This is a genomic window from Paenibacillus sp. 203 (assembly GCF_037027525.1).
GTDB lineage: Bacteria > Bacillota > Bacilli > Paenibacillales > Paenibacillaceae > Paenibacillus > Paenibacillus polymyxa_B.
In genome coordinates, this window is the sequence record NZ_JAXCHD010000020.1 from 1 (window position 1) to 40,732 (window position 40,732).

Genomic DNA, 40,732 nt, shown 5'->3' on the forward strand with positions numbered 1-40,732 from the left:
CGACTTGCATGTATTAGGCACGCCGCCAGCGTTCGTCCTGAGCCAGGATCAAACTCTCCATTAAAGACCAACCGAAGCTGGTTTATAGAAAGAGCGATAAGCTCATGTTGAAACTGACGAGATAAAATATCTCTTGTTTGATTTTGCGAACAAAATCGTTTTACTCACTCGTTGTTCAGTTTTCAAAGATCAAACCTGCATTATGTCTTACTTTGTTTCACCACCGCATCTCAGCGGCGACTTGATTAATATAACACACATTCGGGATTTAAGTCAACACTTTTTTAAAATTATTTTTTAATTTCATTTAATTGTTGTTCTCACAAAAAAATTCCCGGGCTTTAAGGGCCGAGAATTAATGTATCACATTTTTGAATTCGCCGTCAACTATATTTTAAAAATAGAAACAATAACATTTAAGTTTTCATATAGCCTGTCCGAATAATACTATTTTCAATCCCAGTAAAAGGACAATCCCAGGCAAGCCTAATATCGTTACCGCCCCCATTGTCACTGGATTGATCGGGATGTACACCTGCGTAATCCACCCTGAATAATTGATAACATACAATGCGATGGCTGCCAGGCCCATATGTGCCCCGAATACTACAAGCCAGCTGATACCCAAACGTTTTTTTAAGATTAGAAATAGTAACATCCCGACACAGGCAATCAAAACAAGCCAGACCGCCCCTTTCATTCAGCTCTCCGCTTGTGAACACGATCCGTATCATTGGCATACCCCGGTTCATCTGCAGGCAGATGGAAACGATGCAGGCCTTGCTGTTTCGCACTTTTTAAATGTATCTGATATTTACGTTCTGCAGCTTCTAGAACAAATATAGCGTAGTCGATCTCATCTTTACCCGTTGCTTCATGAAATAAACGATGCGCTCTTAACCATTCCGCATGCGAAGCCCGAATCTGGGCAAACAACTCCTGCCGATACTCCGCTTCTGATTTGCCATTCTCCTGACGACGGAAATTTTGTTTCATCCGTTCCCACATCCGTTCATCCTCCTCACAAGCTGAATTATGTGCACAGTCTGCAAGATTACCTTATTCATACTTATTGAACAAAGGACAAACTTAGAACCAGGAACGATCTATACTGCCATCTATCACCGCAAATAAAAAAGGAGCCATAGCGGCTCCCCCAAGTGAGTCGAGAATACCCTAAGGACATTCCAGACTCCCTATTTATAACGTATAAATACACCTATTAATTGAGCTCTCTACGGCCTTCCAACGCTTTGGACAGGGTAACCTCGTCAGCATACTCCAAATCTCCACCCACTGGCAATCCGTGAGCAATACGAGTAACCTTGATTTCAAAAGGACGCACTAGCCGAGAAATGTACATGGCCGTGGCCTCTCCTTCAATGTTCGGGTTCGTAGCTAAAATCAGCTCCTTGACGCGTTCATCACTGAGTCTATTCAGCAATTCCTTGAGTTTGATATCCTCAGGACCAATTCCCTCCATAGGAGATATCGCCCCGTGAAGCACATGGTAAAAGCCATTAAACTCCTTGGTACGCTCCATAGCCACCAAATCCTTGGAATCCTGAACAACACAAATGACGGAAGCATCCCTCGTCTTATCCTGACAGATCCGACAAGGGTCCGTATCCGTAATGTTGCCGCAGACTGAACAGAAGTGCAGATTGCGTTTTACATTGACTAGCGCTTTGGCAAAGTCAATCACATCATCTTCCTTCATTTTCAGTACGTGAAAGGCCAACCGGGCAGCCGTCTTCGGCCCTACTCCTGGCAGGCGCGTAAAAGCATCAATTAGCTTTGCAATCGGCTCCGGATAATACAATAGCGTGTTTCTCCTTTATGCAGCAGACTAGAACAAGCCCGGAATTTTCATGCCGCCTGTAAATTTACCCATATCATCATTAGCCAGTTCATCTGCTTTGGACAAAGCATCATTGACTGCAGTCAGTACAAGATCTTGCAGCATTTCTACATCATCAGGATCTACGGCTTCCGGTTTGATCGTGATGGACAACACTTTTTTATGTCCATTTACCTCCACCGTCACAACACCGCCGCCAGAAGTACCTTCGATTACTTTTCCGCCAAGTTCCTCTTGGGCTTTCAGCATTTGTTCCTGCATTTTTTTCACTTGCTTCATCATTTGGTTCATATTGTTCATTTCAATCATCTCCTTTAATGAAGTATACATCTAGACACTTGATTTAATCTTTAATGACTACCAGATCTTCCCCGAAAAGTTGAATAGCTTCATCAATCCAGGGCTCCTTGGACTTTCCCGGCGTATCATGCTCCGGCTCCAGTTGCAATTCTTCGGCAGGCTGGTCGGAAACTCCTTCAATCGCAGCATTCCAATCCTTTTGCATCATCGTTACTAAACGATAAGGATGGCCCAACTGCTCATGCAATACTTTCTCGATGACCTGCTTATTGGCAGGCTTTTCGGTAGTTTCACGATGAATATTGTTCTTAAATGCGACCAGCACACTGTCCTCTAACACAGAAACTGGCTCACCGTCCATAAACCAGGCATGAACCGTAACTTTCGCCTCTTTTACCCCTTGTAAAATCTGACTCCACTTACGCCCCGCTGCTGCGAATGCTTCGCTCGACTTCTCAGCGATATAGCGATCCAACTGAGAAGGAAGTTTGGCTGGCGCTGAAATCCGCGGAGCAGGGGCACGACCCCCGGAAGCCTGACGACCACCCGACGATGCTTCCTGTCCCGCTCCAGCGCCCAATCCACCTTGCAGCGCGCGCTCCAGTTTCTTTTCCAACTCAGCAAGCTGGCGCTTCAACATTACCACATCTTCCTGCTCAGCTGCAGCACCTGAGCGCTGTGCGGCCGACTGAACAACAGCTCCTGCTTCCCCCGGAATACTGCATAGTTTCAACAGAGCTACCTCAAACAAAGTTTGAGGCTGAACGGCATATTTCATCTCGCTCTGATAACGATTAAGGGTGTCAATCATCGCAAAGAGTTGCTCCTTGGTAAAAGCATCTGCCACTTCCTTAAATCGCTCTGGATCTAGCACTCGCTCCGTCATTTTGGTTGCCTGAGGCACCATCTTGATCATTAGCAGGTCTCGGAAATAGTACAGAAGATTCTCCATGCACTTATCCGCACTTTTACCTTCCTGCATAAAGTTCTCGATCATTTGGAGCACCGTGCCCACATCTTCTTTCAGCAACGCCAAGGCAAGCTTACCGAATTGCTCGGACGCAATACCTCCCGTCATATCCAGCACCTGCTGATAAGTAACCCGACCATCTGTAAACGAGGATATCTGGTCCAAAACGCTAACTGCATCTCGCATCCCGCCATCTGAAAGACGCGCAATGTACTGCAGTGCATCTAAATCAGCCTGTATGTTCTCCTGTTGACATATCAGGTCAAGCCGCTCTGTCTGTTCTTCCAGCGATACCCGCCGGAAGTCAAACCGCTGGCAACGCGAAATAATTGTCGCCGGAATCCGATGTGGTTCAGTCGTAGCCAATATGAACATCACGTGTGGCGGCGGCTCTTCTAGTGTCTTGAGCAGCGCATTGAACGCTTCCGTCGTCAGCATGTGCACTTCATCAATGATATAAACCTTGTGCCGCACTTCTGTGGGCGCATATTTGACTTTATCGCGCAAATCACGAATCTCTTCAACGCCCCGGTTGGAGGCTGCATCAATCTCCTGTACATCCATGACCGCTCCGGCCGTGATCCGTTTACAGGCTTCGCATTCGTTGCAAGGTTCCGGCGCAGGTCCATGCTCACAGTTGATAGCCTTGGCCAAAATTTTGGCCGCACTCGTCTTACCTGTTCCTCGTGGACCGCTGAACAGGTAGGCATGGGACGTGCGATTTTCGCGGATGGCATTCTGCAATGTCTGGATAATATGCTGTTGTCCTACCATGTCCTTGAAAGCCTGCGGCCGCCAAGCACGGTACAACGCTATATGTTCCAATGCGCGTTACCCTCTTTCCCATTCACTTTCATGACCATTCATGGTCACTTCATTATACTATACTCCCGTCCGAATCTAAACCAGACACCTTCCAATTTATAAAACACAAAAAAACATCTTCGCAATGATTGCCAAGATGTTCTAATCACTAATATATACCGTGCACCTGTTATTGATCGTTGTGATCCGAGCGGCAACCCTGAACAACAACTCGGGCTAGGCAACCCTCCGGCACAAGAGTGGGCTTGCTTATGGCTGCTTCCTTCCGGACCTGACCAGGTTCACAAGTACTCATTGCGGAGGACCCAGCCGTCAACATTGTGCGCAGGGACCAGCCTCACATCAACAACACCTCTAACAGGAATTCAACCTCGCTATAGCGGATTGCGAGTTACAGGGCACCGCTACCTCCCCATCTAGCACGGTGAAAATAAGTATATCTTAAGGCCGCATAAAAAGCAAATACACATTATTACAAAAAGAGCCCTCTGCAGTTGCAGAAGGCTCTAATAACTTTATAACCTGCGGTAATCCATTAGATACCGTATTTCTTTTTGAAACGATCTACGCGTCCACCAGCATCAATAAATTTCTGCTTGCCTGTGAAGAATGGGTGGCAGGCGGAGCAAATCTCCACACGCAGAGATCCTTTCACAGAACCAGTTTCAAACGAATTTCCGCAAGCACAAGTGACATTAGTTACGTTAAATTTTGGTTGAATAGCTTGTTGCATTGAACTTTCACCTCTTTCCGCCCTGAACGTCCTATCAGTCCAGAGTTGTATGAACACATGTTCACATTATAGCACTTGAATATGAGCGTTTCAACAACTCTTTTCCGCATTCAAAGATGGCGTAAAATAGGTGAGTTTCAAGTTGCTATTGACCGTTTTAGGCCTTGGCAAATTTGGGGCGTGCCAGCCCTTGTGGGGGTACATGAGTGTAAGAACCGATGACTACATCAGGCAGTTCCTCACGATAAATCTCAAGCATTTGCTTCATGCCAAGGATCTCACCTTGAGCAGGTGGAATCAACTCCAGATAGCTTTCAGGATCGATATTCAAGTTACGCATTTGAATCAGCTTGAGCTTAGTACGTTTGGCAAATTCAATCATTGCCTCAATTTCTTCCTCTCGGTCTGTTACACCCGGAAAAATCAAATAGTTAATCGACGTATATACTCCCTGCTCAGAAGCATAACGAAGTGATTTTTCTACATTATCCAACGTGTAGCCGCGCGGCTTGTAATACGCATTGTAGTGATCGTCCAGTGCACTAATGGTACTAACGCGCATCAGATCAAGACCCGCATCCACGATTCCCCGGATATGATCACTCAATCCCGCATTCGTATTGATATTGATGTATCCCATATCAGTAATGGAGCGCACCTCTTTGATCGAATCAATAATCAGTTTGGCTTGTGTGGAAGGCTCGCCTTCGCAACCTTGGCCAAAACTGATGATGGACTCCGGTGTCTTCAAATGTTCCAGCATAACTTCTACAATTTCTTCAACACGGGGACGGAAGTTCATTCTTGTCTGCGGAGATACAAAGCCACTGTCATCCGGCTGTTCAGATATACAGCCAAAGCAACCCGCATTACACGAATAGGATACCGGAACTCCTCCTTCCCAGCGATTCAGGAATGTGTTCGAGGAAGTAAGACATTCGTAGCCCAGCGCACAGTTAGACAAATGTTGGTACAGCCGATTTTCGGGATATTGCTCCGTCATCCGCTGAACACCCAGTTTAACTTGATGACGGTCACAGTTTTCCGGATTCCACTTGGATGGACTGTCACTCTGCTCTGCCGTTACATAAAATGCCCCGTCTTTCCAGACTACGGCCGAATAACCGAACAAGGGAAGTTTGTACTCCTTATCGGTCTTCACATATCCCGGCAGGCACAAGCGCGTAAAACCTTGCGGCAATAAAGCCCCTACTGCTTGCATATCTCCGGGAAGAGAAACCATTTCCCCTGTTTCAGGGTTCATACCGACCGGGCGAGTGCTGGGCAGGCTTACCAATGTAGCTCCTTCCGGTAACGGAATAAGCTCATCCTCCATGATCTCAACAATCATGTCTGCACTACGGGCAAGCCCATACAAAGAAGCATGATCATATACATTGCCTTTTTCGTCGGCATACACCAAATACATTATGGAGCTCCTTTCGCTCCGTTAAGCCTACGCCATTAACAAATGAATGGTAACGACTGTGTACTTACGGAACAGATAAAATACATGAATGGGTTTTAGTTGGTTGTGGCCGGGACTGACGCTGTGGTAGAACGCGCAGTTCTCCGTTGTTGCCCACCAGAACTGCTTTGCGAGCTACTGGAAGAAGGTGCCGTCAAATCAAACGAAGCCAAAAACTCAGCATTAGTTTTGCTATTACGCAGCTTTTTGAGGAAGCCTTCCACAAAATCATGGCTTTCCGTCATGTTTTTACGAATGGCCCAGATGGTATCCAATTCTTCCTTGTTCAACAACACTTCCTCACGGCGTGTGCCGGAACGACGAATATCAATCGCAGGAAAGATACGACGTTCTGCTAGCTTGCGGTCCAAATGCAACTCCATGTTGCCTGTACCTTTAAACTCTTCATAAATGATATCATCCATGCGTGATCCCGTATCAATCAGCGCTGTAGCAAGAATCGTCAAGCTACCGCCTTCCTCCACATTCCGAGCCGCACCAAAAAAGCGTTTTGGACGGTGAAATGCCGCCGGATCAATACCCCCGCTCAAAGTACGACCAGAAGGAGGGATAACGAGATTGTACGCACGAGCCAAACGTGTGATGCTATCCAACAGGATGACAACATCCTTTTTATGTTCTACGAGACGCAGCGCACGCTCCAACACGAGTTCTGCCACTTTAATGTGATTTTCAGGAAGTTCGTCAAATGTAGAGGCCACAACTTCACCTTTAACAGAACGCTGCATGTCGGTCACTTCTTCGGGGCGTTCATCAATCAACAAGACAAAAAGCTCGATCTCGGGATTGTTAGTAGAAATGCTATTGGCAATTTCTTTGAGGAGAAGCGTCTTCCCAGCTTTGGGAGGTGCTACAATGAGTCCGCGCTGTCCAAGTCCGACAGGGGCCAGTACATCCATAATTCTCGTAGACAAATGGTTGGGGGAAGTTTCAAGGACTAATTTGGTTTGCGGATACAGTGGAGTCAGTGCAGGAAAATGTAGCCGCTCAGCAGCTTGCTCAGGACTTCTTCCATTGACGGCGTTAACTTGAAGCAATCCAAAATATCGTTCATTCTCTTTTGGCGTTCGGCATTTACCAGAAACAAGATCGCCCGTTCTCAAGTCAAACTTGCGGATTTGTGAAGCAGAGATGTAAATATCTTCGGTACTCGGGAGATAATTGATCGGCCTCAGAAAGCCGTAACCTTCGGGAAGGATTTCCAGAACCCCCTGCATAAACATCAATCCGCTCTTCTCAGCTTGTGCGCGCAGGATCGCGAATATTAATTCTTTCTTTTTGAGCGTTCCGTAGTACGGGATCTGGTATTGCTTGGCCAGCTTGTACAGGTCGGTCAGCTTCATTTCTTCCAGATCGGAAATTTGCAGATCCATATAATAACCACCTATTCAATTATTAAGTCCATTCATACATCTAAATGATAGACAATGATATCATAAACACCATTAACATAATTTTAACCAAAACAAATAAAGTTATGCAGCCATCTGCCTGAATTATACCGAATTATTCCGGTTTTCCGATAAAGGATTGTTAGGTATGAACCACAATCTTGTATCAAGCAGCGGCTGCATAGGTGTTGCCCGTTCTATCGCTTTCGTTCCGGGAGTTCGAAAAAATGGCATGGTCTAATTATTCAGTCTGCCGCCATACATCCGCGCCTAAAAGACGCAGGTTGGAAACAAGGTGATCATAACCACGGTCAATGTACTCGACACCCGTCACCTCAGTTACACCTTCGCTTACTGTAAGTCCAGCAATGACAAGGGCCGCTCCGGCGCGCAGATCTGCCGCTTTTACTTTAGCTGCATTCAGCTGACCACCCTCTATAATAGCAGACCGACCCTCTACGCGAATTTTAGCCCCCATACGCACCAGCTCAGGGACGTGCTTAAAACGATTGCTGTACACAAAATCGCTCAATACACTGACACCCTGCGCTTGGGTAAGCAAGCTGGTCATGGGAGATTGTAAATCTGTGGCGAATCCGGGGTATATCAAGGCTTTAACGTCGACATGTTCATAGGAAGGTGCACCTAGTACGCGAATACTTTCATCATATTCCTCGATGCCGATGCCCATTTCCTGCATTTTTGCAGTGAGAGCCTCCATATGTTTGGGGATTACATTGTCAATCAATACATTTCCACGGGTTGCCGCAGCAGCAATCATATATGTGCCCGCTTGTATACGGTCAGGTATGATGGAATGACGGCAGCCATGCAGCTCCGACACACCTTCAATTCGAATCGTTTCCGTACCGGCACCTTTAATAATAGCCCCCATCGAGTTTAAAAGAGTTGCTACATCTATAATCTCAGGCTCTTTAGCCGCATTTTCGATAATTGTGGCGCCTTTGGCACGTGCAGCCGCCAGCATAATATTAATGGTAGCGCCTACGCTGCTAACATCCAAATAAATCTTAGTTCCGCGCAGTTCTTTGGCGTGCAAATGAATAGCGCCGTGCTCGTTCGTTACCGTGGCACCCAGCGCTTCGAAACCTTTGATATGCTGATCAATGGGCCGGGGTTCGAAATTGCACCCTCCTGGCAAACCGATGATCGCTTCCTTGAATCTGCCCAGCATGGCTCCCATCATATAATAAGAGGCTCGTAATTTCTTAACAGGCCCATTCGGCATAGGAATGGATTTAATGGAGGAAGGATCTATTTTCATCTGGCTACCTTCCCAGGTAACCGTTGCACCAAGTTCCTCCAGTATTTCGGAATACACCGCCACATCACTCAACAGTGGCAAATTGTCCAAAATGACTTCCGACTCTGCCAGAATGGCTGCGGGAATCAAGGCGATGGCACTGTTTTTGGCACCGCTGATGGAAACTGTACCTTGAAGCGGCCGTCCACCGGTGATCATCAATTTTTCCATAAGCTTGAGGGTCCCCCTACGTGTTTTGCAGTCGGTCAAACAATAATCTCAAATTATAAATCTTTTAACTTTTTTAGTGGTGAAAATGGAAAGACACCGGCTAAGCGGTGTGCTTTCCATACCAAACTATTCAACTGTACAGATTTAAATATTTTGTGCAGCAGAACTACAGCTACAACTAAAAAATACATCTAGCCCGTGCAGACGCACGACCAGTTTGATTCATTATTACGCTTTGTTGTTGGAACCGAACTCACGAATTTTACCGATAACGGTTTGTTTAATCGCTTCACGACCTGGAGCGATGAATGTACGTGGGTCATAAGCATCCGGTTTCTCAGCAAGCACTTCACGAACCACTTTCGCAAATACGATTTGGTTCTCAGTGTTTACATTGATTTTGGAAGTTCCCAGAGAGATTGCTTTTTTAATGTCATGTGTTGGGATCCCAGTACCACCGTGCAGAACGAGTGGAAGTTTGATTGCATTGCAGATCTCTTCCATTTCTTTGAATCCGAGGTTTGGCTCGCCTTTGTAAGGTCCGTGTACGGAACCCAGTGCAGGTGCCAGTGTATCGATACCTGTTTCGTTAACGATACGCAGACAGTCGTCCAGCTTAGCGTACATTACGTCGCCGACAACATCATCCTCTTGACCGCCAACCATTCCAACTTCAGCTTCAACAGAAACGCCTTTGGAATGAGCATATTCAACCACTTTTTTCGTTGTAGCAATGTTTGTGTCGATCGGGCTGTGGGAATCGTCAATCATAACGGATGTGAAACCAGCGTCGATAGCTTCTTTACATTTTTCAAAGCTGGAACCGTGGTCCAAATGGATCGCAACTGGAACGGTGATTTTCATGTCATGAATAAGACCTTCTACCATTTTAACAACAGTGTAGAATCCGCCCATGTGACGTGCTGCGCCTTCAGAAACGCCCAAGATTACTGGGGATTTTTCTTCTTCAGCAGCGCCCAAAATAGCTTGAGTCCACTCCAGGTTATTAATGTTGTATTGACCTACTGCATATTTTCCTTCGAGTGCTTTGTTCAACATGTCTTTCATAGATACCAATGGCATGGTTACAGTCCTCCTAAAGGTGTTTGGGTTTGTCTATATTTTAGCCGACATCACATACGGGCTTATTATACCACAACCCATGTTAAATACTAAACAAGCTTTTGCATATCAACACATACAAAAATCACGTTAGGACGCCGTTTTTTCATAGAATTGTATAAGGAGAGGATTTACTTTCAGTATTTCCCATAATCACAAACAAAAAACCCTGTTGTGTTAACAGAGTTCTCAACCATAGTGACTCACCTAATCATCTCTGAGTTGTTTGTTCACAGCGATCCGCATTTCGTCAATATCAAAGGGCTTGGTAAAATGCATGAGCGCACCTAGCTCCGTCGCCTCTTTAATCATGTCCAGTTCTCCATATGCTGTCATCATAATAACCTTGATATCAGGATTCATGGTTTTTAGATGCTTCAGAATTTCGAGTCCGTCCATACCTGGGATTTTCATATCGAGCAGAACCAGATCAGGTGGTTCCTTCTCAACAATTTCAAGTGCAATTTTCCCGTTCGCCGCCTGAAAGGTCTCATAACCCTCACTTCCGAACACTTCCATTAGTAAAATCCGTATTCCATTCTGGTCATCGACGATTAATACTTTCTTCTTTTCCAATGTTTTAACCTCCTAAGATCTTAAAACGAGGATCATGCAGCTATTGCCATAACAGCGTCCGATGACGTACAATATCCGTCCCATACCTAAAACTATATTCGCTCCTGCAAAAAGAAAATCCTGCTCTTATACATAATTGTGGAATATTCTTTCATAATCAGGAAGCATAGGATAAAAAAAGACCTCCCTGAGGAGGTCTTACAGCCATAGCATTAACCTTGAAGCTGCAATGCTGCCTTTACAAATTCACGGAACAAAGGCTGTGGACGATTCGGACGGGAAGTAAATTCTGGATGGAATTGTACCGCCAGGAACCACGGATGCTCAGGGAGCTCCACAATTTCCACCAAGCGTCCATCTGGTGAAGTACCGGAAATACGAAGACCCGCTTTTTCAATAACTTCACGATATTCGTTATTGAATTCGTACCGATGACGGTGTCTTTCGTACACCAGCTCGTCGTTGTAGCAAGCCGAAGCCAGGGAACCTTCCACCAGTTTGCATGGATACAAGCCAAGACGCATCGTACCGCCCAAATCTTCGATGTCTTTTTGGTCAGGAAGCAAATCGATGACAGGATAATCAGTAGCCGGGTTAATTTCCGAGCTGTTGGCTCCTTCGAGACCAGCCAGGGAACGGGCAACCTCAATGACAGATACCTGCATACCCAGACAAATGCCGAAGAACGGAATTTTTTGCTCCCGTGCATAACGAATGGTACTAATTTTGCCTTCAATTCCGCGATCGCCGAAGCCACCCGGTACGAGAATGCCGCCAATGCCGCCCAGCATGTCAGCTACGTTCTCGTCCGTCACTTCTTCAGCGTTCACCCAACGAATTTTTACGTCTGCATTCGCATCAAATCCAGCGTGGGAAAGTGATTCAACCACACTTAAGTACGCATCATGTAACGCAACATATTTACCAACAATGGCAATCTCAACCGTTTTATCCAGCTTGCTGATTCGATCAACTAACCCTTCCCATTCGGTCATATCTGGTGCAGGTGTTGTCAGCTTGAGGTGGTTAACTACGATTTCGTCCAAGCCTTCTTCACGCAGGTTCAACGGAACCTCGTAGAGGGTTGAAGCATCGCGGCATTCTACCACTGCATTCGCATCAATATCGCAGAACAATGCAATTTTAGCCTTCATATCGGAGGACAGTTCATGCTCTGTACGGCAAACAATGACATTCGGTTGGATACCGATACTGCGCAGTTCTTTTACACTGTGCTGAGTTGGTTTGGTTTTAACCTCACCCGCAGCTTTAATATAAGGAATGAGTGTTACGTGAATGTACATCACATTCTCGCGCCCAACTTCGCTTTTGAGCTGACGAATAGCTTCCAAAAATGGCAAGCTTTCAATATCGCCCACCGTACCGCCGATTTCTGTAATAATTACGTCCGAACCTGCTTCACGGCCTGCACGGTACACGCGTTCCTTGATTTCGTTCGTAATATGAGGGATAACCTGCACCGTACCGCCCAAATATTCTCCGCGACGCTCTTTGCTGATTACGCTGGAATATACCTTGCCTGTTGTGACATTGCTGTTCTTGGACAGATTAATATCAATAAAGCGCTCATAGTGTCCCAAGTCAAGGTCCGTTTCCGCACCATCATCCGTTACAAATACTTCACCGTGCTGGTAAGGACTCATCGTACCCGGATCGACATTCAGGTAAGGATCAAATTTTTGGATCGTTACCTTCAGTCCCCTGTTCTTCAAAAGCCTCCCCAGTGAAGCTGCCGTAATCCCTTTGCCCAAGGAAGACACAACCCCGCCTGTCACAAAAATATACTTTGTCACTGTTCAAAACCCTCCTAGATAAGATGCAAAATTCAGGCGACATTATGATGTTATCGTAACCCGTTTGCACGGATTATCATCCATGAAGAAGGCAGCGGAATCATTTTCCATGTCCGCCGCCCTTAGCCCTCTTTCATGAGTGAAAACACCCCTATAAAAAACAAAAAAGCACTCCCGTAGTACGGGGCACTTTTATACAAAAAGCAAACATATAAGTGAATCAATCATAAGCCCAAGCAATAGTTTACCCCGTGTCCAATCCGCTGTCAAGGAAGTTATCCGTGTTAATTTGTCCATTGAACCAGATTGGAGAGAATCCACCTGAAAGCTTTAAATCAGAAGGGGTTTTCAAGAAAACGGTCATGAAAAAGGGGAGAACGCATCTCCCCTTGCAGCCTTTTCCTAACGAAGCGAATCGTCGTCTTCCGTCGACTCATCATCATTTTCATCTTCTGAATCTTCCTCATCACTGAGGTCTTCATCGTCTATAACCACGTCTTCATCACTATCATCATCATCTTCTTCTCCGTCGAACAGCTCATCTTCGCCATCCTCGTCTTCGCTATCTGCATCGAAGTCGTCATCAGAGTTGTATGTTTCTTCTTCCTCATGATAGTCATCTTCGTCGTCATCGTCTTCGTCGTTAATAATACGAGGACGCTTGGCGCCTGTCAGGGCATCTTCGGATTTATCTACCGGATACCAACGTTTCAAGCCCCACAGATTCGTACCGACACAGGCAAAACGCCCGTCAATGTTGATTTCAGTATATAGCTGAGCAATAACGTCATTAATTTCTTCGTCGGAAAAGCCACGCAATTTGGCGACTTCCTTCATCAGGTCACGGTAATAATACGGAGTATTGGCTGCTTTCAATACCATAAATGCCAAATCCACCATTGGAGTCTCGTGGACTTTCTCCGGGTCAATCTTCAAGTTGAGTGGGGTACTCACCTAGGGACACTTCCTCTCACACGTAATTCACAAGAACATGTTTCAGAGCATACACGATACATGCAATACTAACATATCCATTATCAAAACTAAGTAAAACCTATTTGGAAGCAAATTGCAAGTTAAAGATGGGTATCGTCATAATTTCCAGGAATATCCCTCTAAACAAGACGGCATACATAAAAAGACGGGGTCCCCCCCGTCTTCGACTGTACCCGCTCCGGGAGAACCCCCCAAAGTTGTTGCACAAGAGCTTATGCCCTCCATGTATCGTATGTGTCCACGGCCACTTTGACACGACAAGCAGGCCTATTTCCATAAAAAAGGGGCAGGTTTCCCATGCCGCAGTTGACGCTTGCTCATACAATACCTCAGCATGGCTCATCGGAGGGGGACCGTCTCAAATGGACTATCCGGATTTTTTGCAGCGTCTGCATGAGGGTATTTCGGAGCCGTCCGGCAGTGGACGGAACAAACAGATCATCACGTTCGATAAGCCTCACCAATACCGGGAATGCCTGTCCTATCTCAGGAAGCTGAAACCCGAGCTTGCGGGATTACGGCAAGTACAACCGGCCCGACTAATCCGTGCTTTAATCGCTCCGCTTTCAGGGGGAAACAGGCTGGGCAAATATCACAACGGTGTTACCGTTGAAGAAGATACCCGCATGAAGGTCCACGCTGAAACTGCTCATATACCAAAAGCAGAAAAGAACCTTTCCATGCCATGGGGAGTCAAACAGGTACGTGCATACAAGGCTTGGCCTTCCTCGACAGGGAATCGGGTCAGAATCGGTGTGATCGACACAGGAGCGGATTTTCAACATCCTGATCTTCGTCATTCTCTCGCCAGAGGTATTAATTTGCTTAACCGAACCATGCTACCCTATGACGATAACGGCCATGGTACTCATATTGCTGGAACTATCGCAGCGTCCAACTATGACGAAGGTATGGTCGGCGTAGCACCACGGGCTTTAATTCATCCCGTAAAAGCTTTTGATCATAATGGAGCCGCCTACGTCTCCGATATCATCCTTGGTATCGACTGGTGTGTATTAAATCGTGTCGATATCATCAATATGAGCTTTGGTATGAAGTCGCGCAGCAAGGCACTACTTGATATGGTGAATAAAGCATATCATAACGGCATTGTGATTGTAGCGTCCTCGGGAAATGAGGGTAAGCGCCGAAGTATTGACTATCCAGCCCGCTATTCTCAGACGATTTCAGTGGGGGCTACCGACAAATACAGACGCATCGCGCCTTTCAGCAACCGGGGGCAATTTGTAGACGTGTACGCACCTGGCGAAAAGATCACATCCTCCTGGATCCATGGCAAGCATCACGAAATGAGCGGTACCTCTATGGCTACTTCCCATGTGACCGGAAGCATCGCACTTCTCCTTTCACTGAGACCGGAACTGGAGCCTGGAGAAATCAAGGCGTTGCTTAAGCGTACCGCCACACCGCTCCGTCTGCGTAAAAGCGCCGGACGTAGCTCTATCTCGACCAAACTTGGAGAAGTCGATGCCTTCCGATTGATGCAGGAGGGCACAAAGTGAATGATATTGTGATACTAAACCTCTAGTGTAGCGCCCGGCTCCAGAGAGTGAACTTTTCTGGCAGGACCTTCACATCCACCATTTCCTTCTCTTATCAACTCATCTCGTACCAGGTCGGTCTGCAGCTTCGGCGCATGAACGAGTACAACCTGTTTGCTAGGCAGCTCCTTCAGCATTTGCCGCACATCTGATAATCCCTGATGCACCTTATAAATCAAATGCCGAGCTACACAGTTGTTATTTTCATCCGCACGTTCCAACAGATGTTTGCCAAAAGAACCCTGTGGAGCATGTCCGGTCAATATAACACTGTTGCTAATGCTTTCTCCGCTATCTTCACCCTCCCCCATGTTGCGGTTATCCGAAAGATACTGATAGTACCAACGCGCCTGTGGGGAATCCATCATGCCGTCTCTTGTTATGATAATAACCGTTGGGTTCTGTTCCAGCAGACTCACTCGTTCCGCAGCATCACGAGGCACGAAGACCCTGTCACTGTTTAGCACATGTTTTATTCGCGCCGGGGCTTCTGGACGCAGCCATTCTTTCCAGCGGTTTAACTGTTTCAATCCCTGCCATATGTCGTGCTCTACAATCATTGCCTGTTCAGGGAATTGCTCGCTAGCCCATACGATCATGTCCTGTCCTCTACCAAAGGCAGGCACCGGCAACAACACATGACCTCCAGACCCTAATGTCCGCTCCATCTCGACCCTCAGCCGCTCCAGCTTAACAGGCTGCGGGTCTATATCCATGCCATAGGCATTGTCCATAATGGATATGTCCGCTAGATTGGGCTCTGACTTCCATTCAGGTAGGTCATGCAGCCCCTCTCCAACACCCAAGTCTGGCGCATCGGCAGCAAGAAGTTCAGATTCGCGGCTGTAATCTCCAGAAAAAAACAACCGCTTCCCTTCCATTTCTACCACATACCACACTGCACCAGCCAAATGTCCACTGCGTCCCCACATAATTCTCACACCCGGACAAGCCTCAAGCCATTCTCCTGCTGGCGATTCATCTTCTAGATAGCGATAAGCAATGGATTGGATATCCTGTTCGTCGTATGGCAAGTCGGCTCCTCTCGATTCAACATAAGTATGCCAGGAGCGAAAATAGGAGCCTAACTGCTCAGCGGTGGCCTTGGTCGTCCAGACCACTCCCCGGTATCCATACTTGTACAGTAAGGGGAGCGCCATGGAATGATCTTCATGTGCATGAGACAGCAATACAGTAGTCAGTCCCTCCGCCTTTTGCGGCGGAAAAACCGGATATTGTCCGGTTCCTTCCTTTTTCACGCCACAATCGAGCATGACGCGATGCTGCGTTCCTTCAAAAACATAGCAGGAGCGGCCATGTTCGCCTGCTCCTCCCCAAATCCTAAGCTTGGTCATGATCATTTCCACTTTCTTTGCGAGTTTAAGCTTTCGATTAAGATCAGCAGCAGTGTGGTCATTCCGACCGATATGACGGCCATCGCCATCCCAAGTGACACCTGTCCCTGCTCAAATTGTGCAAATATGTAGGTTGCAGACGTCTGAACGGATGGCGGCAAAATCAGCAACGATCCTACCAGCTCGCGTGAAGCGATCGTAAATGTCATCATCCAACCAGCGAGCATTCCCGGTACAATCAGCGGCAGTACAATCCGGCGGAATATGTAAGACGGTCGTCCGCCAAATACCTGTCCCGCCTGAAAAAGACCCGTGTCCACCTGTGTAAAGGCGCTTTTGACATACTGCACCGTATAAGGAACAAACAAGATAACATACGTCAGAATGACCATGCCGTATGTGTTATACAAAGGGATCGGCATCCACGGCGAGTTCCACCACAAAATCAGGCCGACCACCATAACAATTCCCGGAACCGTATTCGGAAGCAAGCTAAATGCATCAACCGTCCGTTGGATTCTCGTGCGTGAGCCGCCAATGACAAGCGCAAACCAAGTGCCCAGCACCACAGCAAGCGTCGAAGCGCCCAAAGAGAGAAATACACTGTTCAGGAGCGCCTCCATGCTCTCTGATCCCCAAGACAGCAGTTCCTTGTAAGAGTCGAGCGTCAAATTATCCCAGGCAAGGCCCATTCCTCTCAGCTTCATCGTCGAGGCTGAAAGAATTGAAAAATAAGGAATGCCAATGGACGCAATGAGCAACAATAGAATAAATGCAACACTCAGCCCCGTAGTCCAGCCGGATATACGGAGACGGGACGGACGCGAACCTTTACCACCTACCAGCCTGTACGTAAACTTTCGGTTGATCACCGACTGCGCATACCACATGAGCAGGCAGGCGGTTAACAGCACCGAGGCCATTGACGTCGCTTTGCCAAAATCTATGGGCCAGCTGGAGATATATTTGTGAATTTCCGAAGTCATGACCTCATACCCGATACGTCGCCCAAAGGTAGCGGGGGTACCAAACTCGGCAATCGTTTTAACGAAAATGAGCAACGCGCCCATTCCGTAAGCTGATAGCAGTAGCGGTAAAATAATTCGACGGAACCTGTACAGAAAGCCGCCGCCCATTACGGCACCCGCCTCTTCCAGGCTCCCGCCAATCCTCACCAGCGCCCCGCGCAGCAACAGGTACAGGAATGGAAACAGATGCAGGCTCATGATCATCACCATGCCACCAAGGCTGAAGAAGGACGACGTTAAGAAATGCAGGTCCGGGAACAACTGCTCCAGATATCCGTTTTTTTGCATAAACAGAATCCAGCCCATGGACCCGATATAGGGCGGGGTCATAAACGGAATCAGCAACACGACATCCAACCAGCGCCAGTGTGCAAGACGAGTGTTGGACATGATCCAGGCTAGCGGAAGTGCAAGTACCGTCGTTCCTGCAATCACACAGATGCCTAGCCAAATCGAGCTAAATAGCACGCCTGCAAATGGTGAAGCAGCTAACGTTCGAAAAGGCGCATCCCATTGAAATTTTTCATCAACATATACACTTTGGATAAAGATTTGCAGCAACGGCATCACAATCAGGAAAAGAAGCGCGATTAGAGCCAGCGTCAGACACCACGCTCTGATGTGTTTAACGGATAAGCCTCCCATCGGCTTACTTGAACATTTGCGTGAACTTCTCCGTCACGTCTGATCCGTGCTCACCCATCCACTCCCAATTGGTTTTCAACAATGGAATCTCGTCCAGGTTGGCACGCTTGTCGGCTTTGACATCCGTGTGGCCCGGGAGTAAGGAGGCATCTGCTACTAGTTTCTGTGCCTCTTCCGACAACAGATAGTCAATAAATGCCTTGGCATTCTGCTCATGCTGCGTTGACTTGAGAATTGCGGCAGGACGTGGGCTGATGACTGTTCCCTCTGTCGGATAGGCGATATCAATCGGCTCACCTTTGGCTTTAGCCTTGTAGGTCATGTAATCGACCGCAGCGACGACTACACCTTTAGCTCCGGTAATCACGGGGTCCAGCGCTTCCTGATTGGCACCAGCCATAGCAACACCGTTAGCCTTGTACTGCTCGAACAACGTCCAGCCTCCATCGCCCTTGGCGCTCAGATAGCCTGTCATAAAATCCAACGCTGAGCCGGACAGGGATGGATCGGGAATATTAACCTGATCCTTGTACTCAGGCTTCGCCAAATCAGCCCATGAAGTTGGTGGTGTTTTCACCAGCTTCGTGTTATACGCAATGCCCAGAGCAGAAGCACTGGTACTGAAGTAGTTGCCTTCCTTATCGGACCAGTCTGGATTTAGCTTGTCTGCATTCTTGGCATCCGGGTAAGGCAGCGTGAGTCCTTCCTTTTTCAGGCCTTGTACAGACGGAAGCGATGCCAGCACAACCACGTCCGCTACCGGATTCGTCTTCTCGGCTTCCATGCGGGCCAAAATTTTCCCTGTCGTTCCCTGGAACAACTCTACCTTAACTCCGCTCTGCGCCTCATACCCTGCTACCAACTTTTTCGCCAGTCCATCCGGGCCTGCGCTGTAGACCACCAGCTTCTGATCGGTGGATGCCGTCTCCGCTTGTCCTGCTGATCCAGTAGCTTGTGCCCCATCCTTGGATGTTGTAGCTGTTCCGCAACCCGCCACAGCGAGTCCAAAAGTCAAGGTTAATGCGAGCATCGTTCCTTTTTTCCATCCTGTACGAAAAACATGCCTATTCATCATCTTGTATATACCCCTTTTCCCTATGCTTCAAGTTGGTGGATGTGTTGCGGTGATACCCAAACGTGCATTTGTTGACCTATGGGCAAGCGGCTGGAATGATATGCAGTCCATTGCTCGCCGTTCTCGGCTAGTATACGAATTTCATAACGATCGCCGACATAGCTGACATGCAGGATCTCTACTGTAAAAGCATGCTGATCTGCTTGCTCCTGTTCCCAACGCACATGTTCAGGACGAAATAGTGTCCGTTCCGACTCCAGCCAGTTGGATTTGCCAATAAACCTCGCCACCTCTGGATGAGCTGGGCAACCGTAGATCACCTCTGGTGTTCCGGTCTGCAAAATATGTCCACTTTTCATAACAACCACTTCATCAGACATGGACATGGCCTCGATCTGATCATGGGTGACATATAGGGCGGTCAGCCCCAGATCGCGCACAAGCGATATCATCTCAATGCGCATCTCCTCCCGTAGCACCGCATCCAGCGCACTGAGTGGCTCGTCGAACAACACAAGTCGAGGCCGGATAGCAACCGCTCTTGCAAAGGCAACCCGCTGCTGCTGGCCACCGGACAGCTGATGAGGATACCGATCCTCCATCCCTGACAATCTGACCATGTCGAGCGCCTCCAGCACCACGGTCCGCAGTTCCTTGTCTCGTACGCTGGCGAACCCTTTCCCTCGCTTGCCCGCACGCAGGCCGAAGGCCACATTTTCAAACACCGTCATATGCGGCCATAACGCGAAATCCTGAAAGACCATGCCAAAGTGGCGGAGATGGGCGGGAATATCCTTTTTGCGTTCTGCCGAAAAAAGAATTTCCTCTCCCATCGTGATTGTGCCGGTATCCGGTGTCTCCAGACCAGCAATCAAGCGCAAGAGCGTTGTTTTCCCACAGCCGGACGGTCCGAGCAGTGTTGTGAATTTGCCCCGTCGTACTACCAGATTCGTCTCATGCAGCGCGGTTATTTGGCTGAAGGTTTTACTTAATCCGTGAATATATAGATCCTGATTCATCGCATTACCTGCCTGTTCTTCTGACTGATCCCAGTGTAAAACTTGAATTCGCAACCTGTGTTATTGGAAAGTTAAAACAAAATTAATTATTTCAATGAATTGTGTTAACACTCATAGATTTAATCTATATAGAGGGGATTGATGCTGCTACCCATAGAAATAGGCATGATTGTTCGATTAACCTGAAAGCGAGGCATTCTAAGTGAACTTAAGTCTTCTAAAGTTACATATTGTAGAGCTGCTGAATAAGCACCATAAAATTACCACGGTCGCCGAGTTTCTTGGCCTAAAGCAACCCACCGTTACTTTTCATATGAAAAATCTGGAGCGTGAATTCGGAGTAAAACTGTTTGACACACGTATGGGCAAAATCATCCTGACGGATGCCGGAAATGCACTGCTGCACTATGCCAGCAAAATTAATGCACTGGCTGCTGAAGCTGAGCGAGTCGTCCGCGAGTTCGATACGCTCCAGCGGGGAAGTATACGTATTGGCGCAAGCTATGTACCCGCTACCTACTTGCTTCCTGCTGTGCTGCACCGCTTTGCCCGTGAGCATCCGGGCATTCACATCGCCTTGTCTGTGAAAACAGCGCCCGTGATCAAGGACATGCTCGCTCGCCACGAAATTGACCTCGGCATCATTTCGGCAGAGCCGTTTCAATCCCCAACGCTACTCTCAGAATCCTTGGGCGAAGATGAACTGATACTCATCTGCTCACCCACTCATCCGCTCGCCAACGAAACCGATTTGACGCCTGAGCTTATCGCTTCTTCCTCCTTCGTATTACATGGCAAGGAGTCCAGCACACGCCATGTGACCGACAAATGGCTGGAACGTGGGAGTCGGCGACTTCCTTCCTATCTGGAGCTGGATTCACTGGAAGCCATCAAACAGGCGGTTATGCTGGGAGAACACATCTCTTTTGTCTCTCGCATTGCCGTTCAGTCAGAGGTTGAGCGGGGCTTACTGGTTGTAAGACCTATCCCGGGGCAGTCTGTTGAGCGGTACATCTATATGGTCAGCAACAAAGACCGTCATCGCTCGGCGCTCATTCACAGATTCACTGAATATTTATCATGGAACCAAGATTAAATCTTACCTGTCATATAGAAATTATATAATTTTTTAACCGGAGTCCCCTCTTGCTTTGACATACGACTGACAATACACCCGTAAAGTGTAGCGTGTAACCTATTCGGACGAACAGGAGAGGATGAAATGAAAACAGGCCTTCGTATCACCAAATTGATGTCGGTAGTAACTCTGAGTGCAGTACTGCTCGTAACAGGATGGAAAGGAGCAGAACCGGTACAAGCCGCCGCCAATGCCACACCAAGCTATGAGGTGAAGCTACTACTGGATACGGCTCAGGTCCTCAATGCGGATGGCTCATTAAAAAGTGGCATCGTGAACGAGTTTCAAATTAGCAACGATGCACAACGATTGAGCGTCGAGTATTTTGATACAAACTCATTGCAATTAAATGACGAGGGCTGGAACGTGAGATTTCGCAAAAAAGAGGACAAAAAAAATTATGAATTAACCTACAAAAAGCGATATACGGTCACAAATGGAAATATCGACGCGGCGCTCACCCAAGCGAATAAAGAAGGGTTCAGCGCATCTGATGATAATTATGAGGCTGAGGTGGATTGGGGATACAGCAAGCAAACACTAAGCTTCTCCAATGATAAAAAAACAAACGCCTCCAAAGGATTGGCTCTGCCTTCCCCAGATCAAGCATTAAAGCAACTGCAGGAAAATCTTCCGGGCAAGCTGCAAAACTGGAAAAACAGCAATTGGGGCAAACAAACCTTGGCAGACTCCAGAGTACGCGGTCCTGTACAGGTCAGTAAATACGAGGGTAGCTTTCAGGGATTGGATACCGACGTTGAAATATGGCCTATTCGCAGCGCAAACGGATCAGGTACAGAGCATATTATCGAAATCTCCTTCAAAACCTCGGATTACAGTGTTGCCGCCAGCAACCGCACCAAGTTGATGAACCTGCTGCAATCCAAAGGATGGCTGGTTCCCGCCGATTCCCTGAAAACGAACTTGGTACTGGAACGCTACTAAGCTAATCCAACATAAAAAGGAACCGAAGCGCCACCCTGTTGAGGGTGATACGAACGGTTCCTTTTATTATTAATTATATGACTACAAGGTCATTACGTTAAGTTGTTTGCTTACATACGTTCTGGTGCAGACACGCCCACCAGCTTCAGTACGTTGGCAATGGTCGTGCGCACCGCACCAAACAACGCCAAGCGTGCCTGCGTTTGAGCGGCATCCTCTGTGATGACGCGCTCTGCCTTATAGTAGCTGTGGAACAATGAAGCCAGCTCGTAGACATAGCGAATCATACGGTGTGGTGCAAAGTTTGCAGCCGCTACCGATACTTCTTCCGGCAGCTCGCCGATTTTGCGGAGCAGATCGTATTCATGTTCAGCCGTCAGCTTGGACAAGTCGACTTCTGCCAACGGCAGCACAGCAATACCTTGCTCTTCGGCTTGACGATATACACTGCATGCACGTGCGTGCGCATATTGTACGTAGAATACTGGATTCTCATTGGAAGTGGAAATCGCCAAATCCATGTCAAAATCCAGGTGCGAATCCATGCTACGCATAGTGAAGAAGTAACGGATCGCGTCTACACCTACTTCTTCCATCAGATCTTCCATCGTCACGGCCTTGCCGGTACGTTTGGACATTTTTACTTTTTCCCCATTTTGGAACAAGCTGACCATTTGGGCAATCAGCACTTTAAGCTTATCTGGATCATTGCCCAGTGCTTCCATTGCTGCCTTCATCCGTGGAATGTAGCCGTGGTGATCCGCTCCCCAAATGTTGATGATCGTGTCATACCCACGAGCATATTTATCGCGATGGTAAGCGATATCTGGGGTTAGGTACGTATATGTACCGTCATTTTTGATCAAGACACGGTCTTTATCGTCACCGTACTTGGTCGTATTCAGCCATGTAGCTCCGTCCTTCTCGTAAATCTCCTCACGGTCACGCAACTCATTCAGCGCTTTAAGCACTTCACCGTTTTCATACAGCGACGTTTCGCTGAACCAGGAGTCAAAAGGTACACGGAACAGTTCCAGATCGCGCTTGATCTTGTTCAGTTCCTTTTCCAGACCGTAGTCACGGAAATAAGCTGCGCGATCTCCCGGTTCCATGGACAACAGAGAATCGCCCTTTTCGGCCACCAGTTCCTTGGCAAATCCGATGATATCCTCACCATGGTAACCATCCTCCGGCATCTCCGCAGGCTGTCCCAGCTCCTGCAAATAACGCGCTTCAATAGAGCGGCTCATGTTGTAAATCTGGTTGCCCGCATCATTAATGTAGTATTCACGAGTTACTTTGTATCCGGCAAAATCAAGCACGTTGCAGAGAGCATCCCCTACGGCTGCACCACGTGCATGACCTAAGTGAAGGCTACCTGTCGGATTGGCGCTGACAAACTCGATTTGTACCTTTTTGCCTGCACCTTCCTGTATACGCCCGTAATCTGCCCCCTGCTCCTGCACTTGTCCAATGACTGCATACAGGTAGCTCTTGTTCAGGCGAAAGTTAATAAAGCCCGGTCCAGCGATTTCCGCACTTTCAATAGAAGCGGAAGCTAAATCCATATTCGCGATCAAATCTTCAGCGATTTGCCGTGGGTTCTTCTTCGCAATGCGGGTGAGCTGCATCGCAGCGTTGGTAGCCAAATCACCGTGTGACTTGTCCTTTGGCACCTCCAGCGTAATGGTCGGCAGCTCTTCGCGGCTCACGATTCCGGTAGCCAGCACTGCCGCTTCGATTGCTGAAGTCACCTTTTGATTAATAAGTTCCAGTGGATTGCTTGTCATGATTATTGCTCCTCCTGTATATGCAAACTGATGGCAAAATGCCCCGAGAAATCCTCAAATACGTACAGATCATAGGTCCAGCTCACATGTCCGGTGAAACCATCCATCCGAATATCGAGCTTCTGCGTATGCGCAGACATGTTCAGGTTTAAATAAGGCGAGCGGTAAAATCCAGGCAACCTGCGTCCCAGCGCAAACGACTGCTCTGATTGTACCTCACCGTGACGAATCAGCTTTAGCTCATCCGATCCGATTTTGACTGTGTTCCGTGTCGTACCGCCCTCAGGACTTTCTTGCGGCTCATCGTACCTTATATATAGATGCTTCCCACGCACGATCGCTTCTCCGGGAAGTTCCTGTACCACATCTTCTCCGTCATGATGACTATGAAGACGGATTCGGACCTTTGCATTATGTGGCATGTATTCAAACTCCATTCTATTGCTATCCTACTGTACTACTATATCCAGTTCCCGATTGCAATTCAAATGAGTTTTTACAAAAAGATGCTTTCATCCAAAAAATTCAGCTACCTTAAGTCAGCTCCATCGGATGCTTGGCTAAAACTTTCGATGAATCGAGAGGCTAGAGAAGACATGTATTTATCCTTCAGCCAGACAGCCGCCACACGCGTATGCAATTCCTCACACATAATTTCCTTAACGATTAACTGGTTATTGCTTCCGAGTGACAACGCAGACCGCGAAATCATACCGATCCCCAGCCCTTCATTAGCCCAGTGAAGCGTGGTGCGAGCATCATCGTTTTTGCAAAAGAAATTTGGCTCAAAGCCATGCTTCATACAGGTATCGTGGATCAATTGTTCAAAGCGGCGATATACGATGAGCGGCCTGTTCTTCAACTCAGACAATGAAATGGTCTTCTGTTCGGGGTTCCAGTCATATTCTTCTGTCATCACAGCTATCATCGGCTCAGTGGACGCATATCTACACCCTAAATCGGTAGTATTAAAAGGGGTTCTGACGATACCGACCTCGACAATTCCTTTGTTCAAAAGATCGAGAATCATGAACGTATTTCCCTCATGAATTTCAAATTTTACACCCGCATAGGTTTTATGAAATTCGGAAAGCCTGTCTTTCATCAGCGTTGCCCCAGAGGAGGAGACCGTTCCAATGGTGAGCGTACCTTTCATCCCCATGGCAAAATCGTTTATCTCTCTTGTCGTGGCATCTGTCAGCTCCAAAATCTGCTTGGCCCTGTTCTGTAAAATGATGCCGGCCTCCGTCAATTGGATGCTTCGTGAGCCTCTATGCACGAGCTTTACACCAAGCTCTTCCTCTAGCTGCATGAGCTGCTGACTTAAGGGAGGCTGCGCGATTTGCAGCTTTTTGGCTGCCGCTGTAATCTGTCCGGCCTCTGCGATCACCAAAAAATACTTGAGATGTCTCAATTCCATCATTTTGGACCTCCGGTACTGATATATGTAAAACCTATACCTCTAATATATATTAAATATTATTCATATGGTTTGGGATATGCCATAATCAAATTCAGTTATGCTATTGCGGCATGAGGCTATATACATTATTCAGGTTAGGTGATGGTTTATTTGCTGAAATTTGCTGTTTTTTTGAAACCCTATAAAAAGGAAACGATTCTTGGGCCTCTGTTTAAACTGATTGAGGCCATCCTGGAACTATTGCTGCCTACGATGGTTGCTTTAATGATCAATCATGGCGTAGGTAAAGGAGACACCCATTATGTTTGGCAGATGGGTCTTTTGATGTTACTCATGACTATACTGGGCTTTGGCAGTTCATTAGTGTGTCAGTTTTACGCAGCTCGTGCCTCTCAAGGATTCGGAACTACGCTGCGCAATACGATGTTTAAGCATATTTCTTCGTTTTCTTATGCTGATCTCGATAAATTCGGTACACCCTCGCTCATCAACCGGATTACGAATGATGTCAATCAGCTGCAAACAGCTGTAGCGATGTTGATTCGTTTGGTCATTCGTGCTCCTTTTATTTGTATCGGGGCGATTATCATGTCCATGATTCTGGACTTCCGCCTTGCTTTGGTGCTGTTGGCGGCTACACCGATTCTGGCTTTGATTCTGTATGTTGTCATTACGAAGGCTTCTCCCCTGTACCGGCTATACCAGAAAAAACTCGATAAAATCGCTCTGGTACTTAGCGAAAATCTTACAGGCGTACGGGTCATACGTGCATTTGCTAAAAGAGGAGCTGAACGAGGAAAGTTCAATGCCACCTCAGATGACCTGACCCAGACTGCTATTCGTGTCGGACGTATTTCTGCTTTGCTAAGCCCCGCCACCTTGTTGGTGGTGAACGGAGCTATTATTGCTATCCTGTGGATCGGCGGTATCCATATCCAATATGGATCTCTTACACAAGGGGAGATTATTGCCTTTATTAATTACATTACGCAAATTTTACTGGCTCTGATTGTGGTAACCAATTTAATTATTTTGTTCACCAAAGCTGCCACTTCAGCAGCGCGTATTCAGGAGGTCCTAGACACGCAAGCTTCGATTTCCGACACTGCTGCTACTTCTACATCTATAGACAGGGAGGGAGCAAGTGAGCATAGCGCTGTACCAGCCATCTCTTTTGATCATGTTTCCTTTAGATACAATAAGACAGGACAACTGGCACTGAGCGATATAGTGGTAAACATCTATCCCGGTGAAACGGTCGGCATCATCGGAGGAACAGGTTCTGGGAAATCCACCTTTGTGAATCTTATTCCCCGCTTCTATGATGCGGTAGAGGGTCGTGTGCAGGTTGATGGCATCGACGTTCGGCAATATAAGCTCGAGCAATTGCGGCAGAAAATCGGAATTGTCCCTCAGAAGGCACTGCTGTTCACTGGTACTATAGCGGATAATATCCGTTGGGGGCATGAACACGCCACCGATGAGGAAGTCGCTCAAGCAGCAGCAATCGCGCAAGCGGATGAGTTCATTTCCAACCTGCCGGAGAAATTCGATGCTCCGATCACCCGAGGGGGGCTTAATTTGTCAGGAGGACAAAAGCAGCGACTTACCATTGCCCGAGCTATTGTCGGCAATCCGCAAATCCTCATTTTGGATGACTCTTCAAGCGCACTCGATTTTGCAACCGACGCCGCCCTCCGTAAATCGCTACGGGAAAATAGCACCAGCATGACCGTCCTGTTGGTCTCGCAACGAGTAAGCAGCGTACAGCATGCTGATAAAATAATTGTGTTTGATGAGGGACGGATTGTTGGTATCGGCACACATGAACAGTTGATGAGCAGCTCAGATGTATATCAGGAAATTAATCATTCCCAGCTCTCAACGCAGGAGGTAGACCAATGAGTGGCAAGGAAACCTGGAGAAGATTGTTAACCTATGTGGGTCAATATAAAACAACAACATGTTGGGTCATCGTCAGTGCAGTTCTCAGCGTGCTTGCCAGTCTGATCGGACCCTACATGATTGGTCAGGCTATCGACCATATGGTGGATAAGGGAGTAGTAGATTTTAAAGGTATTGCGCAGATTCTAGCTGGATTAGGCATTGTATATGTTGTAGGCAGTCTATTTAGCTGGCTGCTCACGTATTTGACGAACCGTATTGCTTATCAGACCGTAAATGATATGCGGCGGGAGTTATTTGATCATTTTAATATCCTTCCATTAAGCTTTCATGACACTCATCCACAAGGAGACAGCATTAGCCGTTTTGTGAACGATATGGATGCTGTGTCGGATGGATTACTACAGGGCTTTTCCACATTGATTACCGGGATTATTACGATTATAGGCTCCATTGTACTCATGCTGTATATCAGTCCGATCATGACGTTGGTCGTATTGGTGTCTGCCCCGATCACATATGGCGTAGCACGGTTCATTACCACAAGATCGCAGCGTATGTTCCGCGAACAGGCCAAAATTTTAGGAAGCCTGAACGGTTATGTGGAAGAAATGATCGGCGGGCAACGGGTAGTTACCGCTTTTCATTATGAAAACCGCTCGCTTGAGGAATTTTCGGCCAGAAACGAACAATTGTATCAAGCCGGAGTGAAATCGCAGTTTTACGGATCACTGTCCAACCCCTCTACCCGATTGGTGAACAACATGACTTTTTCAGTCACCGCCATGATTGGCTGTATCTCCATTATTTTGGGTGGGATCTCGGTAGGCGGATTGTCGAGCTTTCTGATTTATACCAATTTGTTCGCCAAGCCTTTTAATGAAATTACGGGTGTGCTGACCCAGTTCCAGGCAGCTACGGCTTCTGCTCAGCGCATATTTGCTATTTTGGACTCACCGCCAGAGCAGCCCGAAAAATCGAACGCCGTACAGCTGGAGCACAGCAAAGGCACGATTCTTTTTGATCATGTCAAATTCTCCTATAACCCGGAACGTACGCTCATTACGAACTTTAGTTTGGAGGTAAAGCCAGGCACTCGTGTGGCCATTGTCGGGCAGACTGGAGCTGGCAAAACCACACTCGTCAATCTGCTCATGCGATTTTACGATGTAGACAGCGGCTCGATATCCATCGACGGGGTGAATATCAACGACATGAGCCGGGACAGCCTACGGACTAACTTTGGTATGGTGCTTCAAGATACATGGCTGTTCAGCGGGACCATTCGGGACAATATCGCTTACGGGAAGCCAGAGGCCACGGATGAAGAAGTCATCGCAGCTGCAACAGCTGCCAATGCGCATAGCTTCATCAAGCGACTGCCTCATGGCTACGATACGGTCATTAGCGGGTCAGGCGACAGCCTGTCGCAAGGCCAAAAACAGCTGCTCACCATCGCGAGGGTGATCCTCGTCGATCCACCTATGCTGATCCTGGATGAAGCCACCAGCAGCATAGATACCCTGACAGAAGCGCGTATCCAAAAAGCATTTATGAAAATGATTACCGGACGCACCAGCTTTGTGATCGCCCACAGACTATCGACCATCCGCGAAGCGGATTTGATTTTATACATGAAAAACGGCGATGTCGTGGAAAGCGGTACCCATGAGGGACTGCTTGCCAGCGGCGGCCATTATGCCTCGCTCTATAACAGCCAGTTCACTACAGCCTAACACTGCGGGTTAAGGGGAAAAGTCGGTTGCTCTTATGCAATCGGCTTTTTTTGTTGTGACACAGGAAGAAACAAAGCTCAAATGCCTGCCCCCGTAGCGGTTGGATGATCCATTTGCTCACTTTCCTGAAAATCCCTGCGGTACAACCAGCCGATCAAGATAGCAATGGTCGTCATAATCGCAGCCAACAAATACACCTGCACCATACCGAAACGGTCTGCATACCAGCCCATAAATAACAAGGACAGACCGAAAGCGAGATTTGTAATCACATCAATTCCCGCCATCACTTTGGGCAGCTGAGCTGCCGATGCACTGGTTTGCAGCAAAGTGCGGCGAATAATCCCTGCCATTTGAACAGGTAAACCTGATACAGCAAAAAGAATAAGCGCAGCAACAGGGATTGTATTCAGCGCGAATACAATTGTAATCAGTACATACACCAGCAACGCTCCGAGCATGTACAAAAAGCTGTTCTTTTGCAAGCGCTTCACCAAACCGACGACAATCAATCCACCCAAAATTGTGCCCGAGAAAAAGGATGCATTCATAAAGCCCCACCAGCTTGCATCCCGATGCAGCACTTGGCTGACGTACGCCAAAATAAATACGCCGAGCCAGGAGACTCCCCCAATACTATCCACACTATCGACGATCATCAGAGAACGAATACGACGGTTATGCCAAATGATTTTCCAGCCTTCCCCAAGCTCTTTCCAATGGGAGTTTTTTTCCTTTCCCTTTGCAGGTTCTACTAGATTTGTTGAGGAATCCGAAGCTTCAAGACTTAATTCCTTCTGATCCAGCGGATCACGGATGAAGGACGTGACAGTTACAGCCACAAGATAACAACAGGATGCGATCACAAGCGTATTCAGGGAACCCAGCCAAGCCACAATAATTCCGCTCAACGCCCAGCCTGCACACTTGACCACCTGATCACTGACCGCTACCATGCCGTTGGCCCGCATTAGTCCTTCACCCGTAGCCAAACGGGGTACAAGCGCATTACGCGCGGGATTTGTCCAGCCATCCAGAAAAGACATACCAAACACCATCACAAAAATAAATAGAAACGACCTCTGCTCAGGTACGATCCACAAATAAAGCAGCAGCAGCGTAAAAATGACAAACTGCCCAAACTGGGAAAATAGCAACACGCGCGTTAGCTGAAATCGGCCAAGGACGATCGGTGCAACGAGCCCACTAAGTACTTGGGCAGACAATCGGAACAACGGAATTAAAATAGTCGTCATTAATGAATTACTTGAACTAAACACCAATACCACTACACTCAACATGTAGATGATATCTGCTACGTTGGAGATTGTCTGAGACCCCCACAGGTAATAAAAAGAGCGTCTGATCAAAAAAGTTTCCCCCTCTTTGGTACATCGCCGATTTATGTATTTCCATAACCAAACCGTCCCTGTTGACATTACAAATCTGTTAAATGTCTGGTTTTTTGTATATTCTACACACACCCTTAAATTTCCTTCTTTTATCTTAAAAGGAAATCCAGTGTCCAGTATGCTTTTATACCCTTTTTCAAATCTTATCCAACACAAAAAAGCGCCTATAGCGCTCTTTCCCACCCAAAAACAGGCAATAAAGACCACTAAGGCGCTTTTTAAAATGTTTACTTCGTTAAATCTTCTACAAACTTAGGTAGTACAAACGCCGCTTTGTGTAGACGCGGACTGTAATATCGGGTGTCCATTTCTGGAATTCGGGTCTCGTCTACTTCGAGCGGATCATACTTCTTACTCCCCAACGTGAATGTCCAAAGACCACTCGGATAGGTCGGAATGTTCGCACCATACACACGCACAATCGGGAAAATTTCCTTCACATCTTTGTTGACCTTCTGAATCAGGTCTGCCTTGAACCAAGGGTTATCCGTTTGCGCAACGAAAATGCCGTCTTCCTTCAACGCCTCAAAAATACCTTGGTAAAACCCGCGCTCGAACAGCGGGGCTGCCGGACCTACCGGCTCCGTCGAATCGACCATAATGACGTCGTATTCATTTTTGTGTTCAATAATGTGCATATATCCGTCATTGACTAGCACTTCTACATTAGGCTCGTCCAGCTTCCCTGCGATTTCAGGCAAATATTTTTTGGAATATTCAATCACCTTACCGTCGATCTCAACCAATACCGCCTTTTCTACCTCAGGGTGCTTGATGACCTCACGAATAACGCCGCCATCGCCACCGCCCACAACCAAAACTTTTTTCGGATTCGGATGTGTATTCAAGGCCGGATGTGCTACCATTTCGTGATACACAAATTCATCCTTAACCGTTGTCATCACCATGCCATCCAGAACAAGCATATTGCCGAATTCCTCTGTCTCGATCATAGCCAGATCCTGAAAATCCGTTTTCTCAGAGACGTAGGTTTGTTTGATTTTTGCTGTAATACCGAAAGAGGGAGTCTGCTTCTCCGTAAACCACAAGTCCATCATTCCAACCTTCTTTCTGATCAAAGTATGTGTCCGGCAATCCGGTAGCATAAACGTTGACTTTCCTTATATCAGCAACACGCAAACGCCGAGTTTGCTATATTTATTGTACCAAACGCATTGGAATTTCACACTTTTTGCATTATAAGTGATACCTGAATGGACTGCAAAAGCAATTTGGAGATTTAATCTTGTTTAAAATAGACACGTGTGTGTATCTGATGAATAGACGCTTTCGGATTGACTATACTGAGAACATCAACTATGGAAGGAGGTGGCATGATGACCGATACGACCGGGCGATCCCCCAAGCGTAAACCGCTGTGGCTTCGATGCTTTCAAGGACTGATGTCTCTCACTATTCTGACGGTCATCGCCGCCTGCATCCTGCTCGCCTATTTGTACACGACCAGCCTTCCGCTCGCGGATACGGATAGGAATTCACGTCTGCTCGATAGTCAGGGACAAGTCATCGCCACTTTCTCTGCTGGAGGCAAGGAATCCATTCCGGTCCAGCTTGATCACATTTCACCCGATTTGATTGCAGCTACCCTGGCTGTGGAAGATCGGAAGTTTTACGATCATTTTGGCTTTGATTTTAAAGGTCTGGGCCGGGCGGTAATCGTTAATCTGACCCGCTGGGATATGTCGCAAGGGGCCAGCACGCTGACTCAGCAGCTTGCACGCAATCTGTACTTATCTCATGAGAAAACGTGGACGCGCAAAGCCAAGGAGGCCATTTATACCGCACAGCTTGAAATGAAGTACACCAAGAATGAGCTGCTGCAAATGTATTTGAACGAAATTTACTATGGTCACGGCGCCTATGGCATTGAAGCAGCTTCGCAAATGTATTTCGGTAAATCCGCAAAAGAGCTGGATTTGGCCGAAAGCGCCCTGTTAGCAGGTATTCCGAAAGGACCGACCTACTATTCACCGTATAATCATATGAAAAATGCAAAGGATCGGCAGAAAATTGTACTGGACTCCATGGCGCTCATCGGCAAGATTACTCCGGCCGAAGCCACCAAGGCCTATGAGGAAATGCTGGCCCTGCGGCCCGAGAGCCAGCGCCGGACAGTGGAAACCGCTCCCTGGTTCCGCGATTACGTCCGCCAGCTGGCGACTCATCAACTTGGGATTAGCGAAGGGGTGCTCGAGCATGGCGGACTGAGTATTTATACCACGCTAGACATGCACATGCAGCAGGCAGCCGAGGCGGCTGTAAACGAAGGCATGAAGAACAGCAACGGACTGGAAACCGCGTTAATCTCCATGGACCCGCGCAACGGACATGTCAAGGCCATGGTCGGCGGAACGAACTATGTCGGGAATCAATATAATCATGCGCTGGCCACAACCCGGCAGCCGGGCTCAGCCTTCAAGCCGATTATGTATCTGAGCGCGCTGGATTCCGGCGATTTGACGAGTACGTCCAAGTTCGAAAGCCGACCGACATTGTTCCACTACGATAACAACCGCAAGACCTATAAGCCCAAAAATTTTGGAGACAAATATTTGGGCGAAATTGATCTTCGGCGCGCAATTGCGGCGTCCGATAATATTTATGCCGTTAGCACCATTTTGAAGGTGGGAACGGACAAGGTCATGGACCTCGCCAGCAAAATGGGCATTACAAGCGAGCTCAAGCCCGTACCCTCGCTGGCGCTGGGTGTGTCACCCGTCAGCCCGTTCGAGATGGCCTCCGCCTTCTCGGTCATCGGCAGCGGCGGGCAAAAGGTGGCTCCGGTAGCAGTGCTGCGCATCACCGATGCGGCCGGGCGGTCGCTGTACGAAGCGCCCCAAGCCGCGCCCGTGCAGGTGGTGAAGCCCGCCTCCGCCTATGTCCTCACACGCCTCATGGAAGGCGTGTTCGAAGAAGGCGGCACCGGCAACCGGGTCGCGAAGCTGATCAAGCGCCCGGTTGCCGGCAAGAGCGGCACGACCAACACCGATGCGTGGATGGTCGGCTTTACCCCCGAACTATCCACCGCTGTCTGGGTTGGCTATGACAAGGGCAAGGACATCAGCACACAGGATGCCCGACGGGCGGCTCCGATTTTTGCGCAATATACGGAGAAAGCGCTGGAGAATGTGCCGCCCAAAATCTTTCCTATCCCCGACGGCGTAGTCAGCGCTTATATTGATCCGGCCAGCGGCAAACTGGCTGCACCGGACAGCCCGGATAAGCGGCTGGAGGTATTTGTCAGCGGCACGGAGCCGAAGGAGACGCTGTCGGGGCAAGATAACCCACCGGCATCAACACCAACTGACCAAGCGGAGCGACAAGCCGAAAAGAAATCATGGTGGGGCAATTTTAAACGTTGGTGGATGGAATAGCAAAAAAGACTGAGGGAACGCGATGAGCGCTCTCTCAGTCTTTTTATTTTCGCTTCACTTTACCTCATGTGCCCATTTACCTCTCTTGACAGTGCCATCAGCCATCATCCCGTTAAGCCCCGCTCTTCCCTAAAGCTGCGCTATTACCAATAACAGCTAAACGACTCAATACGGTTAGTGTCTACACCATAATAAAACCAAAAACGTCCACTCCACCGAAAACCCGCTACGGATGTCCTGCCTACAAAGACAGGGTACATCCAGAAACGCTCTCCGTTCGTCAGCCATACAAACGTGTTGCGGAACAAACAACCAAAGATGGCTCCAGGGTCAACCGCATACGCCGAAACCAGCGGCTTGGGTGGCGTAAATTGCGGTGGTGGGGAAGTTGGTGCTTGAGTTTGCTGCCCACCTTGCGGACCGAATGGCCCCTGCTGCGGCGGTGAGAACGGCTGTGGCGAAAAAGGCCCTGGGCCTGGTGGCGGACCTATCGGAGATGGGAACGAATCCTGCATATCAGGAAATTGTGGAATCGAAGGACTTGACGGCGTGAAAGGACCCGGAGTACCCGGTTGCGTTCCGAAAGGAACTTGTGGCAGTAAAGACATGTGTTTCACTCCTTGTGTTCTAGGCTGATGTATCCTATGCGGGACATCAGCCCGCGGACTGGGCGAATCCCCATATCGCCGCCAAACTCCGCCATTTCGTCCTTTTACATCAAAAATTCTTATTTCCTGATACGATTAACTCCCTTTCTGAACATGCTCCAGCTCAATTTCATGCACCATTTTAATCTCGATTCGTTTCCTTAGCTCATAATACCGTTCCAGTAGTCGGTGCTCAACCCCCAACTGTTCATTCATCCAGCCTATAATAGAGTCATCGTGATGTTCGTTAGACCAGCTAAACAAATCGCTATATAGCTGACCAAATGATTCCTCATTGCTGCGAGCGAACCGGATCGGTCGGGCTGTATAGCTTAGCTTTAGTTCCAACATCTCATGTAGCACGTCCAAACGGTATTCCAATGTCTGTACATCTTTTTTGGATGTATCGTAGCTTTTTATATCCTGAACAAGCTCCCTAAAGGTTAGTCCTACATGCTGCATAGCAAAATAAGACCACACACAACTGCCTGTAGCCGTTCCATGAGCCTCCCAAAACGGATTCCACAGGATAGATCGGATCGTCTCCTTCTGCCCTTCTCCAAACAATGCGATTCCAGCAATAATTCCTGCATTACAGTCTACGGAAGCATGTTGCTCTCCCCAATGTACCAATCGCGGAATCATATCTTCAGTCGTGCATTTGAAGCTTAACAGAGGTAAGAATTCATTAAACAAATTCTGATCCAGCGCTTTTTCCAATTCAGCCGCCAGTTTCTCACGATACATTTCGCATGGAAGATGTACCAGTCCCAAACAGGCATCCACAGACACAGCTCCATACGGTCCGTTCACCAAAGCGACGAGATCAGCAGCAACCTCCACATAACCCAAATAACCTAGCGCATACAGCACACCGTCAGGTATATGTTCTGGGGATGCCTGATTTCGGACGTAACGCTCGTACATATCCTGCGCCAAAGTAACATCCCCGCATCTCATGATCGGCTGGAGGAGCAACCCCCGGATATAATGATGGGGATCTTCTACAAAAAGCCTATATAACTCCCACGCATCCTCCACTGTCCCATATCGGGCAACCACATCCATATAGGCAGAAATGATGCTGGCATCCAGCTTCTTAGCTGAGCCGAACATATCCATAAGTCTTGCTGTCGCGTCCATTATCCTGTCTTTCTCCTTTCACGTGTGTACGTCTTCATGAAGCACTTCTCTAATGCTGAATATTTCTATTAAAAAAGAGGAAAGATGTTATCATCTACGATACAATCTAGGGAGTTGATCTCATGCATGATTCCAGTCCAAAAATCACAACATTTTTCATGTTCTCCGGTCAAGCAGAAGAAGCCATGCAATATTATACCTCTGTATTTAAGCCGTCTGGTATCATGAGCATTTTTCATCAGGAAGATGGGACCGTGTTACATGCCGTATTCAACCTCAAAGGGCAGACTTTTATGGCTATAGACTATAACCATCAGGACAAACACCCTTTTACCCCAGCTCTATCGCTATTCGTCACTTGTGATTCGGAAGAAGAAATCCATAGCGTGTTTGACCAGCTATCTCAGGAAGGCCGAGTTCTAATGCCCCTTGAAGCCTCTCCCGTAAGCCAACAATTTGGGTGGGTTGAAGATAAATACGGAGTCTCATGGCAATTGAACCTGGCAAAAGACTAGATTTCTTCTCTAAACGATCCAGCAGACTCTAGAAGTCTACGAAAAAACAATAGACCATGCTCCATCTTTTTTTGGTAATATTATGTTTAATAGGTGCCAGTAAAAGGATGTGTGTTTATTGTATAGTGCAAATTGTGAACAATGTTTTGGTTTATGCTGTGTAGCCTTGCCTTATGCAAAATCAGCTGATTTTTCTTTTAATAAGGATGGAGGAACTCCTTGTCAAAACCTCAATGCGGATTATCGTTGTGATATTCATAAGAATCTAAGAAACAACGGCTTGCGAGGCTGTACGGTATATGATTGCTTTGGAGCAGGTCAAAAAGTTTCCCAAGTTACATACAAGGGAAAAAGCTGGCGAGACGATCCGGCAATAGCTGAGGAAATGTTCAATATATTTCCCATCATGCAACAGCTTCATGAAATGCTTTATTACCTCAATGAAGCCCTTAACTTAAAAGAAACTCAACCCATCTATACAGACTTACAAAAAGCTATGGCGAAAACCGAGCAGCTTACGGATCAAGATCCAAAATCCCTCATAAATCTTCATGTACCAACCCATAGGGCGTTAGTCAATGATTTACTTTTACAAACAAGTGAGTTAGTACGAGAAAAAGTTAAGAAAAACGTGGAGCACAATAAATATAGTAAAAAAATCAGGAGTAGAGACCTTATCGGGGCCAATTTGAGAGGCGCTAATCTTAGAGGTACCAACCTGAGAGGAGTTTTACTTATTGCTGCTGATCTGCGAGAGGCTGATCTGAGAATGACAGACTTGATCGGTACGGATTTTAGAGATGCTGATTTAAGTGGGGCTAATCTGGAAGGAAGTATCTTTCTTACACAGGCGCAATTAAATTCGGCTAAGGGCAATTGTAAAACCAAACTGCCCCCTTCTCTAAGCATTCCCGGTCATTGGCTGCATTAGAGTTTATTTTATAGTACTCTCCAAGAAAATACGTAATTAAGTAATTAATATCTCAAGACGCAATTTCCTTGATGATCATGTTCGGCATGTTCATTCTGGCATTGCTTACCTACATGAAAAAGAAATAGACCGCCCCGATCCAGGGTAACGGTCTATTGTTGGACCCTACTGCCGACTGCTCTTTAAGCAGTGGTTGTATACTGGAGTCGTGTTAGCGCACGACTCCTTTACTATTCTTACCTCAGTATAGCCCATTTTATAACGTAAATACAGCTTTTATCTTCAAGAATTTTACTGATTACTCAGCTCTTTAATGTATATTGGGCAACAAAAAGTACCTTCCATTGGATCAGGTTCAAAAATCACGTCTTTATGACTGCATCCAGATTTAAATCCCCTTATTCTTCTTCGTTTAGAAATTCCTTTAATCTCCGACTTAAGGCTGCATACTGCTCTGCATTGGTGTCCGAAAAAGCCTCCTCCCGGTTGGAGTATACATCCTGATATTGTGGAGAGATTGAAAATTGCGACCTCGTAAAATCTATAATGTCCTCACCAATGCGGTTGTAATAATGCCAGCCACTATCCAGCCATGTCCTCAAAATATCGCCGCCAAGCCTGTCCTGAACGACAAGCGTTGTGACACCACATTGTCCAGCCGCAGGATTATTTGCTGTCCATTTAGAACTAGACTCCAAAGACCAAGCTTGAAACAACGCCTTTTCTAATTCTAAAAAACGGTTTGCATTCAACATGCGCCTCCCCTTTCGATTCCATTCTGCACTTATGGTGAACGTGCTTTATTCATTTCAACCCGTATTCCACACTCTGTGAATCTTGGCTTCTGCTTCTTTCAGCTCTAGCAAATACACGTCGGGATTCGAAATCTTTTTCCAGTCCTCAAACCCAAACTGCGGATCGTAATGTCGAATGAGAAGAGATAGTAAAGCTCCATGAGTTACAATGATAACCGTTTTTTCCGCCCGCTCTATAAGCTCCTGAACAAGCTGGATTCCTCGATCTACTGCTTCACGGGATGATTCCCCTCCCTCCAGCTTCAAGTCCTCGTCCAAATAGGTCTGTTCCAGCACGTCCAGCCAATGGTCCAAATGCTCATGGCTAAGTACCCGTTCTTGAAGACGTACATCAGTATACACCTGCAACTGTTTCCGTTCAGCCAAGGGCTGAATGGTTCGCACGGCCCGTTTCCACGGGCTGGACACAATATATTCCACACCTACATTCTCCATAAAATCAACTAACAACTCAGCTTGTCGGGTACCCTCATCGGTAAGTCGGGCATCTGGTTCCTGTCCTGTTGCTTGGGCATGTCTGACAAAATAAATTTTCTTCACGTCATCACTCCTAACTGTCACACAAATTTAAAATTCTATGTATTTACAAATAATTATTTTTGTGATATAATATATGTTTACATATTTATATTTCATGATACGATTCCTTGGTATTACATCAACTCTTATGGGAGGGATTCGATGCAATTAGACAAGGGAATACACATGCTCCAGGTTTCTGCTAACATTATGGGAAGTATAGAGAGTATTCACCCCACTTTAATGTGGGACGAAGATAACATGATTTTAGTTGATACGGCTTACCCCGGGCAACTCTCACTTTTGCATGAGGCTATTCTAGGCACCGGATTAACAATCCATAAACTTACCTTCATATTAATAACACACCAAGATCTTGATCATATCGGCAGTTTAGCAGATATAATCCGGGCTTCTTCATCCCCAGTTCAAGTATTAGCCAGTTCTATCGAAAAGCCTTATATACAGGGAGAACAACAGCTTATAAAGCTGACTCCAGAAGCAATAGATCAAGCTGTAAGCGCCATGCCCGAATCCGTTCCGGTAGAGTGGAGACACGCATTCCGGCGTACACTTGAAAATCCCCCAAAGGCTATTGTAAACTCCACCATCGTTGCCGGAGAGGAATTACCCTTCTGTGGGGGGATCGTAGTTATAGATACTGCTGGACATACACCAGGACACCTAAGTTTCTATCATAAATCCAGTCAAACCCTGATTGCAGGAGATGCTCTACGCGTGGTAAGCGGCAAATTATTGGCTCCAGACCCGCAATACTGCTGTGATTTCAATATGGCCAAAGAATCTCTTAAAAACCTGCTGCCATATGATATTAAAAAAGTGATCTGCTTTCATGGAGGGCTGTACGGAGGCAATTGTAATCAGCGGATATCTGAAATATGTGAACCTAGCTTTTGATCACATGGTCATACCCGATCCTTGACCAGTCAGTGAATCATCTAAAGAAAAGACTAACCAGGAATTACTGGTTAGTCTTTTCTGAATGAGACTAGGCTTTTAAGTGAACTCTTAATACGGGTACCTCTGAAGAGGCGGATGTACCTTCCAAGATTTCCACATGACTGATCATCTCTTGCCCGTCTGGAACGATTACCGGCGTAATTACAGGCAAGCCACCCTGTTGAATCGCGTCTAGATCAAACTCCATCAGTAATTGCCCTGCTTTAATGTTATCTCCTGTTTGAACGTGAGGGTTAAACCCTTGTCCTTTGAGGGAAACTGTATTAATCCCGACATGTATCAAAATTTGTACACCGGATTCATGCTCAATGATTAGAGCATGCTTACTTTTCTCCATCACGTGGACCACTTTACCCGCGAAAGGAGCAGTCACTTTACCTTCAGTCGGATGAATAGCGATACCTTCCCCCATAGCCTTCGTGGAGAACGCAGGATCTGGAACCTCTTCAAGGGAAACCACTTTTCCCTTGATTGGTGCTACCATGTCAAATTGTTCAATACGAGGAGCCGCCTTCTTTTTCAACCATTTAAACATAACGATGCCACCTTATTTAGAGATTACATTCATAAACAGTGAATGAGACTTAGCTACACATTTCAAGGAACCGGTTCCACAGAATAAATAAAAAGAAAAGTGGAAGCGATTTCTATCTGAATTATAGTGAATGCCTGTTCAGGATGTCAAGGCGCTGCCGTCGTAAAATAACCCGGCTAAGATAATGTCTATCTTAGTCGGGTCATTTGTTACCACAATTACGCATTTAAGCATTTTCAATCTTAAAAGCGATTGTTTTATGATATACTTTGCCAGTACAACATACGGCTAAAAGGGCGGTCGGCTAGTCTCCCCGAAGGGAAGTGATGCCCATGGAGGTTAAAGACGCGATTTCCTTGATGATCAGGGGTTTGGCATGTTTATTCTGGCATTGCTTACCTACGTGAAAAAGAAATAGACCGCTCTGACTAAGGAATACGGTCTATATCCAGGTAACACAAAGCTTAAATAGAGGATCTAATTTGGTTGCTTCTCATAGGAAAAAAGCAGCCCACAGATTGAAGTGACCCCTTAAAGTTAGACAACTATTTTTATGCAACCAGTTGGGCATGAGCTCGGTATTGTACCGGGCTCATACCTTTTAATTTTGACTTGATGCGCTTGTGATTGTAGTAATTAATGTACT

38 protein-coding genes, 1 rRNA gene, 1 other RNA gene and 1 pseudogene are annotated in these 40,732 nt (G+C 47.0%); 11 read left to right on the forward strand and 30 right to left on the reverse strand.

Annotated features, from left to right (window positions below):
- The 15 genes from WA407_RS25335 to rpoE form a co-directional block, all read right to left on the reverse strand.
- Positions 1 to 64 (reverse strand): 16S ribosomal RNA (locus WA407_RS25335); the annotation flags it as partial.
- 360 nt (positions 65 to 424) lie between these two features.
- Entirely contained in the window at positions 425 to 700 is a 276-nt protein-coding gene (locus WA407_RS25340; RefSeq protein ID WP_061831803.1) for a pro-sigmaK processing inhibitor BofA family protein, read from the reverse strand.
- Positions 697 to 1,008 (reverse strand): DUF2508 family protein, encoded by a 312-nt coding sequence (locus WA407_RS25345; RefSeq protein WP_025676300.1) that lies wholly within the window; start codon positions 1,006 to 1,008, stop codon positions 697 to 699. The genes WA407_RS25340 and WA407_RS25345 overlap by 4 nt, the downstream gene beginning before the upstream one ends.
- Positions 1,009 to 1,222: 214 nt before the next feature.
- Complete coding sequence (gene recR / locus WA407_RS25350) at positions 1,223 to 1,822, reverse strand: recombination mediator RecR (RefSeq protein ID WP_103050204.1); 600 nt, start codon at positions 1,820 to 1,822, stop codon at positions 1,223 to 1,225.
- A gap of 27 nt (positions 1,823 to 1,849) precedes the next feature.
- Positions 1,850 to 2,161 carry a YbaB/EbfC family nucleoid-associated protein gene (locus WA407_RS25355; protein WP_013308226.1) on the reverse strand — a complete coding sequence of 104 codons (312 nt, stop codon included), beginning with the start codon at positions 2,159 to 2,161 and terminating at the stop codon, positions 1,850 to 1,852.
- A 43-nt stretch (positions 2,162 to 2,204) separates the two neighbouring features.
- Complete coding sequence (dnaX, locus tag WA407_RS25360; protein ID WP_235306896.1) at positions 2,205 to 3,956, reverse strand: DNA polymerase III subunit gamma/tau; 1,752 nt, start codon at positions 3,954 to 3,956, stop codon at positions 2,205 to 2,207.
- 158 nt (positions 3,957 to 4,114) lie between these two features.
- Positions 4,115 to 4,381: signal recognition particle sRNA large type (gene ffs / locus WA407_RS25365), an RNA gene on the reverse strand.
- Positions 4,382 to 4,491: 110 nt separating this feature from the next.
- Positions 4,492 to 4,689, reverse strand: coding sequence for a 50S ribosomal protein L31 (gene rpmE / locus WA407_RS25370; protein WP_071639069.1), 198 nt, complete (start codon positions 4,687 to 4,689; stop codon positions 4,492 to 4,494).
- Positions 4,690 to 4,846: 157 nt separating this feature from the next.
- On the reverse strand, positions 4,847 to 6,118 hold the full coding sequence (locus tag WA407_RS25375) for a radical SAM protein (RefSeq protein ID WP_235306895.1): 1,272 nt from the start codon (positions 6,116 to 6,118) through the stop codon (positions 4,847 to 4,849).
- Positions 6,119 to 6,213: 95 nt separating this feature from the next.
- Positions 6,214 to 7,551, reverse strand: coding sequence for a transcription termination factor Rho (rho, locus tag WA407_RS25380; protein WP_069290792.1), 1,338 nt, complete (start codon positions 7,549 to 7,551; stop codon positions 6,214 to 6,216).
- A 259-nt stretch (positions 7,552 to 7,810) separates the two neighbouring features.
- Positions 7,811 to 9,064 carry a UDP-N-acetylglucosamine 1-carboxyvinyltransferase gene (locus tag WA407_RS25385; RefSeq protein WP_013308220.1) on the reverse strand — a complete coding sequence of 418 codons (1,254 nt, stop codon included), beginning with the start codon at positions 9,062 to 9,064 and terminating at the stop codon, positions 7,811 to 7,813.
- Positions 9,065 to 9,292: 228 nt separating this feature from the next.
- The gene (gene fba, locus WA407_RS25390) at positions 9,293 to 10,147 is read right to left on the reverse strand and encodes a class II fructose-1,6-bisphosphate aldolase (protein ID WP_013308219.1); all 855 of its coding nucleotides are present in this window, start codon (positions 10,145 to 10,147) and stop codon (positions 9,293 to 9,295) included.
- 246 nt (positions 10,148 to 10,393) lie between these two features.
- Positions 10,394 to 10,762 (reverse strand): response regulator, encoded by a 369-nt coding sequence (locus WA407_RS25395; RefSeq protein WP_235306894.1) that lies wholly within the window; start codon positions 10,760 to 10,762, stop codon positions 10,394 to 10,396.
- 212 nt (positions 10,763 to 10,974) lie between these two features.
- Positions 10,975 to 12,576, reverse strand: coding sequence for a CTP synthase (locus WA407_RS25400; protein ID WP_013368772.1), 1,602 nt, complete (start codon positions 12,574 to 12,576; stop codon positions 10,975 to 10,977).
- A gap of 402 nt (positions 12,577 to 12,978) precedes the next feature.
- Positions 12,979 to 13,530 (reverse strand): DNA-directed RNA polymerase subunit delta, encoded by a 552-nt coding sequence (rpoE, locus tag WA407_RS25405; protein WP_013308216.1) that lies wholly within the window; start codon positions 13,528 to 13,530, stop codon positions 12,979 to 12,981.
- Positions 13,531 to 13,934: 404 nt separating this feature from the next.
- On the opposite strand from rpoE, the gene WA407_RS25410 reads away from it, so the two are divergent.
- Positions 13,935 to 15,095 carry a S8 family peptidase gene (locus tag WA407_RS25410; RefSeq protein WP_336078666.1) on the forward strand — a complete coding sequence of 387 codons (1,161 nt, stop codon included), beginning with the start codon at positions 13,935 to 13,937 and terminating at the stop codon, positions 15,093 to 15,095.
- Positions 15,096 to 15,109: 14 nt separating this feature from the next.
- Here WA407_RS25410 and WA407_RS25415 read toward each other — a convergent pair whose 3' ends face one another.
- From WA407_RS25415 to WA407_RS25430, 4 genes are read right to left on the reverse strand one after another with little or no spacing between them, the layout of a single operon-like run.
- Positions 15,110 to 16,495, reverse strand: a complete 1,386-nt coding sequence (locus WA407_RS25415) for an MBL fold metallo-hydrolase (protein WP_254330873.1) — start codon at positions 16,493 to 16,495, stop codon at positions 15,110 to 15,112.
- The gene (locus WA407_RS25420; protein ID WP_336078667.1) at positions 16,492 to 18,162 is read right to left on the reverse strand and encodes an ABC transporter permease; all 1,671 of its coding nucleotides are present in this window, start codon (positions 18,160 to 18,162) and stop codon (positions 16,492 to 16,494) included. Before WA407_RS25420 ends, WA407_RS25415 begins: the two co-directional genes overlap by 4 nt.
- Positions 18,163 to 18,166: 4 nt before the next feature.
- Positions 18,167 to 19,237, reverse strand: coding sequence for an ABC transporter substrate-binding protein (locus tag WA407_RS25425; protein WP_336078668.1), 1,071 nt, complete (start codon positions 19,235 to 19,237; stop codon positions 18,167 to 18,169).
- A 20-nt stretch (positions 19,238 to 19,257) separates the two neighbouring features.
- Positions 19,258 to 20,256, reverse strand: coding sequence for an ABC transporter ATP-binding protein (locus WA407_RS25430; RefSeq protein WP_336078675.1), 999 nt, complete (start codon positions 20,254 to 20,256; stop codon positions 19,258 to 19,260).
- Positions 20,257 to 20,458: 202 nt separating this feature from the next.
- On the opposite strand from WA407_RS25430, the gene WA407_RS25435 reads away from it, so the two are divergent.
- Positions 20,459 to 21,352, forward strand: coding sequence for a LysR family transcriptional regulator (locus tag WA407_RS25435; protein WP_235306889.1), 894 nt, complete (start codon positions 20,459 to 20,461; stop codon positions 21,350 to 21,352).
- 126 nt (positions 21,353 to 21,478) lie between these two features.
- Positions 21,479 to 22,339, forward strand: a complete 861-nt coding sequence (locus WA407_RS25440) for a hypothetical protein (RefSeq protein ID WP_336078669.1) — start codon at positions 21,479 to 21,481, stop codon at positions 22,337 to 22,339.
- A gap of 110 nt (positions 22,340 to 22,449) precedes the next feature.
- Here the strand turns inward: WA407_RS25440 and argS are convergent, their stop codons facing one another.
- The 3 genes from argS to WA407_RS25455 all read right to left on the reverse strand — a co-directional run bounded on the left by argS (position 22,450) and on the right by WA407_RS25455 (position 25,549).
- Positions 22,450 to 24,129: an arginine--tRNA ligase gene (gene argS, locus WA407_RS25445; RefSeq protein WP_028542578.1), complete on the reverse strand. Its 1,680-nt coding sequence runs from the start codon at positions 24,127 to 24,129 to the stop codon at positions 22,450 to 22,452.
- 2 nt (positions 24,130 to 24,131) lie between these two features.
- Positions 24,132 to 24,566 (reverse strand): DUF1934 domain-containing protein, encoded by a 435-nt coding sequence (locus WA407_RS25450; RefSeq protein ID WP_081112515.1) that lies wholly within the window; start codon positions 24,564 to 24,566, stop codon positions 24,132 to 24,134.
- 92 nt (positions 24,567 to 24,658) lie between these two features.
- Positions 24,659 to 25,549 carry a LysR family transcriptional regulator gene (locus tag WA407_RS25455; RefSeq protein ID WP_336078676.1) on the reverse strand — a complete coding sequence of 297 codons (891 nt, stop codon included), beginning with the start codon at positions 25,547 to 25,549 and terminating at the stop codon, positions 24,659 to 24,661.
- A gap of 153 nt (positions 25,550 to 25,702) precedes the next feature.
- Here WA407_RS25455 and WA407_RS25460 point away from each other — a divergent pair, with 153 nt between their 5' ends.
- Complete coding sequence (locus tag WA407_RS25460) at positions 25,703 to 27,457, forward strand: ABC transporter ATP-binding protein (RefSeq protein WP_336078670.1); 1,755 nt, start codon at positions 25,703 to 25,705, stop codon at positions 27,455 to 27,457.
- Positions 27,454 to 29,193, forward strand: coding sequence for an ABC transporter ATP-binding protein (locus WA407_RS25465; protein WP_235306886.1), 1,740 nt, complete (start codon positions 27,454 to 27,456; stop codon positions 29,191 to 29,193). The genes WA407_RS25460 and WA407_RS25465 overlap by 4 nt, the downstream gene beginning before the upstream one ends.
- A gap of 77 nt (positions 29,194 to 29,270) precedes the next feature.
- Here WA407_RS25465 and WA407_RS25470 read toward each other — a convergent pair whose 3' ends face one another.
- Both WA407_RS25470 and speE read right to left on the reverse strand, forming a co-directional pair.
- Entirely contained in the window at positions 29,271 to 30,563 is a 1,293-nt protein-coding gene (locus tag WA407_RS25470; protein WP_336078671.1) for an MFS transporter, read from the reverse strand.
- 269 nt (positions 30,564 to 30,832) lie between these two features.
- Positions 30,833 to 31,660 (reverse strand): polyamine aminopropyltransferase, encoded by an 828-nt coding sequence (gene speE / locus WA407_RS25475; RefSeq protein ID WP_053324352.1) that lies wholly within the window; start codon positions 31,658 to 31,660, stop codon positions 30,833 to 30,835.
- Positions 31,661 to 31,942: 282 nt separating this feature from the next.
- Between speE and WA407_RS25480 the strand changes: the two genes are divergently transcribed.
- Positions 31,943 to 34,000 carry a transglycosylase domain-containing protein gene (locus WA407_RS25480; protein ID WP_336078672.1) on the forward strand — a complete coding sequence of 686 codons (2,058 nt, stop codon included), beginning with the start codon at positions 31,943 to 31,945 and terminating at the stop codon, positions 33,998 to 34,000.
- 143 nt (positions 34,001 to 34,143) lie between these two features.
- On the opposite strand, the gene WA407_RS25485 is transcribed toward WA407_RS25480, so the two are convergent.
- Together WA407_RS25485 and WA407_RS25490 are read right to left on the reverse strand one after the other, a co-directional pair.
- Positions 34,144 to 34,608, reverse strand: a complete 465-nt coding sequence (locus WA407_RS25485; protein WP_336078673.1) for a transporter — start codon at positions 34,606 to 34,608, stop codon at positions 34,144 to 34,146.
- Positions 34,609 to 34,743: 135 nt separating this feature from the next.
- Positions 34,744 to 35,793: a hypothetical protein gene (locus WA407_RS25490; protein ID WP_336078677.1), complete on the reverse strand. Its 1,050-nt coding sequence runs from the start codon at positions 35,791 to 35,793 to the stop codon at positions 34,744 to 34,746.
- 119 nt (positions 35,794 to 35,912) lie between these two features.
- Here WA407_RS25490 and WA407_RS25495 point away from each other — a divergent pair, with 119 nt between their 5' ends.
- From WA407_RS25495 to WA407_RS25505, 3 genes are all read left to right on the forward strand, one after another.
- Positions 35,913 to 36,305 carry a VOC family protein gene (locus WA407_RS25495; protein WP_013308197.1) on the forward strand — a complete coding sequence of 131 codons (393 nt, stop codon included), beginning with the start codon at positions 35,913 to 35,915 and terminating at the stop codon, positions 36,303 to 36,305.
- A gap of 118 nt (positions 36,306 to 36,423) precedes the next feature.
- Entirely contained in the window at positions 36,424 to 37,236 is an 813-nt protein-coding gene (locus tag WA407_RS25500; protein ID WP_336078674.1) for a pentapeptide repeat-containing protein, read from the forward strand.
- 62 nt (positions 37,237 to 37,298) lie between these two features.
- Complete coding sequence (locus tag WA407_RS25505) at positions 37,299 to 37,364, forward strand: putative holin-like toxin (RefSeq protein ID WP_323873446.1); 66 nt, start codon at positions 37,299 to 37,301, stop codon at positions 37,362 to 37,364.
- Between the two features lie 270 nt (positions 37,365 to 37,634).
- Here WA407_RS25505 and WA407_RS25510 read toward each other — a convergent pair whose 3' ends face one another.
- Together WA407_RS25510 and WA407_RS25515 are read right to left on the reverse strand one after the other, a co-directional pair.
- Positions 37,635 to 37,988 (reverse strand): YunG family protein, encoded by a 354-nt coding sequence (locus WA407_RS25510; RefSeq protein ID WP_254330874.1) that lies wholly within the window; start codon positions 37,986 to 37,988, stop codon positions 37,635 to 37,637.
- Between the two features lie 57 nt (positions 37,989 to 38,045).
- Complete coding sequence (locus WA407_RS25515; RefSeq protein ID WP_254330860.1) at positions 38,046 to 38,591, reverse strand: histidine phosphatase family protein; 546 nt, start codon at positions 38,589 to 38,591, stop codon at positions 38,046 to 38,048.
- A gap of 141 nt (positions 38,592 to 38,732) precedes the next feature.
- Here WA407_RS25515 and WA407_RS25520 point away from each other — a divergent pair, with 141 nt between their 5' ends.
- Positions 38,733 to 39,488, forward strand: a complete 756-nt coding sequence (locus tag WA407_RS25520; protein ID WP_254330858.1) for an MBL fold metallo-hydrolase — start codon at positions 38,733 to 38,735, stop codon at positions 39,486 to 39,488.
- 91 nt (positions 39,489 to 39,579) lie between these two features.
- Here WA407_RS25520 and WA407_RS25525 read toward each other — a convergent pair whose 3' ends face one another.
- Positions 39,580 to 40,086 (reverse strand): PTS sugar transporter subunit IIA, encoded by a 507-nt coding sequence (locus WA407_RS25525; protein ID WP_235306879.1) that lies wholly within the window; start codon positions 40,084 to 40,086, stop codon positions 39,580 to 39,582.
- A gap of 367 nt (positions 40,087 to 40,453) precedes the next feature.
- Here WA407_RS25525 and WA407_RS26845 point away from each other — a divergent pair.
- Positions 40,454 to 40,504: pseudogene (locus WA407_RS26845) on the forward strand (putative holin-like toxin); the annotation flags it as partial.
- Between the two features lie 133 nt (positions 40,505 to 40,637).
- On the opposite strand, the gene WA407_RS25530 reads toward WA407_RS26845, so the two are convergent.
- A partial coding sequence (locus WA407_RS25530; protein WP_336078678.1) for an IS3 family transposase occupies positions 40,638 to 40,732 on the reverse strand: 95 nt, incomplete at its 5' end.

Bases quoted from the DNA above. Each gene is read 5' to 3' on its own strand.
- WA407_RS25340 (WP_061831803.1), bottom strand. From the start codon at position 700: ATGAAAGGGGCGGTCTGGCTTGTTTTGATTGCCTGTGTCGGGATGTTA.
- WA407_RS25345 (WP_025676300.1), bottom strand. From the start codon at position 1,008: ATGTGGGAACGGATGAAACAAAATTTCCGTCGTCAGGAGAATGGCAAA.
- WA407_RS25355 (WP_013308226.1), bottom strand. From the start codon at position 2,161: ATGAACAATATGAACCAAATGATGAAGCAAGTGAAAAAAATGCAGGAA.
- rpmE (WP_071639069.1), bottom strand. From the start codon at position 4,689: ATGCAACAAGCTATTCAACCAAAATTTAACGTAACTAATGTCACTTGT.
- WA407_RS25375 (WP_235306895.1), bottom strand. From the start codon at position 6,118: ATGTATTTGGTGTATGCCGACGAAAAAGGCAATGTATATGATCATGCT.
- rho (WP_069290792.1), bottom strand. From the start codon at position 7,551: ATGGATCTGCAAATTTCCGATCTGGAAGAAATGAAGCTGACCGACCTG.
- WA407_RS25385 (WP_013308220.1), bottom strand. From the start codon at position 9,064: ATGGAAAAATTGATGATCACCGGTGGACGGCCGCTTCAAGGTACAGTT.
- fba (WP_013308219.1), bottom strand. From the start codon at position 10,147: ATGCCATTGGTATCTATGAAAGACATGTTGAACAAAGCACTCGAAGGA.
- WA407_RS25410 (WP_336078666.1), top strand. From the start codon at position 13,935: ATGGACTATCCGGATTTTTTGCAGCGTCTGCATGAGGGTATTTCGGAG.
- WA407_RS25415 (WP_254330873.1), bottom strand. From the start codon at position 16,495: ATGATCATGACCAAGCTTAGGATTTGGGGAGGAGCAGGCGAACATGGC.
- WA407_RS25420 (WP_336078667.1), bottom strand. From the start codon at position 18,162: ATGGGAGGCTTATCCGTTAAACACATCAGAGCGTGGTGTCTGACGCTG.
- WA407_RS25425 (WP_336078668.1), bottom strand. From the start codon at position 19,237: ATGATGAATAGGCATGTTTTTCGTACAGGATGGAAAAAAGGAACGATG.
- WA407_RS25430 (WP_336078675.1), bottom strand. From the start codon at position 20,256: ATGAATCAGGATCTATATATTCACGGATTAAGTAAAACCTTCAGCCAA.
- WA407_RS25440 (WP_336078669.1), top strand. From the start codon at position 21,479: ATGAAAACAGGCCTTCGTATCACCAAATTGATGTCGGTAGTAACTCTG.
- argS (WP_028542578.1), bottom strand. From the start codon at position 24,129: ATGACAAGCAATCCACTGGAACTTATTAATCAAAAGGTGACTTCAGCA.
- WA407_RS25450 (WP_081112515.1), bottom strand. From the start codon at position 24,566: ATGGAGTTTGAATACATGCCACATAATGCAAAGGTCCGAATCCGTCTT.
- WA407_RS25455 (WP_336078676.1), bottom strand. From the start codon at position 25,549: ATGGAATTGAGACATCTCAAGTATTTTTTGGTGATCGCAGAGGCCGGA.
- WA407_RS25465 (WP_235306886.1), top strand. From the start codon at position 27,454: ATGAGTGGCAAGGAAACCTGGAGAAGATTGTTAACCTATGTGGGTCAA.
- speE (WP_053324352.1), bottom strand. From the start codon at position 31,660: ATGGACTTGTGGTTTACGGAGAAGCAGACTCCCTCTTTCGGTATTACA.
- WA407_RS25480 (WP_336078672.1), top strand. From the start codon at position 31,943: ATGACCGATACGACCGGGCGATCCCCCAAGCGTAAACCGCTGTGGCTT.
- WA407_RS25485 (WP_336078673.1), bottom strand. From the start codon at position 34,608: ATGTCTTTACTGCCACAAGTTCCTTTCGGAACGCAACCGGGTACTCCG.
- WA407_RS25495 (WP_013308197.1), top strand. From the start codon at position 35,913: ATGCATGATTCCAGTCCAAAAATCACAACATTTTTCATGTTCTCCGGT.
- WA407_RS25520 (WP_254330858.1), top strand. From the start codon at position 38,733: ATGCAATTAGACAAGGGAATACACATGCTCCAGGTTTCTGCTAACATT.
- WA407_RS25525 (WP_235306879.1), bottom strand. From the start codon at position 40,086: ATGTTTAAATGGTTGAAAAAGAAGGCGGCTCCTCGTATTGAACAATTT.